This window comes from Streptomyces sp. WAC 06738 (assembly GCF_003945505.1).
In the GTDB taxonomy this organism is placed as follows: domain Bacteria; phylum Actinomycetota; class Actinomycetes; order Streptomycetales; family Streptomycetaceae; genus Streptomyces.
Genome location: NZ_CP029618.1, coordinates 4,582,213 through 4,639,099, shown reverse-complemented (window position 1 = coordinate 4,639,099; position 56,887 = coordinate 4,582,213). Strand labels below are relative to the sequence as shown.

69 protein-coding genes (2 of these 69 running past the window's edge) are annotated in these 56,887 nt (G+C 66.1%); 65 read left to right on the top strand and 4 right to left on the bottom strand.

Annotation, left to right across the window (positions count from 1 at the left end; genetic code table 11):
* On the top strand, positions 1-489 hold the 3' end of the coding sequence (gene fxlM / locus DMB38_RS20345; RefSeq protein WP_164716051.1) for a methyltransferase, FxLD system. 705 nt of this gene lie to the left of the window's left edge; the window shows 489 of its 1,194 coding nt (coding positions 706-1,194); the start codon falls outside the window, past its left edge; its stop codon occupies positions 487-489.
* On the opposite strand, the gene DMB38_RS20340 is transcribed toward fxlM, so the two are convergent.
* From DMB38_RS20340 to DMB38_RS20325, 4 genes are all read right to left on the bottom strand, one after another.
* Positions 486-704, bottom strand: coding sequence for a hypothetical protein (locus DMB38_RS20340; RefSeq protein ID WP_125936386.1), 219 nt, complete (start codon positions 702-704; stop codon positions 486-488). The genes fxlM and DMB38_RS20340 overlap by 4 nt on opposite strands.
* Positions 705-706: 2 nt before the next feature.
* Positions 707-973: a hypothetical protein gene (locus DMB38_RS20335; protein ID WP_125936385.1), complete on the bottom strand. Its 267-nt coding sequence runs from the start codon at positions 971-973 to the stop codon at positions 707-709.
* Positions 974-978: 5 nt separating this feature from the next.
* Positions 979-1,362 (bottom strand): KTSC domain-containing protein, encoded by a 384-nt coding sequence (locus DMB38_RS20330; protein ID WP_125936384.1) that lies wholly within the window; start codon positions 1,360-1,362, stop codon positions 979-981.
* A 69-nt stretch (positions 1,363-1,431) separates the two neighbouring features.
* On the bottom strand, positions 1,432-2,457 hold the full coding sequence (locus tag DMB38_RS20325) for a tyrosine-type recombinase/integrase (RefSeq protein WP_125936383.1): 1,026 nt from the start codon (positions 2,455-2,457) through the stop codon (positions 1,432-1,434).
* A 105-nt stretch (positions 2,458-2,562) separates the two neighbouring features.
* On the opposite strand from DMB38_RS20325, the gene DMB38_RS20320 reads away from it, so the two are divergent.
* The 64 genes from DMB38_RS20320 to DMB38_RS20000 all read left to right on the top strand — a co-directional run.
* Positions 2,563-4,122: a terminase family protein gene (locus DMB38_RS20320; RefSeq protein WP_125936382.1), complete on the top strand. Its 1,560-nt coding sequence runs from the start codon at positions 2,563-2,565 to the stop codon at positions 4,120-4,122.
* Between the two features lie 68 nt (positions 4,123-4,190).
* On the top strand, positions 4,191-4,586 hold the full coding sequence (locus tag DMB38_RS20315) for a hypothetical protein (RefSeq protein ID WP_206337718.1): 396 nt from the start codon (positions 4,191-4,193) through the stop codon (positions 4,584-4,586).
* 133 nt (positions 4,587-4,719) lie between these two features.
* Positions 4,720-5,310: a hypothetical protein gene (locus tag DMB38_RS20310; protein ID WP_125936381.1), complete on the top strand. Its 591-nt coding sequence runs from the start codon at positions 4,720-4,722 to the stop codon at positions 5,308-5,310.
* Between the two features lie 529 nt (positions 5,311-5,839).
* The gene (locus DMB38_RS20305; RefSeq protein ID WP_206337717.1) at positions 5,840-7,042 is read left to right on the top strand and encodes a phage portal protein; all 1,203 of its coding nucleotides are present in this window, start codon (positions 5,840-5,842) and stop codon (positions 7,040-7,042) included.
* Positions 7,043-7,199: 157 nt separating this feature from the next.
* Positions 7,200-7,937 carry a hypothetical protein gene (locus DMB38_RS20300; protein ID WP_125936380.1) on the top strand — a complete coding sequence of 246 codons (738 nt, stop codon included), beginning with the start codon at positions 7,200-7,202 and terminating at the stop codon, positions 7,935-7,937.
* 70 nt (positions 7,938-8,007) lie between these two features.
* Positions 8,008-9,150 carry a N4-gp56 family major capsid protein gene (locus tag DMB38_RS36460; RefSeq protein ID WP_206337716.1) on the top strand — a complete coding sequence of 381 codons (1,143 nt, stop codon included), beginning with the start codon at positions 8,008-8,010 and terminating at the stop codon, positions 9,148-9,150.
* A gap of 90 nt (positions 9,151-9,240) precedes the next feature.
* On the top strand, positions 9,241-9,627 hold the full coding sequence (locus tag DMB38_RS20285; protein WP_125936379.1) for a hypothetical protein: 387 nt from the start codon (positions 9,241-9,243) through the stop codon (positions 9,625-9,627).
* A gap of 15 nt (positions 9,628-9,642) precedes the next feature.
* Entirely contained in the window at positions 9,643-10,014 is a 372-nt protein-coding gene (locus tag DMB38_RS20280) for a hypothetical protein (protein WP_125936378.1), read from the top strand.
* Entirely contained in the window at positions 10,014-10,505 is a 492-nt protein-coding gene (locus DMB38_RS20275; protein ID WP_125936377.1) for a hypothetical protein, read from the top strand. Before DMB38_RS20280 ends, DMB38_RS20275 begins: the two co-directional genes overlap by 1 nt.
* A gap of 2 nt (positions 10,506-10,507) precedes the next feature.
* Positions 10,508-11,338, top strand: a complete 831-nt coding sequence (locus DMB38_RS20270; RefSeq protein WP_125936376.1) for a hypothetical protein — start codon at positions 10,508-10,510, stop codon at positions 11,336-11,338.
* Between the two features lie 6 nt (positions 11,339-11,344).
* The gene (locus DMB38_RS20265) at positions 11,345-11,950 is read left to right on the top strand and encodes a hypothetical protein (RefSeq protein WP_125936375.1); all 606 of its coding nucleotides are present in this window, start codon (positions 11,345-11,347) and stop codon (positions 11,948-11,950) included.
* Entirely contained in the window at positions 11,934-12,590 is a 657-nt protein-coding gene (locus DMB38_RS20260; protein ID WP_125936374.1) for a hypothetical protein, read from the top strand. The genes DMB38_RS20265 and DMB38_RS20260 overlap by 17 nt, the downstream gene beginning before the upstream one ends.
* Before the next feature lie 141 nt (positions 12,591-12,731).
* A complete protein-coding gene (locus DMB38_RS37500) occupies positions 12,732-13,715 on the top strand; it encodes a hypothetical protein (RefSeq protein WP_125936373.1) in 984 nt (327 codons plus the stop codon).
* A complete protein-coding gene (locus tag DMB38_RS20250) occupies positions 13,715-13,924 on the top strand; it encodes a hypothetical protein (RefSeq protein ID WP_125936372.1) in 210 nt (69 codons plus the stop codon). The genes DMB38_RS37500 and DMB38_RS20250 overlap by 1 nt, the downstream gene beginning before the upstream one ends.
* A gap of 9 nt (positions 13,925-13,933) precedes the next feature.
* Positions 13,934-15,220 carry a hypothetical protein gene (locus DMB38_RS20245; RefSeq protein WP_125936371.1) on the top strand — a complete coding sequence of 429 codons (1,287 nt, stop codon included), beginning with the start codon at positions 13,934-13,936 and terminating at the stop codon, positions 15,218-15,220.
* Between the two features lie 72 nt (positions 15,221-15,292).
* Positions 15,293-15,535, top strand: a complete 243-nt coding sequence (locus tag DMB38_RS20240) for a hypothetical protein (protein ID WP_125936370.1) — start codon at positions 15,293-15,295, stop codon at positions 15,533-15,535.
* Between the two features lie 223 nt (positions 15,536-15,758).
* Positions 15,759-16,439 (top strand): hypothetical protein, encoded by a 681-nt coding sequence (locus DMB38_RS20235; RefSeq protein WP_125936369.1) that lies wholly within the window; start codon positions 15,759-15,761, stop codon positions 16,437-16,439.
* The gene (locus tag DMB38_RS20230) at positions 16,436-18,442 is read left to right on the top strand and encodes a fibronectin type III domain-containing protein (protein WP_125936368.1); all 2,007 of its coding nucleotides are present in this window, start codon (positions 16,436-16,438) and stop codon (positions 18,440-18,442) included. Before DMB38_RS20235 ends, DMB38_RS20230 begins: the two co-directional genes overlap by 4 nt.
* Positions 18,443-18,513: 71 nt before the next feature.
* Positions 18,514-19,098, top strand: a complete 585-nt coding sequence (locus DMB38_RS20225) for a phage tail protein (RefSeq protein WP_125936367.1) — start codon at positions 18,514-18,516, stop codon at positions 19,096-19,098.
* 26 nt (positions 19,099-19,124) lie between these two features.
* The gene (locus DMB38_RS20220) at positions 19,125-19,988 is read left to right on the top strand and encodes a hypothetical protein (protein WP_125936366.1); all 864 of its coding nucleotides are present in this window, start codon (positions 19,125-19,127) and stop codon (positions 19,986-19,988) included.
* Positions 19,989-20,127: 139 nt separating this feature from the next.
* On the top strand, positions 20,128-23,097 hold the full coding sequence (locus DMB38_RS36975) for an NlpC/P60 family protein (protein ID WP_240662386.1): 2,970 nt from the start codon (positions 20,128-20,130) through the stop codon (positions 23,095-23,097).
* Complete coding sequence (locus DMB38_RS20205) at positions 23,097-23,828, top strand: hypothetical protein (RefSeq protein WP_125936365.1); 732 nt, start codon at positions 23,097-23,099, stop codon at positions 23,826-23,828. The genes DMB38_RS36975 and DMB38_RS20205 overlap by 1 nt, the downstream gene beginning before the upstream one ends.
* A gap of 8 nt (positions 23,829-23,836) precedes the next feature.
* Complete coding sequence (locus DMB38_RS20200) at positions 23,837-24,121, top strand: hypothetical protein (protein ID WP_125936364.1); 285 nt, start codon at positions 23,837-23,839, stop codon at positions 24,119-24,121.
* A complete protein-coding gene (locus DMB38_RS20195) occupies positions 24,108-25,307 on the top strand; it encodes a phage late control D family protein (RefSeq protein WP_125936363.1) in 1,200 nt (399 codons plus the stop codon). Before DMB38_RS20200 ends, DMB38_RS20195 begins: the two co-directional genes overlap by 14 nt.
* Positions 25,304-26,275 carry a phage baseplate assembly protein V gene (locus tag DMB38_RS20190; protein ID WP_125936362.1) on the top strand — a complete coding sequence of 324 codons (972 nt, stop codon included), beginning with the start codon at positions 25,304-25,306 and terminating at the stop codon, positions 26,273-26,275. The genes DMB38_RS20195 and DMB38_RS20190 overlap by 4 nt, the downstream gene beginning before the upstream one ends.
* Positions 26,276-26,284: 9 nt before the next feature.
* On the top strand, positions 26,285-27,379 hold the full coding sequence (locus DMB38_RS20185) for a poly-gamma-glutamate hydrolase family protein (protein ID WP_125936361.1): 1,095 nt from the start codon (positions 26,285-26,287) through the stop codon (positions 27,377-27,379).
* Between the two features lie 101 nt (positions 27,380-27,480).
* Positions 27,481-29,004 (top strand): baseplate J/gp47 family protein, encoded by a 1,524-nt coding sequence (locus DMB38_RS20180; RefSeq protein WP_125936360.1) that lies wholly within the window; start codon positions 27,481-27,483, stop codon positions 29,002-29,004.
* Between the two features lie 11 nt (positions 29,005-29,015).
* Positions 29,016-29,795 carry a hypothetical protein gene (locus tag DMB38_RS20175; protein ID WP_125936359.1) on the top strand — a complete coding sequence of 260 codons (780 nt, stop codon included), beginning with the start codon at positions 29,016-29,018 and terminating at the stop codon, positions 29,793-29,795.
* An 8-nt stretch (positions 29,796-29,803) separates the two neighbouring features.
* Complete coding sequence (locus DMB38_RS20170; RefSeq protein WP_125936358.1) at positions 29,804-32,731, top strand: hypothetical protein; 2,928 nt, start codon at positions 29,804-29,806, stop codon at positions 32,729-32,731.
* On the top strand, positions 32,728-34,809 hold the full coding sequence (locus DMB38_RS20165) for a hypothetical protein (RefSeq protein ID WP_125936357.1): 2,082 nt from the start codon (positions 32,728-32,730) through the stop codon (positions 34,807-34,809). Before DMB38_RS20170 ends, DMB38_RS20165 begins: the two co-directional genes overlap by 4 nt.
* Before the next feature lie 13 nt (positions 34,810-34,822).
* Positions 34,823-35,128: a hypothetical protein gene (locus tag DMB38_RS20160; RefSeq protein WP_125936356.1), complete on the top strand. Its 306-nt coding sequence runs from the start codon at positions 34,823-34,825 to the stop codon at positions 35,126-35,128.
* A gap of 207 nt (positions 35,129-35,335) precedes the next feature.
* Entirely contained in the window at positions 35,336-36,157 is an 822-nt protein-coding gene (locus DMB38_RS20155; protein ID WP_125936355.1) for a hypothetical protein, read from the top strand.
* 93 nt (positions 36,158-36,250) lie between these two features.
* Positions 36,251-36,661, top strand: coding sequence for a hypothetical protein (locus DMB38_RS20150; RefSeq protein WP_125936354.1), 411 nt, complete (start codon positions 36,251-36,253; stop codon positions 36,659-36,661).
* Between the two features lie 175 nt (positions 36,662-36,836).
* Entirely contained in the window at positions 36,837-37,367 is a 531-nt protein-coding gene (locus DMB38_RS36195) for a hypothetical protein (RefSeq protein ID WP_164716049.1), read from the top strand.
* 11 nt (positions 37,368-37,378) lie between these two features.
* A complete protein-coding gene (locus tag DMB38_RS20140; RefSeq protein ID WP_164716048.1) occupies positions 37,379-38,032 on the top strand; it encodes an ATP-binding protein in 654 nt (217 codons plus the stop codon).
* On the top strand, positions 38,029-38,487 hold the full coding sequence (locus DMB38_RS20135; RefSeq protein ID WP_125936352.1) for a hypothetical protein: 459 nt from the start codon (positions 38,029-38,031) through the stop codon (positions 38,485-38,487). Before DMB38_RS20140 ends, DMB38_RS20135 begins: the two co-directional genes overlap by 4 nt.
* A complete protein-coding gene (locus DMB38_RS20130) occupies positions 38,487-38,771 on the top strand; it encodes a hypothetical protein (RefSeq protein WP_125936351.1) in 285 nt (94 codons plus the stop codon). Before DMB38_RS20135 ends, DMB38_RS20130 begins: the two co-directional genes overlap by 1 nt.
* Positions 38,768-40,000 (top strand): DnaB-like helicase C-terminal domain-containing protein, encoded by a 1,233-nt coding sequence (locus tag DMB38_RS20125; RefSeq protein WP_125936350.1) that lies wholly within the window; start codon positions 38,768-38,770, stop codon positions 39,998-40,000. Before DMB38_RS20130 ends, DMB38_RS20125 begins: the two co-directional genes overlap by 4 nt.
* Positions 39,984-40,952 carry a toprim domain-containing protein gene (locus DMB38_RS20120; RefSeq protein WP_125936349.1) on the top strand — a complete coding sequence of 323 codons (969 nt, stop codon included), beginning with the start codon at positions 39,984-39,986 and terminating at the stop codon, positions 40,950-40,952. The genes DMB38_RS20125 and DMB38_RS20120 overlap by 17 nt, the downstream gene beginning before the upstream one ends.
* Positions 40,953-42,539 carry a DEAD/DEAH box helicase gene (locus tag DMB38_RS20115; protein WP_125936348.1) on the top strand — a complete coding sequence of 529 codons (1,587 nt, stop codon included), beginning with the start codon at positions 40,953-40,955 and terminating at the stop codon, positions 42,537-42,539.
* A gap of 100 nt (positions 42,540-42,639) precedes the next feature.
* Positions 42,640-43,110 (top strand): hypothetical protein, encoded by a 471-nt coding sequence (locus DMB38_RS20110; RefSeq protein ID WP_125936347.1) that lies wholly within the window; start codon positions 42,640-42,642, stop codon positions 43,108-43,110.
* A gap of 92 nt (positions 43,111-43,202) precedes the next feature.
* Positions 43,203-43,559 (top strand): hypothetical protein, encoded by a 357-nt coding sequence (locus DMB38_RS20105; RefSeq protein ID WP_125936346.1) that lies wholly within the window; start codon positions 43,203-43,205, stop codon positions 43,557-43,559.
* A 3-nt stretch (positions 43,560-43,562) separates the two neighbouring features.
* Positions 43,563-44,306, top strand: a complete 744-nt coding sequence (locus tag DMB38_RS20100; RefSeq protein ID WP_125936345.1) for a hypothetical protein — start codon at positions 43,563-43,565, stop codon at positions 44,304-44,306.
* Positions 44,307-44,395: 89 nt separating this feature from the next.
* Complete coding sequence (locus tag DMB38_RS20095) at positions 44,396-46,282, top strand: DNA polymerase (RefSeq protein WP_125936344.1); 1,887 nt, start codon at positions 44,396-44,398, stop codon at positions 46,280-46,282.
* Positions 46,283-46,304: 22 nt separating this feature from the next.
* Entirely contained in the window at positions 46,305-46,676 is a 372-nt protein-coding gene (locus DMB38_RS20090; RefSeq protein WP_125936343.1) for a hypothetical protein, read from the top strand.
* On the top strand, positions 46,673-47,092 hold the full coding sequence (locus tag DMB38_RS20085; RefSeq protein WP_125936342.1) for a hypothetical protein: 420 nt from the start codon (positions 46,673-46,675) through the stop codon (positions 47,090-47,092). The genes DMB38_RS20090 and DMB38_RS20085 overlap by 4 nt, the downstream gene beginning before the upstream one ends.
* Before the next feature lie 202 nt (positions 47,093-47,294).
* Complete coding sequence (locus DMB38_RS20080; RefSeq protein ID WP_125936341.1) at positions 47,295-48,341, top strand: hypothetical protein; 1,047 nt, start codon at positions 47,295-47,297, stop codon at positions 48,339-48,341.
* On the top strand, positions 48,341-48,655 hold the full coding sequence (locus DMB38_RS20075) for a hypothetical protein (RefSeq protein WP_125936340.1): 315 nt from the start codon (positions 48,341-48,343) through the stop codon (positions 48,653-48,655). Before DMB38_RS20080 ends, DMB38_RS20075 begins: the two co-directional genes overlap by 1 nt.
* Complete coding sequence (locus DMB38_RS20070; protein WP_125936339.1) at positions 48,655-49,020, top strand: WhiB family transcriptional regulator; 366 nt, start codon at positions 48,655-48,657, stop codon at positions 49,018-49,020. Before DMB38_RS20075 ends, DMB38_RS20070 begins: the two co-directional genes overlap by 1 nt.
* Positions 49,002-49,910, top strand: coding sequence for a hypothetical protein (locus DMB38_RS20065; protein ID WP_125936338.1), 909 nt, complete (start codon positions 49,002-49,004; stop codon positions 49,908-49,910). The genes DMB38_RS20070 and DMB38_RS20065 overlap by 19 nt, the downstream gene beginning before the upstream one ends.
* Positions 49,907-50,374, top strand: coding sequence for a hypothetical protein (locus DMB38_RS20060; protein WP_125936337.1), 468 nt, complete (start codon positions 49,907-49,909; stop codon positions 50,372-50,374). The genes DMB38_RS20065 and DMB38_RS20060 overlap by 4 nt, the downstream gene beginning before the upstream one ends.
* 1 nt (position 50,375) lies before the next feature.
* The gene (locus tag DMB38_RS20055; protein ID WP_125936336.1) at positions 50,376-50,936 is read left to right on the top strand and encodes a hypothetical protein; all 561 of its coding nucleotides are present in this window, start codon (positions 50,376-50,378) and stop codon (positions 50,934-50,936) included.
* Positions 50,937-51,000: 64 nt separating this feature from the next.
* Positions 51,001-51,285 (top strand): stage V sporulation protein S, encoded by a 285-nt coding sequence (locus DMB38_RS20050; RefSeq protein WP_125936335.1) that lies wholly within the window; start codon positions 51,001-51,003, stop codon positions 51,283-51,285.
* A gap of 117 nt (positions 51,286-51,402) precedes the next feature.
* Positions 51,403-51,771: a hypothetical protein gene (locus tag DMB38_RS20045; protein ID WP_125936334.1), complete on the top strand. Its 369-nt coding sequence runs from the start codon at positions 51,403-51,405 to the stop codon at positions 51,769-51,771.
* Between the two features lie 1,241 nt (positions 51,772-53,012).
* Complete coding sequence (locus tag DMB38_RS20040) at positions 53,013-53,582, top strand: hypothetical protein (protein ID WP_125936333.1); 570 nt, start codon at positions 53,013-53,015, stop codon at positions 53,580-53,582.
* A 5-nt stretch (positions 53,583-53,587) separates the two neighbouring features.
* A complete protein-coding gene (locus tag DMB38_RS20035) occupies positions 53,588-53,881 on the top strand; it encodes a hypothetical protein (RefSeq protein WP_125936332.1) in 294 nt (97 codons plus the stop codon).
* A 1-nt stretch (position 53,882) separates the two neighbouring features.
* The gene (locus tag DMB38_RS20030; RefSeq protein WP_125936331.1) at positions 53,883-54,134 is read left to right on the top strand and encodes a hypothetical protein; all 252 of its coding nucleotides are present in this window, start codon (positions 53,883-53,885) and stop codon (positions 54,132-54,134) included.
* Between the two features lie 109 nt (positions 54,135-54,243).
* A complete protein-coding gene (locus DMB38_RS20025) occupies positions 54,244-54,492 on the top strand; it encodes a hypothetical protein (protein WP_125936330.1) in 249 nt (82 codons plus the stop codon).
* A 1-nt stretch (position 54,493) separates the two neighbouring features.
* Entirely contained in the window at positions 54,494-54,895 is a 402-nt protein-coding gene (locus DMB38_RS20020; protein ID WP_125936329.1) for a hypothetical protein, read from the top strand.
* Positions 54,892-55,068, top strand: a complete 177-nt coding sequence (locus tag DMB38_RS36190; protein WP_164716046.1) for a hypothetical protein — start codon at positions 54,892-54,894, stop codon at positions 55,066-55,068. Before DMB38_RS20020 ends, DMB38_RS36190 begins: the two co-directional genes overlap by 4 nt.
* Entirely contained in the window at positions 55,061-55,663 is a 603-nt protein-coding gene (locus DMB38_RS20015) for a hypothetical protein (RefSeq protein WP_125936328.1), read from the top strand. The genes DMB38_RS36190 and DMB38_RS20015 overlap by 8 nt, the downstream gene beginning before the upstream one ends.
* Positions 55,664-55,767: 104 nt before the next feature.
* Positions 55,768-56,556, top strand: a complete 789-nt coding sequence (locus DMB38_RS20010) for a fibronectin type III domain-containing protein (RefSeq protein ID WP_125936327.1) — start codon at positions 55,768-55,770, stop codon at positions 56,554-56,556.
* Positions 56,557-56,570: 14 nt separating this feature from the next.
* Complete coding sequence (locus tag DMB38_RS20005; protein ID WP_125936326.1) at positions 56,571-56,879, top strand: hypothetical protein; 309 nt, start codon at positions 56,571-56,573, stop codon at positions 56,877-56,879.
* Positions 56,879-56,887, top strand: partial view of a hypothetical protein gene (locus DMB38_RS20000; protein ID WP_125936325.1) — the 5' portion only. The gene runs 555 nt beyond the window's last position; only the first 9 of its 564 coding nucleotides appear in the window; its start codon is at positions 56,879-56,881; its stop codon lies off the right edge, out of view. Before DMB38_RS20005 ends, DMB38_RS20000 begins: the two co-directional genes overlap by 1 nt.

Here is a 56,887-nt window from a genome sequence, read left to right as displayed (position 1 = left end):
GTCCACTACGACCAGGACCAGTCGGTCGACCGCGATCTCCTCACGGACGTGTTCTCCACATCGCTCGTCGAACTGTGGTCAGAGGCCCGCGTCGGCGGTCAGGAACCGTTCGACGGGATCTGGCTGCGCGCCACCGTGTCCGACAACACCGTGTGCCGGCTGGAGGTCACCAAGGAGGCCCTGGATGCGGGAGTACGGCGGCCGGCGATTCCCGTACGGAGCCCGGCCCTGGTGGTCGGCGGGTCTGTCGCCTACCTGATCCTTCAGCGGGAGGACGCTGATCCGGAGCGGCCGTGGCGTCTGGGCGCGGCGGGCTACGGGCCTGCCGGGTCCGACCTGGCACGCAAGCTGGTCGCGCACATCGACGCCTGGAGCGCCGACCGCGAAGCCGTGCCGACCATGACCATCTACACGGCCGGCGCCGCGCGTGACGGCCTGGTCGAGGGGCACGTCATCGCGAAGGACGAGACAGTGATTGTGCTGGGCTAGTCGCCGGCCAGTCGCTCGCGTACGGCCTGGAGGGTGGCCAGGGCCATGTCCATTTCACCGAGATCGTCTTCGAGGTGTTCGGACGGGTTCTCGGCCACCCTCATTCCGTAGGCCCAGACCGAGATGCTGTACTCGCGGGCCGAGTCGGTGGACATCTTGGCGATCCGCCGGCGGGCGTCGGCCAGGAGCCGGTCTTCGAGGCGTCGGCTGAGCATGGCTACGTCTCCGGGGAGTTGCGGCGGTAGTTGGGCAGGAGATGGCCTTCGGAGCTGAGGAGGGCCGCGGGGCGGGCGCCAAGGGCGTCGGTGAGGGCCTGGTGCTCGTCTTCGGCTTGGGAGGTCCAGCGGCCGAGGACGAGACCGCGGGTGCCGAGCCGGTAGACGGTGGCGGGCTCGGCCCGGCGGAAGGGCGGGGCCGTCTCTTGGTAGTAGGTGCGGTAACGCCGGGGCCAGTCGCGCTGGCAGCGAGTGGTGGTGACGAGCACGGGCATCACCAGGCGGCCGGGCTGTAGGGCTTGTTGTTGAAGTGGGTGTTGATCAGCCTGCCGGGCGAGGGGGCGTCGCGGAACCGGTTCCATTCGCGGCGGGTGACGTTGTAGTACTCGTATCCGACCCCGTCGCGGTAGAGGCCCTTGGCGATCTTCTCGCCGCGGAATCGCACGAACATCGTCTTGGACCGGTAGTCGTAGCCGGCCGCCATGGTCCGCGGCCGGGGCGGGTTGCTCGTATTGGTGGGCCGCTGGGTGAGCAGGCCCTGGTCGTCGCCGAGGTGGAAGGCCCGCACGAGGGCGGCGAACTTGCGGGGGCCGAGCTGCTCGCGCGAGCTGAGGATGTATTCGCGGATTTCGTCGTCGCTGAATCCGTGCAGCGCCATGGAAAAACCCTCCCGTGCGTGGCCGGTGGTTTCGACCGTAGGCAGGGAGGGTTTTTCGCGGATATTCGCTTAAGGGGCCTGGGTCCTCCAGTCGATGCCGTAGGGGTTGCGGTGGTGGCCGGCCGGGAGGCGGGAGGCGTGGCGGTAGATCATGGTGGTGCTGAAGTCCTTGTGCCCGTAGTAGTTCATGATCCGGTCGTGCTTGGGCTTGGCCGGGTCGACCAGGGCGAGGGTGATGGAGGTGGCGCGGCCGTCGTGTGGGCCGATCTTGAAGCCGCATTCGCGGCCGGCTTCCTGGACCATGCGGTAGATGCCGGAGGCGTCGAGGCGGGTGTGTTCGAGTCGGCCGGTCTCCTGGTTGCGGGTGCGCCGGCCGGTGGACATGATGAGCGGCCCTTCGGTGCGGCCGTCGAGGTGCTCGTCCAGGAGGGGTTCGAGCGGGCGCGGGATGTCGATGTCCGTCCAGTCGCCGCCCTTGCGTTGGAAGCGCAGCATTCGCCCCCGGGGGACCTGGTAGAACCGCTCGACGTCCACGTTTTCGATCTCGTCGCATCGCAGGCCGGGGCCGATGGCCATTCCGTTGGCGACCGCGGATCGGATGGATGTCTGGCGGGCGGCCCCCATGACGTCGCCGATTTCCCAGGGCAGCAGGATCAGGCGCTGCTTGCGCTGCCGCTTTTCGAGCTTGATGGCCTTGACAGGGTTGGTGCGGCGGAGCTGGAGGACGCCGGCGTAGTTGAAGGCCGAGCTGAGGGCGTCGTACTTCGCCTTCAGGCTCGGGGTTTCGTAGGGCAGGCTGACGCATTCGGTAACGCAGTCGCCGGGGTGGCCGTCCCAGTGGGGGGACTTGAGGTAGTCGAAGTAGTCCTCCAGCTCCTCGACGCCGGCGTCCTTCAGTACCTCGATGTCTGCGTGGTCGCTGTAGCGCTCCATCCACAGAAGGAAGAGGTCGAAGTAGGGCCGGTACTTCCGCCAGGTCTCCCGGCTGCTGATCTGCTTCTCCCAGCGCGACAGGAACGTGGGCAGGTCCATGTCGACGTTGCGGCTACGGCGGTTGCGGTCGGCCCAGGCGGGCGTGCTCGTGCTGGTTGGCATGGAGGCACCCTAGCCGCGTAACGCATAGGTAGTCAGGGACTTCCATGCATTGATGCCTCTACGGGGATTATCTGTCCATATTTGCGGCGATTTAGCTTCGCCGACATGGGGACCAGGACCACGCCGCTCGACGCCACCGAACACGAGCTGACCCTGGGCGTGCCCGAAGAGAGCGAGCCGGCCGCCAACAGCCTCGACGACCAGGCCCTCATCGAGGACATCATCAGCAAGATCATCCTGGTCATCGACGACCTGTCCGGCCACCCGCTGCGCCCCTACCAACTCCCCCTCGCCCGCCGGATTCTGGAGAGCCTCATCACCGAGGACTCCGCCAAGATCACCGCCCTGTGGTCCCGGCAGAGCGGCAAGTCCGAGACCGTCGCGGACACCGTGGTCGGCGCGGCGATCATGTTGCCTCGGCTGGCCAAGCTCTTCCCCAAGCTGCTGGGGAAATTCGCCGAGGGGCTGTGGGTCGGCGTCTTCGCCCCGACCGACGAAATGTCGGAGACGCTTTTCACCCGCATCACCGGCCGGCTCACCTCCGAGCGCGCCCAAGACGTGCTCGCTGACCCCGATATCGACGACAAGCTCATCACCCGCGGGAAGCTGCTGCGGCTCAAGCGCTGCGGCTCCCATATCCGGAAGCAGACCGCCCACCCGAAAGCACAGATCGAAGGGCAGACCTACCACCTGGTCATCATCGACGAGGCCCAGGCCGCCGACGACAAGGTCTTGAACAAGTCGATTGCCCCCATGCTGTCCAGCACCGCGGGCACCCTGTGCATGACGGGAACCCCGTCCTACACGAAGAACGGGTTCTACGAGCAAATCCAGAAGAACAAGCGCGAGGCCAACCGGAAAGGCAGGAAGACCGACCACTTCCAGGTCGACTGGAAAGAGGTCTCCAAACACGTCCCGCGTTACCGGAAGTTCGTCGAGTCCGAGAAGGAGCGCCTCGGCGAGGAGTCCGACGAATTCAAGCTGAGCTACCGCCTCATCTGGCTCCTCGACAAAGGCATGCTCGTCACGAGCGACCGGTTCGATGCCCTGGGCGATGTCTCCATGCGTGTGGTCCAGGAATGGCACCGCTCTCCCGTCGTTGTCGGCATCGATCCCGCAAGAAAAGCAGACTCCACGGTCGTCACCGTGTGCTGGGTCAACTGGGACTATCCCGATGAATACGGCTACTTCGAACATCGCGTACTCAACTGGCTAGACCTGACCGGCATGGACTGGGAAAGCCAGTACTACCGGATCGTTGATTTCCTGAACCACTACAACGTCTTCGCCATCGGCATCGACGCCGGCGGCCTGGGCGACGTCGTCGCCAGTCGGCTTCGTGTCCTCATGCCGTACGCGCAGATCGTCGACCTCAAGAGCGACCGCACCAACCAGACCAAGCGTTGGGCCCACACCATGGATCTCATGTCCAAGGGCCTCGTCATCTGGCCGGCCCACGCGAAGACCCGGCAGACGAAAAACTGGCGCCGGTTCCGGCAGCAGATGGAAGACGCGGAACTCACCTACCAGGGCCCCCACATCATCGTGGCCGCTCCCGAGGTAGACGCAGCCCACGATGACTACGTGGACAGCCTCGCGAACGCCCTCTACCTGACGGCGGATATCGCCATGCCGGAAGCCGAGATGCACAACTCCCCCTGGTAGCCATTATCGGCGCGAAAAATGGCGTGTTTAGCGTCCTTGGTGAGACGTCTCAAATTGGAGGCCCCACCATGGCGCAGAGTCCTCTCGCCCCGGACCCGAAGTTCCAGGAGTCCGCCGACCGCTTTTACGAGCGGAAGACGGCCAACAACCCGTCCCGCCGTGGCCCCCTGCGTTTCCAGGAGGGCGTGGCCTCCGATTCCGACATCCCGCGGGAATTCGGCGAAGGCGTGATGCAGGGCTACCGCACACCGCCGGGCCGAAGCAACCACAACGCCAACGTCTTCGAGAAGAGCCCCGAGGAGACGATGCGCGAGCGCGCTCATGTGGGCTCGGCCTCCTGGCCGGAGGCTCCGACTTTCATCTCCGCCATGGCGGAAGGCGCATCCGAGCAGGAGCTGAAGTACTCCAGCGTCGACCGCGGTGAAGGCCGGCACGAGCGCCGGAACTACGCCCGCGTCGACTGAGGGCTGACCTGTGACCAACCCCGGCCAGACCACGCCCTGGGCGCACTTGCCGATCCCGAGCGAAGGTGCGGTCCCCGACGTACCGGTGGACCTCGCCTCTCTCGCTGACCCCCTGGACACGTTGCTCAAAAACGTGATCGGGGGAGCAACTGCGCCCACGGGACCGCTGAGCCCCACTCTGGTCGACGCCTCCGCCTCCATCGGTTCGCTCAACACCACGCAGACGACGCAGCAGTCCCAGATCACCACCTTGCAGGGGCAGGTGGCCGGCCTCAGCGTCGCCCCGTGGGCCCTGGTCACCGACCGCACCACGTCGTTCACCATCAACGGCACCTCGTCGAACTACCTGGCCCACTCGCTGGTGGTCCCCTCCAGCACGGTCAAGACCCTGTTGATCTGCGGGGTCGCAGTGAACATGCGCTGGACGGACGGCACGACGTCCGCCGTCATGATGGGCGCTCTCCAGATCAAGCGCGACGGCGAGTCCGTCTACTCCGACCGTGCGCGTGCCCTTCAGACCGGCGTCTACCAGACGCTCTCGGCCTGGCACATCGAGACCCTGCCGGCCGGCATCGGCTGCCGCATCGGCCTCGGCCTGAGCGTCGTCGGCGCCGCCACCAGCAGCAAGACCGCGGAGCCGGCCTACATGTGGCCGCACATCTACGCGATCAAGCTCCCGTGGGGCAGCGGGCCCGACGTTCCTATCGTCGGCGCACCGACGTAGAGGGGGTGATGCCATGTCAATCGCCTTTGTTTCCCCCAGCATGCGGGCCAGCGCCTCGGACCTGACCGTTTCGGTCAGCCCCTTGGGCCTGGTCGAGCTGGCGGACGAGGAGTTTGAATTACCGAAGTCCACGGCCCTCGTCTGACGCGCTACTCCAATCACTGGGCCTGGTACCTCGGGTACCACTGGGCATATAAGCGCGAGGCCGGCGAGCCCAACGTCACCATCAACTACGTCGGCGCGCTCTCCCGCTACATCACGAATTTCACCTTCGGCAGGGGCGTCCACTTCCAGTCCGAGAAGCGGTACGAGCACATCGTTCCCGCCCTTCTCGACAGGGCCTGGAACGTCGACAACGACAAGAAGAGCTTGCTCTGGCAGATGGGCGAGAACGGCGGAGTCTCTGGGGACTCCTTCGTCAAAGTCGCCTACGAACCCACATGGATCGACCCGGCAGGAAATGAGCATCCCGGTCGCGTGAGGATTCTTCCGCTGAACGCTGCACAGTGTTTTCCGGAGTATCACCCGCATGACCGGGATCGATTACCGCTTGCTCCGGTTCAAGATCAAGTACAAGTTCTGGGGCACCTCGATGGAGGGGACCCGCGCCGTCTACACCTACACCGAGATCATCACGGACGAATTCATTGAGGAGTACGTCAACGACGAGCTGCTCGACGCCCGTGAAAACCCCCTCGGAACGATCCCGATCGTGCACATCCGGAACATCTCCATCTCCGGGTCGCCCTGGGGCCTGGCCGACATCGTGGACGTCATCCCGCTGAACCGCGAGTTCAACGAAAAGGCCACCGAGATCTCGGACATCGTGAATTACCACTCCGCTCCCGTCACGATCATCACCGGGGCGAAGGCAAGCAACCTGGAGCGCGGCGCCCGCAAGATCTGGGGCGGTCTGCCCAAGGATGCCAACGTTTTCAATTTGGAGAACGGCGTTGATTTGGCGGGCCCTTTGGCCTACCTGGACCTGATCAAGCGCTCCATGCACGAGCTGACGGGCGTCCCGGAATCAGCCCTGGGGCAGGCTCAGGCGATCTCGAATACGAGTGGAGTTGCCCTCTCCATTCAATTCTTCCCGTTGATGCAGCGGTACTCGCTCAAGCAGACCAACTACACCGAGGGCCTGCGCCGGATCAACGAACTCGTCCTGCGCACGCTCTTCCTGTACGAGCCCGAGACCCGCATCTACAACCCCGATACCCAGGGCATCCGTACTTCCGAGGAACAGCCTCTCGTCGTCGACCCCCGCGACCCCGATGTCTACGACACCACGTGCGACTGGCCGCCCCCGCTTCCGGTCGACGAATTGGTCATGCTCAACGAGGTCCAGGCGAAGCTCGCGCTCGGTCTGGAATCAAAGCGTGGAGCCCTGCGGGACCTGGGCGAGGTCTTCGTCGACGAGAAGATGGCGGAGATCTTCGACGAGCGTCTCACGGAGGCCAAGGAAGACGGAGCGCTGGAATATATCAAGGCTCAAATTGCCAGCGCTATCTTGCAGAAAACGGGATTGCCGCCTGAAGGCGTGGAAAGCCCGCCGCCTGCCCCCGCGAGTGGCACGAAGGACGCCACCAAGTCGGGAGCGACCGCCGCCGGCCCTCTGCCAGGTCTTCCCGGCACAGGCCGCGGTCAGGACATCGAATCGGTCCTCAGTGAACTCGTGACGCTCTCCAAGGGCACGAAAATCGCCCAGCGGAGAAATCCGGAAAACGACTGAACCGTCCGCCTCTCATTACTACTCGTTCCGGCGGCTACCCCGCACTGGAGTGTAGGAAATGCCCCCCGAGAACCCGACCCCGTCTCCGCCCAACCCGCCGAAGCCCACGCCCCCGGCTCATCCGGGCAGCGGTGCACAGGCGAACGCCGACGGGACAGTGACCGTCCGCACCGAGGCCAACCCGCCGGCACAGCAGCCGGCCCCGGGCCGCACCTTCACCGCCGCTGACATCGAGAAGGCGCGGTCGGAGGAGAAGGAGAAGCTCTACTCCCGCATGCAGAAGGGGGACGAGCGGCTCCAGGCGATGGAGGCCGAGCTGACGACCCTGCGCGAGGAGCGTGAGGCCCGCCAGCGTGAGGAGGCCGAGCGCCAGGCCGCGGAGGAACAGGCGGCCAAGGAGCGGGCCGAAGCGGAGATGTCCGCCAAGAAGCTGGTGGAGGAGCGTTCCACTGAGTGGGAGCGCAAGTTCCAGGAGCTTCAGGCGGAGCGCGAGCAGGAGCGTGCGGCCCTTGCCAAGGAAGCCGAGTACAACGCCTTGCGCGCGTACATTCAGGAACGAGTCAACGCGGAGCGGTCGAATATCGCTCCCGAACTGGTCGACCTGGTCACCGGTAACACCCGGGAAGAGGTCGACGCTTCGATCGAACTGCTCAGGGCCAAGACCGACGCCATTTTCCAGTCGGTCACCGCGGCCCAGCAGCAGGCACGTTCCCAGATGCGGGGCGTGAGCACGACCGGTTACACCGGCAACGGCCCCACCGATGGGGACGCTGGCGCCCGGCAGCTTTCGGTCGAGGACATCAAAAATATGCCGATGAGCGAGTTCGCGAAGTACCGCTCGCAGCTTCTCGGTGCGGCAGCAACAAACTCCAGCAATCGCGGGCTGTTCGACTGACCCGCTCCCTCGCTAGTCCGCCCTTCATTCCTACTCATTCCGGCGGCCGAACACGGAATGAGAGGCACCCGTGGCAAGCGGAATCACTGGGACTCCGGTCCTGTCGCCGACGCCCACCGCGTACCAGGCGGCGAACTCCACAATGCTCACTCCGGCGATCCAAACTATTTGGTCGAAGGAGGTGCTCTTTCAGGCGATGCCGGTGCTCCGCTTCGAACAATTTCTTGTGAAGAAGACGGAGCTTGGGACTGCCCCCGGCCTCACCGTGAATTTCATGCGGTATCGCTCGCTCGACGGGGCTCAGCAGCTCGTCGAGGGCGTGCGCATGGAAACTCACGCACTGTCTGCCGAGCAGATCACTATTACGGTCGCGGAGCACGGCTTCGCAATCGCTGTAACGGAACTCCTCCTGAATGCGAGTTTCGACGACGTCATGGCCTCCGGCGCGCGTCTGCTGGGGAGGAACATGGCTACCTACATCGATGCGCTCGCGAGGGACACCTTCATGGGCGCCCCGTCGGTGCTGTATGGGTATGACAAGCTGGCCTCCTGGTCGGCTGGCGCCACCCGCACTCCGATCTCGCCCTACGACCGCGGCATGTTTGCGGACAGCGAAGCAACGATGGCCACGAACGGCGGCTTCTACTTCACGTCTGCCCTGGTCAAGGACTGCGTGGAGACCCTCGCGACGAAGAACGTCCCCCGTCTGGGCGAGACGTACGTTGCATTCGTACATCCTCATCAGTCGCGCCGTCTCCGCGATGATCCGGAGTTCATCGAGGTGACAAAGTATGCGGCTCCCGGCAACTTCATGCTGGGAGAAATCGGACGTCTGAACGATGTCGTGTTCATCGAGACAACTCAGGTCTTCCAGGGCAACACGACTCCGCCGGCGACCCAGCAGCTCGGGACGAATATCCCGACGAATTCCGCGCAGACGTGGGGCGGTCAGCCCGCCCGCACCGCCTCCGGATCGACCCCCGCAATTCCGGCCGTCACGTCGACTCCGTCGAACCCGAACGCCCCCGCGAATCCCCTCTACCGTGCTTTGGTAATCGGGGACAATGCCGCGGGTCACGCCATCTCTCTGCCCGTCGAACTGCGCGATGGGGGCGTGCTCGACTTCGGCCGTGAACACGCTCTGGCCTGGTATTCGATCTTCGGGCTCGGACTCATCACGGATTACGCCGTGGTGCAGGCCGTGACGAACTGACCGGCCCCATTCTCCGGGGCGTCGGCGCCCCACTCGACCTGTCGCCGCCGGCGCCCCGGATTCCTCACCCGACTCATTAGGAGAACACTCGTGCCCGCGAATCCCCGAACCCGGCCGAATCCGAAGGATCACACCGGGAATAAGAAGCGCATCCTCGCCGAGCAGCACGCCGAGGAACTCGCCCAGCGCAAGGGCGAACTCGCCATGCAGCATGCCGAGGCAGCCGCCAACCTCGACCAGCCGATTTCCCTGGACGAGAAGGGCCGCACCCTCCAGGCAGTACCCGAGGAGGAAAAGACGGAAGGGCCCGTCGAACTACCTCCGGAGAAGGTGCGCATTCGCATCGCCTGCGACCTGGAGAAGGTGACGATCGGCCAGGGCACGGATTTCGATTTCAAAGAGGGCCAGGTCTACGAGCTGCCATTGCATGTGGCGCTGCATCTGGACCGGCTCGGCTACGTCTGGCAGTGGCTTTGAGAAAGGGGCGCCCTCGTGGCGGAAACGAAGAGCCTCGCGGCGCTTGAGGAGGCCCCGGCCAGGGGCAGTTGGTACCAGCTCCTCTCCGATTTCGGAGAGGGCGTCGGCATGCTCACCAAGACGCACCGCTACCGGCTGTCCGACAGCGACGACGTCCAGGAGAGCGACCGCATGCTCCTGGTCCTGGCCATCGTCGAGCCGGCCAGCTACGGCGTCGGCTACAGCCCGGAGTACACGGTCGTCGCGATGTGGCTGGAGCAGACCGCCCCCGGCCGGTTCTCCCAGCACCACATCTCCTTCCCCATGACCCAGTTCACCGAGATCGTCGGCCCCGGCGAGGAGCCGCCCGAATACGCGGACTGGCAAGCCCAGCAGGCAGGTGAGTAGTGGCTGCCAACGGGTTCATCGCGCTCCAGGGGGCCGTCTCCGCGCTCGACTACCTCAACGGCCGCACCACCGCGCTCCAGGCCGAGTGGGACGCCAAGACGGCCGGCGGTGACCCACAGCCGAAGACCACGTATCTGATGCTGCTCACCCAGGTCGTTACCGACGCCACTACGGACATGACGTCGCTGGTGGGCACCGAGGCCGCCGGCACCGGCTACGCCCGCCAGCCCGTGCCCTGGGGGGCCGCGTCGACCAGTACCCGGCAGAGCACGAACACCGACCTCATTCAGTTCGGGCCCTTCAGCGACCCGGCGGGCCTCGCGGCCCCGGTCACCGGTGCGGCCCTGGTGACCCGTATGACGTCGTCGGCCGGCCAGCCTTCGGGTATCTGCCTCATGGCCTGGAACCTCGACTCGGCCATCACCACGCAGCAGAACCAGGCCCTCCAGCTCGCCGCGGGTGCTTTGACGATGACGCTGGCGGTGTCGTAGTCATGGCGACGCTCGCGGGGATCATTCAGCGCGTCCGTTCGGAAGTTGGCGATCAGCCAGCTCCGTTCGTCGACACCTTCATCGGCGGCTCCGAGCTGTCCTCCTACGACCTGTCCGAGGTCAACGTCACCTCCGTGCAGGCGAAGGTCGTCACCACTGACCCCGCGGGCTCCGTCGACCTGGTCCAGGACACGGACTACGTCCTGAACCCGGCCGAGGGCTCGATTCTCCTGATCAACCCGGACTACAGCCCGCTCCAGCACGGCCAGACCCTCATCGTCCGCGGCACGAGCGAGGGCATGTTCTCGGACGCCGACCTCACGGTGTACGTGACCGACGCGATGAACCAGCACACCTACGGCCGCACTCTGCGGACGAGGTACCGCGACGGCAACGGCAACATCGCCTACGACCTGGAACCGGTCGACCTGGACAGCCTCCCGCCGGTCGAGGAGCCCCTGGTCGCCTACCTCGCAGTGATCAACGTCTTGTGGACCATGGCCACCGACGCCTCCAGCGATATCGACGTCAACACGGCCGAGGGCACCTTCGTCCCGCGCAGCCAGCGCTACCGGCAGCTCATGGAGCACCTGGCCGAGCTTCAGCAGCGGTACAACACGCTCGCGCAGCAGCTCAACGTCGGCCTTGCCCGCATCGAGATGTTCCAGCTCCGGCGGATCTCGCGGACCACCAACCGTCTGGTGCCCATTTTCCAGAGCCGGGAATACGACGACACCGCCCGGCCCAAACGGCTGCTGCCGCCGATCGACGGCGACGCGTACGACGACGAGTCCGGTATCCCCTCGCCCCTCTACCCGGGCACGTGGGGGTGAGCGGACATGCAGGATCGGGCCGGCTGGAAAAGGGGCCGTTTCGGCATCAACACGGAGACCACCCTTATTCACCGCGCACTGCGGAGCTGGCAGAACCGCACCGGCGACGTCCTCACCTATTTCCGGTTCCAGCGTGACGAGTCGGACATGCACGAGGTCTATGACGAGGCGACCGGCGCCGGCCGCGTGTATTACGGCCGCTGGCAGGTCCCGGCTCTGCACGTCACACACGTGGAGTCCCCCAACACCGACCCCCGCGACAGCGGCCTCTACGTCACCGACACCCTGCGCGCAGTCCTGGAATACGACCAACTCGCCAAATTCGGCCTCACCGAAATGGACATCAAGCACGGCTCGTTCCAGCGCGACCGCATCGCCTACGACAACGTGCTCTATGCCGTGCAGCGGGTCAGTGTCCTCGGCCAGATCCGCCGGCGAGACGTCGTGGTCGTCATCGAGGGCGAGCAGATCCAAAACGACGAGATCGTCAACGACCCCATGTTCACGGACTACCTCACTGACCCGACCGAGCTGCCCGCGGTCAGCCCGCAGCAGATGGCGCAGACCGTGATCCACCCGGAGGAAGGCGCGAGCGATGACCCTTACTCCTGATCTGCCGGCCGGCGTGCCCGCGGTACGGCTCAAGGGCCGCTACATCGCACCCGACGGCACGCCCCTGTCGGGGACAGTGTCCTTCGCCCCGCCCTCGGTGCTCACCCTGCCCGAATCCGACATCATCTCCACCACGGCCGCGAAGGTCACGCTCGATGGCACCGGCTATTTCGAGGTCGACCTGATCCCCACGGACGCGCCGGGCATGTCGCCCGCCCGGTGGTCGTACCAGGTGACCGAGAAGCTCAAGGGCACACCACCGCGGGTCTTCCACATCATGCTGCCGGGCGGCACCGGCACTGTCGACCTGGCGGACATCGCCCCTGTCTCTCCCTACGCCGGCAACTACTTGCCCGTGGCCGGCCCGCAGGGCGCCAAGGGCGACAAGGGCGATCCCGGAGATGTCACCCTCGCCCAGCTCGACGCGCTCGAAGCGAGGGTCGCCCCCCGGCCGCAGGAGTTCACACAGAGCACGCCCAGCAGTCAGTGGACGATCGCGCACACGCTGCCCTACCGGCCCGCGGTGGTCGTCTACGACGTCTCGGGCAACGAAATCGGCGGCTCCGTCGAATACACCGACCCGACCACCGTCACCATCCGGTTCTCGTACGCGGAAACCGGATCTGCCGTATTGCACTAGGAGCCCGCCATGGCCACAACGGATTTCCGGTTTCCAGTCAAGCTGAACAAGCTCCCGGTTCAGGGCCTCGTCCCCGAATCGGCAAGTTCCGCACCCACGTCCCCGGTTGAGGGCCAGCTGTGGACCGACACCGCGGGTCACGTGGTGAAGTTCTGGAACCTGTCCGCCTGGAAAAACCCGCTGGACCGCGGCGACCACACCGGCACCCAGACGGCGAGCACGATTTCCGACCTCGCCACCACCGTGCAGGGCTACCGGCTGGACCAGTTCGCCGCGCCCACCGCGGCCGTGAACGTCAACGGTCAGCGGGTGACCAACGGTGCCACTCCCACCGCATCCTCCGACCTCGCGACCAAGTCCTACGTCGACAATGCCCGCGCAGGAATCGCGGGCGTTAAGGACCCTGTCCGCGTCGTCGCCACGGCCAACGTCAACCTGTCCAGCCTCCCGGCCGCCCTCGACGGCGTCACCCTCGCCGCGAATGACAGCTTCCTCGCCACAGCCCAGACGACCGGCACCGAAAACGGCATCTACACCTACTCCGCCTCCGGCGGGGCGGCCACCCGCCGCACCGATGCCGATTCCACGGGGGAGATCCTCGACGGCACCCTCGTGGCAGTGTCCGAGGGCACCACCAAGGCCGGCGCCCAGTACATGCAGACGGCCACCCCCTCCGGGGCGCCCGGCGCCTGGACCCAGACGTGGGTGCAGTACAGCAGTGGCGGGCAGACCTACACCGCCGACGGCCAGGGCATCGAGCTGTCGGGCACGACCTTCAGCATCGAGCTGGCCGACGCCACCCTCTCCAAGAGCGCCTCCGGCCTGACCGTCGGCCTGGTCTCCATCGCCAAGGGCGGCACCGGCGCTACGGACGCGGCCGGCGCCCGCACCGCGCTGGGCACTGTGGGCAAGTACTCCGCCAACGTCGCGGCTCTCACCGGCGGTTCCGCGCTGAACATCACGCACAGCCTGGGCACCACAGACATCCTGGAGCCCTCGCTCAAGGAGATCTCCACCGGCGAGCTGGTGGGCGCGAAGTTCGTTGTGGTCGACGCCAACACCGTCTCCGTCACCACGTCCGCCTCATACGCGGCCGATACTTTCCGCGTCACGGTGGTGGGCTGATGGTTGCCCGGCAGCTCGCGGCGCAGACAGTGCCCACCGCGGGCGGAAACGTCGTCTCCAGTGACAAGATCGGCGCGGCCAGCGGTGTCGCCTCCCTCGGCACGGACAGCAAAGTGCCCCAGGCCCAGATCCCGACGCCGAAGATCACGGTCGGTATTACCGCCCCCTCGTCCCCCGCGGTGGGGGACGTATGGATCGACACGAACTGAGGCCCTCGTGTGGCTACCCGTTTCTGGCTGACCACCTCCGCAGCCCCCTACACACCGACGACTGCACAAGGTGCCTGGGACGACGCGACTTCCACGGTGACCGGGCTACTCGGCCGGCAGCCGGCCGGCGCCTCGACGACCTCGGCCAAGGCCGAGACCTCGACGGCCCAGAACAGTGTCCTGCTGGGCCGGTGGATCAGCCCGGCGGCACGCACGGCTGGCACTCTGTCCGGCACCGTCTCCTTCACCACCGGCCGCGGAGCCTCCGATTCGGCGGCGGCCTTCGTTACCCGGGTCCACATGTACGTCACGGTTGGGGACAGCAACACCGTGCGCGGCACCCTGCTCGACAACTGGCAGGGGAGTACGAACTGGCCGGTGACCGCGGCTGGCGGGACCGCCACGGGACAGACCATCGGCAGTGTCAGCCTCCAGGCCGGCGACCGCATCGTGGTGGAGTTCGGCTACGAGGCCACCAACACCTCGGGCACCTCGTATACCGGCACGATGTACTACGGCGCCACGGGCACCACTGACCTGGTCTCCGCGGCCACGGCCGTGACGACCGACCCGAGCTGGGTCGAGTTCTCCGGAGCCGACGGACTCTTCAGCGCGCCCACCTCGAACATCATCGACAAGTTCGGTACCGGCATCGGCTCATATTTCGTGTACTGGGGCGGGACGTTCTGGAACTCGACCTGGAAGCGCGTGGCAGTGCCGGCCAACGACCAGTACCCCGGGCTGATGGCCACCGACGTGGGGTACGAGATCACCGGCTCTTCCCACTACGCCGAGATCGTGCACATGCCCACGGGTGGCACCGGCACGGCCTTCTCTGCCGTCGTGCTCGGCCCGACCGACAACGGCACCTTCGTCCGCACGCGGTATGCGCTGGCCAGTGGAAATCTGACGTTCGAGAGCTGCGTCGGCTATTACGACCCTTCTCCGACCACGCTCACCTACGATCCGGTGGCGCACCGCTGGTTCCGATTCCGTGAATCCGGCGGCACCTTCTACTGGGAAACTTCTCCGGACGCGGCTACCTGGACCGTGCGGCGCAGTATGACGACTCCGCAGTGGCTGAAATTCGGGACGCTGCGTACCAACTTTGAGGGTTACGCCGATACGGGCAGTACCACTACCCCTGCTGAAGTCGACAACGTGAACACGTATCCCACGACGATCGTGAAGGTATGGGACGGCAGTGGCTGGGTGCAAAAGCCGCTGAAGGTCTGGAGTGGAAGCGCTTGGGTTGCGAAGCCGGTGAAGGCGTGGTCTGAAACCGCCTGGTTCTAATCGCAATTACCCCGTAAATAACGGTGCGTGCGACGCTCAAACTCCCATGTTGCTTTCTCTCAGGAGGTCTCAATGGCCACGTATGTCCTCGTAGACGCTGACGGCGTCGACAAGGAGATCAAGTACGGCCCGCTGGAGCTGGAGGACCCGAACACGTACGTGGTCCCGGAGGGGCAGAAGATCATGCTGGAGTCCGAGGCCCTGGCCCAGGGCTACCACTACTCCGCGGGTGGTGCGGCGCTGTCGCCCGAGGCGCCGGCCGGCGGGAGTGCCGAAGACGACCAGGGTGATCAGGGCGACCAGAACCAGCAGTAGGACCGCCGGGGGCCTGCCGCTCTCGGGGGTGGCAGGCCCGGCCCTCTCGGAAGGGGACCGCCATGACTGTCGGTCAGATCGTCGCTCTCGTCCTCGTCGTCCTGCTCATCATCGTCATCCTGCACGTGTCAGGGCTTATCTGAGCCATCGGCCATTAACCGGCCACAAATAGCCCCAAGCATTCTGGTTGGGCGATCTACAACCGCCCATACCGGAGTGCCACGTGCCCTTTCTTCTCAACGAAGATAAGGCCCTGAAAGCTAAGTTCCAGGGCCTGATGGTGCATGACGCCACCTCCGGGAGCGATGGCCGCAGGGTCACCGTGCGGTACAGGAACCCCGAGTACGAGCTGGCCGACGCCACTTACCCGCTCGTCCTGATCTCCCACTCGCGGATCTCCCGGGACGAGGACCGGGAACACCGCGGCAATGTGTGGCTCCACTACGCCCCCGAAGGCTATGAGCCGTGGGCGGATATGACGGACCCCCAGCAATCGCCGTACCTCACGCAGATGCCGATTCCGCTGAACGTCGACTACCAGATCGACGCCTACGCGCGGAAAGAAACCCATCTCATCGAGATGACGGGCGCACTGTCCGGGTTCGATTTTCTTCCCCCTCGCTTCGGCTATCTGTCGATCGGTGAGGACGGGACCGTTCGCCGTCTGGATCTGCTCGGCGGACCGGAGTACAGCGAGTCGAAGGACGAACAAGGAAAGCGGCTGTTCGTGGCCACGTGGCTGGTCCGTATTTCCAGCGAACTCTTTGTCTCCGACATTCAGACCCTCACACCTGCGCAGCGAGTCCTTATCAGTTGGCTCGACAAGCGGTTTCTCGATGAGGGGCACACCGTCGAGCTGGACCCCGAACAGGTGGTCACCCTTTCGGAGGCTGATACCCCATGACCACGCCCACCGCATTTCCGTACAAGCGTCCCGGGGTGTACATCTCGGAAACGCTCAAGCCCCTTCCGCAGCAGGTGAGTCCGCCCGGCCTGGCCGTGGGAACATTCGTCGGCACGCATGACGCCGGCCCGTCCGTGCCGATGAAGGTGACGAGCTGGGAACAGTTCATGTCCCTTTACGGTGGGTTCGGAAATGGCCTGAACTACCTGCCCTTCCAGGTCTATTCGTACTTCGCCAACGGCGGTCAGACGGCATGGATTCTGCGGGCCACCCCCACCGACTCCACCATCGCCAGTCTGGTCGTGAAGAACCAGCCGCTTCCCCCGGCCGAGACCATCGTCGCCACCCCCGACGGCACCGCCCCGACCGGCAGTGGCACCGCACCGACCGCTCAGGTCACGGGCGTGCAGCTCGTCACGCCGTCCGGGTCGGTGACGGCCAACCCGGAGCAGACCGCGTTCATGATCGAATGGAACGCGATCACGCCTCTGACTGATGTGGACGCCTACCAGGTCGTGGTCACCAACCCGGCCGAGGGCTCCTTCAACCAACAGGTGTGGGTCGCTCAGCCCGACACCGGCAAGCCCCAGGCTGCCTTCACGGATCTTGCACCCAACACGACTTACTCGGTGCAGATCACCGCGTACAAGGGCGGCACGGCCGGGCCTCCCATGGACACGCCCGCCACCTTCACCACGCTGGTCGGGTACACCAGCGTCGATGCTCTTCAGGTCTCCGCCCGCGGCAAGGGCGCCTACGGCAACAGCATCTACATCTCCACGGCCCCGAGCTGGACCAGCGGCCGGTTCCACCTGTTCGTCAAGTACGGGTCGACCGCGTCCAGCGCGTTGGTCGAGAGCTGGCAGGATCTCTCCCTCAACCCCGCCGATCCTCGCTACGTGGTCGGCATTCTCGACTCGGCGTCGTCCGGCTCGAACTACGTCACTGTCACCAACCTGCTGCCCCCCGCGTCGGCGACGGCCGGCACCGGCTCGACTCCGGATGGCTCCTGGCTGCCCGAGTACGTCACAGACGCCCCGCTGGAGACCGGCACCGACGGCGTCCAGGCCGTCAACCTCGCACAGCAGCTCTCCGACCAGTTCGCGGCCGTCTCGGATGTGCTGCTGGTGAACCTGTGCGGCAACACGGCCATGACTGATCACGTCCCGCCGGCCACCCAGATCAACGCGGCCCTGGCATGGGCCGAGGACCGGCGCGCTGCCTTCGTGGTCCTGGACGTGCCCCGCCAGCCCTCTCCGATCGACTCCGCCGCGGCGACGACGAAGTACACCGAGACCGTGTCCGGCTACGCACCGGCAACCAGCTATGCCGCGGCGTACGGGCCGTGGCTCCAGGTCGCCGACCCGGCCGGCTCTTCGGTCTCCAGCACTCGCGCGCTGCCGCCGGGCGGCGCCGTGATGGGGCAGTACGCCCAGGCGGATGCGGCAGTGGGCCCCAACCGTTCCCCGGCTGGCGTCGCTTACAACATCGTCGGAGCGGTGGGCGTCGAGCACCTCTTCACCACCGACCAGCTCGACACGCTGAACGAATCCGCCGTGAACGTCATTCGCCCCATTCCGAGGTCCGGCTTCTGTGTCATGGGCGCCAGGACCCTGAAGAAGGGAATGCCCGACCGCTACATCAGCGTCCGGCGCATGCTGACCTACCTGGAAACCCTCCTCGAAGACGTCACGCGCTTCGCGATCTTCGAACCCAACGGGCCGGAGTTGTGGCAGTCGTTGGAGGCCCTGGTCGATCAGCAGCTCCTCACTCTCACCCAGGCCGGCCAGCTTCAGTCCACGGTGCCGGACGAGGCGTACTGGGTCGTCTGCGACGCGACCAACAACACGGCGGCCACCGTGGCTCTGGGCGAAATCCACATCACCGTCGGAGTCGCCCTCGCTTCCCCGGCCGAATTCATCGTCATCGAGATCTCGCAGTACCAGGGCGGGGTTTCCACATCGGCATCGACCGACTCCACGGACCAGACGACCACTGTCTGATCCTCAGACCGACCGCCTCTCATTCCTGCTCAGCACGGCGGCCCTTCAGCCCGGGAAATGAGAGGTGAACCGTGGCGACGACGACTACGACCCAGAAGCCTTCGCTCGCAACACTCCAGACCGACCCGCTCCGCAATTTCAAGTTCCAGGTGCAAATCCACCTGGCGGGCTCGACCCTCGACAGCTCCAAGCGCAAGAACCAGCTCGGCTTCATGTCCGTCAGCGGGTTGTCGATCACCACGGACGTCGTCGTGTACCGCCAGGGTGGAATGAACACGACAACTCAGAAGATGCCAGGCCAATCGGACTTTGCGCCCATCACCCTCTCAAGGGGGCTGATTTGTGGCGACTCGGACATCTACGCCTGGCTCAAGCAGTTGTTCATGGTCATGCAGGGGACCGGCGGTAACCCGGGCAACTACAACTTCCGCGCGATCATGGACATTTACCTGCTGGACCACCCGGTCACCACGAAGACCGTCTCCTACAAGGCCGGCTGGAGGGTCTACAACTGCTGGCCCACGAGCATCGCCTTCGGCGACCTCGACAGCGGGGCAAATGGCGTCGAACTCCAGCAAATCACCCTCGCCCATGAGGGCTGGAACTTCAAGATCGCCAACAGCTACGGGCCCGGCTCCGGCATTTCGCTGCCGTAAATCAGCACCCGCTTAAAGGACGACTCATGCCCGAACCCCCTATTGTCCTCCCCGACTTCGAGACCTTCGGGAACCAGTCCATCAACGGCCTGGAAAAGCCCGAAGAGGCCAACGCCGCCACCCAGGCCCTCCTCAAGGAGGACCGGGAAAGCGGCCGGCCGCGCATCGACAACCCCGGGGACAATCAGGTCCCTCTCGCACGCGGAATTCTCCGGGATGGCACCTGGTACCGCGACGCAGAGGTACGCGAACTCAACGGCTACGACGAAGAGGCCATCGCCGCTGCTGGCGTCAGCGGTGACGCCTTCAAGGTCTTCGAGGCCCTGCTGCTGCGGGGAGTGACCGCCGTCGGCGGCGAACCCATGACCCGCAAGCTCGCCGGTGAGCTGCTCATCGGTGACCGCGAACTGCTTGTGATGGGCGTCCGGCGCGCAACGTTCGGACCGGACCTGGAATTCGAGCGCCTCCCCTGCTCGAACTGCGGCGAGCTGACTGACCTCACCGTCCCGCTCGACTCCGTCCCTCTCGTTCATCTCGAAGACCCCGAGCGCACGGAATTCGAAGTACCCCTGCGCAAGGGCGAGACGGCCATCGTGCGCCTGCCCACCGGCCAGGACCAGACGGCGGTTCTCGGCATCAAGGGCAACCGGGCCAAGCAGGATTCGGAAATTCTCTCCCGCTGCGTCCTGCGCCTGATCCGGCCCGACGGCACCGAAGTACGCCGCCCGCCGGTGCAGAGCATCTTCATGGCCGACCGGCAGACCATCCTCCAGTTCCTCACCGACACCCAACCCGGCCCGCGGCTCCTCGACTTCAAGTGGACGCACGAGACGTGCGGAGAGGAGGTATCGCTGCCGATCTCGCTGGCCGTCCTGTTTCGCGGACTGTGACTACCAGCGGGCCTTTTCCGACATCGAAATCCTCGCCCGGTTCTACTCCTGGTCACTGAGCGAGATCAAGGCCCTTTCCGCTCGCGAGCGCCACCACTGGCTCCTGCGCGCCGCCTGGGAAATCGAGAGGAGGCAGTAAATGGGTACTCCCCCGCCGCCGCCCGGCCCACCCACACCCAATCCCGCCGGGGGCCGCCTCTTCGGCGCAAACAATCTCGGGCAGCAACTCGACGCGCTCACCCGGGCATTCACCAACTTTACGAATAGGTTCGCGAGCACGGCCGGCCTGTCCACGATGGGCTGGCACGCGACCAACGCGGGCGCAGGGCAACGCTTGGGGGACCAGGCAGACCGCCTCCAGCAGCAGTCCTACCAAGCGCAGGGGGCGCACAACGCCGCCTACCAGCGGATGCAGGACGAGGTTCAGCAGCAGCGAATCCGCTGGCAGCAGTACCAGCGCACCCAGAACCGCATCATCAGCGACCCGCGCTCGACGGTGGCGCAGGAGGCCGAGGCCCGTCAGCGGCTGCGCGAGGGCGCGCAGCTCTACCGGATTCGCACCGACGCCATCGACCGTGACTGGGACCTGCGGCAGAACAGCTTCTCCTCCCAGATGACGCGCATGAACGCGGACATGGATCGGCTGCGCAGCCAGCAGACGATGCAGACCACGATGAACCGCATCGCCATGGCCGGGCAGGTCGGCGGGGCGATCGTCGGTGCTGCCCGCTCGTACTACTCCGGCGGTTTTGAGGAAATGCTGGGGCAGTTCGAGCGGCGTGCCTCACTGTTGCGGCCCGACTGGGGCGGGAGTTCCGGTCACCGCGCCCGCGTGCTGGGCCAGGAGATGAAACGTTACGGCACCGTCATGTGGGGCACGTCCAACGAGGACGTTTTCGCCGGTGCCAGCGCAATTCTTCAGCAGTCGCCACTCGACCAGTACGCGACCAACATGCGGCGAGCCTCCGCCGCGGCGTATATCACCCCCGGTCTGGGAATCCAGGGCGCTGCCCAGATGCAAAACGAGCTGGGCACTGGTCAGGCGTTTTACGCGTCGCAGATGTTCGGTCTGGCCCCGACACGGTTCGCTGGCGGCGCACTGAACTCCCCTGCTGCCATGGCCCTCTCCCTGGCCCAGCGGGTCAACAACGGCGGCTTCGGCAACCTCACCGGCGGTCAACTCGCGGCACAGATGGCCCAGGGCGGCTCCCTGTCCATGTCCATGGCCAACTACGCCCGCGCTGCCGGACTTTCGGGCCAGACCATGGAAGCGATGCGCAACCAGACCGAGCTGCTGCGCGATCTGATGAATCCCGCAAAAAAGGGACTGCGCGGTCTTTCGTCCGAAGAGGCCCTCAAGCTCATCGAGGACGCAGGCGGGCGGGACTCGGCCGGTGAAAAGGCCCGTGCGCGCATCCAGAAGTACGCGCCGAGCGTCGGAGACTCCTACCAGGACGCCCAGCGCTACCTCCAGGGTCTGGACCGGGAAGGCCACCTGCCCGCCTCCGCGTCGTTCCTCGACGCGGCAAAGTCGAGCGCCAACACCCTGGCCGACATCCACACGCTGCTTCAGAAGGCGCTCGGGCCGTTCGCCGACTGGTTCGGTGGGCTCACCGGCGCTTACAAGGCCGGTGGCCCCGTGGGCGGCACCGTTAGCCGAGTCAAGGACGCGGGCTCCGGCTTCATGTCGGGGGCCCGCTCCGGATGGAACTCGGGACCCAACGTTTTCTTCGGCGACTGGGGCGCAGGGACCGACCAGTCCTCCTGGGCCAAGTCCGCCTGGCACGGTCTCACCAGCCTCTTCGGCGGTGACTCCGGTACCCCGGAGTCCAAGCAGGGCGGCAGTAAGAAGACCTCCGACAAGAACAATGACTACCCGGGCGCCGGCGTGATGAAGGCGCTCGCCTTCGCCAATACGCAGGTCGGCGACAAATACGTCCTCGGCGCGAACGGCCCGGACGCCTGGGACTGCTCCAGTCTCGTGCAGCATGCCTACGCCGCGGCCGGCGTCAAGCTGCCTCGCACCACCTACCAGCAGATCCACAAGGGGATTGAAGTCCCCATCGACAAGGTCCAGCCCGGTGACCTCGTTTTTTACAAGGACGTCAGCCACGTCGGCATCTACGCCGGCGGCGGCAAGGTCATCGAGGCGGCGAACCCCACCCGGGGCGTTGTCGAGGGCCCGATGTACGGAAAGTTCAAGAGGGCCAGGCGCATCCTCTCGGGTGGCGTGGAAGCCACGGGGACGCTTGACGGCGACCAGAGCGACCCCACGAAGGAGAACGGCTCCACTGCGGACAAGGGCGGGTTCACCGTCGCCGGCCCCTACGGATCGGTCGAGGAGGTTGACGCCCTCGCCGCGGCCCTGGCCGGCGGCGCAGGCACAGCCCAGACCGGTGGCAGCACTCCGTCGGCGACGCAGAACTCCGAGGCCACCAGCGAGGATTCAGGGGGCGGCAACGCTGGCAAGGACGCGCCGCACAACGTGCAGGCCAACGTCAAGCTCGGCAAGAAAATGGCCGCCAAGTACGGTTGGACAGGCACCCAATGGGACGACCTGTACAAGCTGTGGCTTGGCGAATCCGGCTGGCGCCACTGGGCGGTGAACAAGGATTCAGGCGCTACGGGAATTCCTCAATCGCTTCCCGGTTCGAAAATGGCGTCCGAAGGTTCCGACTGGAAGACAAACCCCGCAACGCAGATCGCGTGGGGCCTGAAGTACATCAAGGGACGCTACGGAAACCCCGGCAACGCATGGGCCAAATGGCAGGCTCGCAGCCCGCATTGGTACAAGGACGGCGCGTGGGATGTCCCCGGGCAGGCGGGCGAGGGTCTCGACGCCAAATTGCACGGCGGCGAAATGGTGCTGGAGCGCAACACCGCCCACACCGTGCGCCAGGCCCTCCTCAACCAGGGCCTCACCCCCTCTCCTGGGCAGGGCTCTAACTCGCCTGCACCCACAGGGTCGGTGAATCTCCACTTCGGCGCGGGCTCCGTCGTCGTGCAAATGCCTACTGCCACCGCCGAGGGGGCCAAGAGCGCCGCCCAGGCATTCGTCTCCCACATCGCGGCCGACGACCGGATCAAGTCCATGATGGGAGGCTGGTGATGGCCGGAAAGAAGAAAAAGAAGAAGACAGACACAGTGACCCTGCCGGGTACCGGCATCACCGACAACACCTTCGACCCCCGCATCCAAGCCATCCCCTCGTACCAGTCGACTGACGAGGGCGGGGTCAATTACAAGCTGTACCGCGGCTACATGGTCACGGCCTTCCCGAAGGGACACTCGGGCCGCTACTACATCCTGAACTTCCTGTACAACCCTTCCACGGTGCAGGTCAGTCACGGTATCGACGCCGCGAACCAGGTCATGCCGGCCTACACGAGGAGCGACCAGGACAGCGGCACGCCACTCATCGCGGCGGGCGGAACGCTCTCCTTTTCCCTGCTGTTCGACCGCAGTTACGAGATGAGCGACCCCAGTCAGTGGAACACCATTGAGGGAACCTACGGGGTTATGGCCGACATCCACGTGCTGTACAACCTCTGCGGCATCAACATGAAGCAGCAGGTGTGGAGTTCGGCCACCTCATCAGATGCCGCCAGCAGTCAAACCGGGGACGTCATCGGCATCATGCAAATGAACCCGTGCTGGGTGCATTTCAACCAGGCCCGGCACCTCTTTTCCGACAAACTGCCGAACCTGTCGCGGATGAGTTATTTCGGATACCTCAACAGCCTGGACATCCAGTACACCCACTTCACTCAGCGCATGACTCCGGTGCGGTGCGCGGTCGGCGTCAGCATGCAACTAATGTCCACCGCCGGCTGGGTCTAGGAGGCATCGTGGCCATCGATATCACCTCGCGGTACCAGCGCAATGAGACGGCCCTGGTTACCGACCGTAACGGGAATCTTCAGCTCGCCATCCTGCACCGCGCCCCCACAGACCAGAGTCTCCGCGTGACGGATTACCGCTGGCGTGCGGATGAGCGGGTCGACGACATCGCCGCGCGGTACTACGGCAGCGAATCGTCCTGGTGGATGTACGCCGAAGCCAACCCGACCATTCTCGACTGGACCCAGGTGCCGGCCGGCCAGCAAATCATGGTGCCCCGTGGCCTGGCGTAAGATCTACCGCCCCCACCTGTACGCCAAGCTCCCCACGCTGGAGAAGGGGGCCTGGCTCTCCGAGGTGTCGGTGTACCAGGCCGAGGGTGCGCACCAGGTCGTCGAGCTGACCGTGATGCACACCTACAACCCGGCGTTCCCGGCCCAGCAGTGGCGGACGCCGGCCGGGTCGGTCTGGCCGGAGAACACCCCCGTCCATCTCCAATATGGCTGGTACGCGGACGACTCCGCGGACTGGTACGGGTACGTGGCCTCCTCCCGTGTCGTGGCCAACGAGAGCGACCCCAAGTTCGGGCACGCCGTGCAGATCCCGGTGGTGTACACCCTGACCGGGGCCAGCATGCCGATGCAGACACGACGCAATCGCACCTGGAGCGGCACGACCGCCTCGGCCGCGGCCCGCCAGATCGCCCAGGACTACAACCTCCAGCCGCGCGTGGACGCCGTGACGCACGTCTTCGAACAGAGCACGCAGGCAAGCAGCGACTGGCAGTACTTGGTCGACCTGGCCGACCGCATCGGCTATCGGCTCTACTGCGACAACACCTCGCTCTGGTTCACCGACCGGCGCACCGTGATGCAGGCTCCTGACGGGACATGGCCCGTTTTCTGGCAACGCAAATCCCCCGGGTTCATCGACTCCCTGCGGGAATTCAGCGCGGTGGTGGGCGACACCGACCCGGCCGGTGGGCTCCGCGCACGTTTCGAGACCACGGCCTACAACCGGACCTCGGACATTCTGACTCACAGCACCTACACCCAGGACCGCACCACGGTTCAGGGCCAGAGCGTCGACCCGCTGCTGACTCAGCAGTACAGCATCCGGCCGGCGGGCTCTTACGCCCAGTCCCAGCGGCTGCTCGGCGCCGAGGCGGACTGGCTGTGGGTGGAGGCCCGCGCCGTGACCAACGGCGACCCCCGGCTGCGGCCCGGCGCCCTGGTCGAGCTGCGCGGTGCGGGAATCGGCGATGCGAACGAGGGCCTGTGGATGGTCCGCTCGGCTGTCCACAGGATGTGCATCAACCAGCTCTATCCGCAAAAGAGCCAGTACGACACCACCCTCACGGTCGGCCGTAACGACGCGCGGAAACTCGACCTGGGGGTGCTGGACAGGCCACGAAAGCCCGCACCGACCGTGCTGGTCTCCGGCCGCTGGCGGGCTGCCTATACGGGAGGCTCGTCATGACCGCCCTGTTTGGTGTGTACGCCGGTCTGGTCGTCGCCACCAACGACCCGCAGAACCGTCGCCGCGTGCGGGTGCGTGTCCCGCAGATCACCGGCACAGCAGTGTCCGGCTGGGCCGAGCCCGTTTCCTACGGGACCGTGGCACCGGGAGACAAAGTCACTGTCGCTTTTGAGGGCGGCGACATGAATTACCCGGTCTACTGGCCCCGGAATACGGAAACGGTGGCGCCTTGGACGCCGCTGCCGCTGGAGCCGGGCTGGACCGTGTCCTCCGCCGGCACCCCGGTCTACCGCACCACCGAGGACGGCATGGTCGAGCTGGCGGGGTCGGTGGAAACGTCCACTGCCATCAGCCTCGGCTCCACCGTGAAATTCGCCAGCCTCCCGGACGGAGCCCGGCCCCTTGAGACCTACCGGGCCACCACCGCCACGGTCTACCGCAGCGCCTACAACGCAAAAATCGCCTACGGCGAATACCGGACGACGACCACCACCACCAGCACCACCTACGTGACCGACTCCAACGGCCCGTCCTTCACCTTCGTCTCGCCGGGCAGTGGTCAGGTCGTCATCGTCTTTGGCTGCTTCGCACAGGCGGGCAACACCACGGCTCGCTGCCTGATGAGCTGCAAAGTCACCTCCGGGTCCACGATCCTCGCCGACGGTGACGACAACCGCTCCGCCGAAAACCAGGGCCAGGACAACGGCTCCTTCTCGAACTCGCGCACCGTGACCGGCCTGACGCCCGGGTCCACCTACACCGTGACGGCTCTATACCGCACCGACGACTCCAGCCAGTCTGCTTCTTTCGACAACAAGTGGATCGTGGTTTATCCCATCGGGTTGCACGACACCCCCGCCGCCCGGATCACCATGCAGCCCAGCGGTGACCTCCAGGCGCTGTTTCCCATCGGGGCTGCGTCCCCCTACGACATGTCGCTGACTGGCATCCGTGCCCGCATCGTCTGAGGAGCAGCCGTGACGACCTATCCCTATTTCCGGACTCTGGCAGCGTCGAAAACCCTCGGCATCGACTACGACATCAAAAACCGCTACGGCGTTGGCGACTACCTGGTCTACATCGCCATTCACGGCGGGGCCATCGAGCCGCCCACCTCTCAGCTCGCGACGTACTGCGCGGACACGACCGGCGCCTACTACTGCTTCGAGGGCCTCTCCGACCTGACGGCCGACACCCTCGCCTTGCCCGCGGTCACGTTCGACGAGCCGTTCTGTCAGGTCAACGTGGGCAACAGCTCCCGTGCCATCAGCTTCCGCGGAGTGGAGGACCAGCGAGAGAGCGAGGAGGTCGTCTACATCTCCGGCCTCGACGACGTCCTCGTGTCCCTGCTCACCCAGGAGCTGACGACGGCCGGCTTCGTCTGCGACACCCCGCCCCTGCGGTTCGAGGGCAGTGACCCGCGGAACATCGTCAACAAGACCCGGATCAACGCCGGCGTCCAGCTCGACCTCACGCGGTCCCTACGCGAGAGCTTCTACGCCAGCGGTGACCTGTCGCAGGCCAGCGTGAACAACCCCGCCAACCGGCTGACGCCGTTCTTCGCCTTCGGTGACGCCGTCAAGCGGGCCGCCGCCCAGGTCCCGCTCAGCGTCGATGAGGAAGAGGTTCCGCCGGTCATCTCCGCCACGGGGCCCGCCGACACCTCAGCCAGTGTGGCCATCCGCACTCCGTTCGAGATCGACCACACCGGGGCAGTGGCCTCCACCACCGACCAGCGCGAGCAGCTCCTGGACCGCGTCCACGCCCTGGTCGGCACCCTGCCGGGCGAGCGCGTCATGCGCGCGACCTACGGAGTCCCGACGTCGGCCGCCCTGTTCGCGGTGAACGCCGAGGCCGCGCACGCCCAGCTTGAGCGGGCCGTGCTCGATGCGGTCGCCCAGTTCGAGAAGTCGGCCGTGGTCAACGCGGTCGTCGCCGATGTGGACAACGAGCTGGGCACCGTCAACGTCAACGTCCAGGTATCCCGCAACGACACTCCCGGAGCCGAGCAAGACACGGTACGCACCGTCGGCGTCCTCGTGGGCGGCACGGTCGTGGCCACCGGCGGGTAGGCCATTAACGGAGTGTCGCCATAAACCGTAGAATCCCAATATCGGCCGGCACACATTTATGACTCGATCCCGCTGGCGGGGACCGAGAGGAAGTGTGTGCAGTGGCAGTCGACAGCGGGTCGGTAGCGAATATCGACTACACGTCGCGTGACTTCACGGGCTACCGCGATTCCCTCCTCGCGTACGCGCAGCAGATTCTTCCCGAATGGACGTCCCGCTCTCCGGCAGACTTCGGCGTCGTCATGGTGGAGTTGTTCGCCTATATGGGTGACATCATCTCCTTCTACCAGGACCGCATTCAGGACGAGAGCTTTCTGACCACGGCCACCCAGCGCTCCAGCGTCGTGGCCATCGCGCAGCAGCTCGGCTACCAGCCTCACCCCGCGATCCCCGCCACCGGCCAAGTCGCCTTCAGCCCCGCCCCCGGCCTGACCTCACCGGTGACCCTGCCGGCCGGCACGCAGGTCATCACCGCCTACATCCCGGCCCTGGATAGGCCCATCACGTACGAGACGACCACGGACGTCATCGTGCCGGCCTACACCACCCCCGTCCCCCAGATCGTCGCTCTGGTCGCCGAGGGCGCCACCCAAGGCAGCCGCTCGCTGGCCCTGTACGCCTCCACGTCCGGCCAGCCGGCCACCACCGTGCGCGTCGAGGACGTCGGTGCCAGCGACGGCACCAAGTCGCAGACCTTCAGCCTGGCCCAGAGCCCGGTGCTGCTCGACACCGTAAGAATCTTCATCGACGACGGGGTGGGCGGCACCGAGTGGACCGCGGTCGATGACTTCCTCCTGGCGCAGTCCTCCGACCTGATCTTCACGGCGGTCACCGACGACCAGGGCGTCACGCAGATCACGTTCGGCGACGGTGTCAATGGCGCTGTCCCGGCCACCGGCCTGAAGATCACCGCCGCGTACCGGACCGGGGGCGGCTCCTACGGCAATGTGCCCCAGTCGTCGATCGTCGACCTGGCCGAGTCCGTCCCTGGTGTGGTGGTCGCCGGGTCCTCCCCGATGGCGGGCGGCGCCGACCAGGAGACCATCGACCAGATCCGCATCAACGCCCCGCGAGTCTTCCGGGCCCAGGGCCGCGCGGTCAGCGCCCAGGATTACGCCGACCTCGCTCTCACCGTCGCCGGTGTCGCAGACGCCCGAGCCGTGGTCCGCTCCGCCAGCGCCGTGACCATCTTCATCATCGGCCCGAACAACATCCTCCCCTCGGAGGGGCAGCGGGACACCGTCGCTCAGTACGTACAGGCACGCTCCCTTTCCGGCGTGGTCGTCAACGTCGTCAACGGCACCCTGGTGCCGGTCAACGTCGGCTCCAGCACACTGCCCGTCCTTATTTCCGTCCAGGCCCGCTACCGGCGCGACACCGTCAAGCTCGCCGTGCAGCAGGCCATTCAGCAGGTCTTCACTCCGCCCGAGACGACCTTCGGCTCGCGGATTTCCATCTCCCGTATCTACAAGGCGATTCAGGACGTCCCGGGAGTCGACTGGGCGGTCATTCAGATGATGGCCCGCTCCGACCTGACGCAGAGCGGCACAGCCGACGTCGTATGCCGTGACCAAGAAATCCCGATCGTCGGCAGCATCGTTATCACCGCCAGCGGCGGAGTATAGGAGCCCGCGCCATGCCCGCTGTCTACCCCATGTCGGTGCGGAGCTTCACACCGAAAACCGACAACGTCGACACGATCTGGGCCGCCCACGTCAACGACCTCCAAAACGAAATGGCGGCCGTCGAGCGCACGGTGGGCGCCAACCCGCATGTGTGGTCGGGCTGGTGGCCGAGCGGGAACACGGCATGGCCGCCGAAGACCGGCACGATGACCGTGAAGACGCCCGCCCCGGTGAGCAACTTCGGCTCGGCCAAGACCTACTCCACCGTGGCCGACCGACTCAAGTCCATGCAGCAGCAGATGACCTGGCTGACGCTGATGACGCAGCTCCTGGCCGGCCAGGGCGGACAGAAGCCGGCCCCGCCGCCTGCCGCTGTCATCCGCGCCCCCGGCATCAAAGTACCGACTGGCGAAGGCGCGTGGACTCCGTTCAAATGGGGCGCAGCCGATTACGACCCGAACCACATGTACCACGGTGGTTCGAACATCTACGCCCCGGTGACAGGATTCTGGGACATCACCGTAAACATCTGGGCCGATTCCACGGTGCGTTACTCGCACGACCTGCATTTCTTCCATGTGCGGCTGATGCGCGGAAACGATGAAGTCGCGGGCCAGGACAGCATGGTGGAAACCCGCACGTGGATTCGCCACCGCATCAACATGGCATGGCAGGGCCGATGGAACGCAGGCGTTCCGATTCAGGTGCAGGTGAGCCAGCACGGCGCGGTCGACAACACCGTGGATGCCAACTGCAACATTTCCCTGTCGTTCGTACGCAACCTGACGTGAGGTAGCGAATGGGCGTCTACGAACTCGACATCTACGCGAAAACCCTATACGGCGCACCCCTTTTCGTTTCCTTCCAGTCGACCATGTCCGCCGAGCAGCGCGGCTACGGTGCACTGGAAGTCTCGTGGAGTACGCCGATTCAGTCCGGCTCCAGTCAGATCATCGCTGGAGTCAAGAGCTGGACCCGGCTGCGCCTGGTTCGTAACTCCTACGGTGTCCCGGAGACGGAAGACGACGGCTGGGTGATCTTCGAAGCCCCGGCCGGCGCAGGCGGCGGCACCGGGGACCCCGAGAACCGGTTCCTGGACGACACGGTCGTCCCGGCCCAGGTCTACTACTACGCGGTGTTCGTCAGCACGGCACCGGACACGTACGACGCCACGATCACGTACTACGCCGGAGACCTCGTCACCTACAGCAGCAAGGTGTACGCGGCCACCACCACCGTCACCGGACTCCAGCCCGACACCAACCCCGGCTCCTGGTCGCTGACCGGCATGACCGAGGCGTGGTACCGGTGCGGCGGCTGCGTGGGCCTGGCCGCCAGGGATTTCAAGCACAGCGAGCTGCTGTACGACCAGATCCCACGCCCGTACAAAATCGACGTCGTCGAAAGCACCGCGTCTGCCATCCCCGTAAACGAGCAACTGGCCAAGTTCTGCCGGATCTTCGGCTACTACTTCGACATCATCAAATGTGAGAACGACCAGCTGCTCCGCATCAACGACGTAATCCGTTGCAGCGACCGGCAGTTGTACCTCCTGGCGCAGGAGATGGGCATCGCCCAGCAGCTTCCCGCGCTGCCCGAGCTGCGCCGCACCTACGTCGCCAACGCTGCTCTCATTCAGCGCGACCGCGGCAGCGTCGAGTCCACCCAGGCTCTCGTGAAGGCCGCGACCGGCTGGGACTCCGACGTCCTGATCGGCTACAACGAACTGCACGACCTAGACGAATCCGCCTTCGCCTCGCCCACCTACCCGGACTGGCAGCGCGACAAGGTCTACTACACCACCGCTGGCAGCCAGCTCTACTCGGACATCGTCGGCTACAACGGCACTCTGTACGCCGCCATCGGCACCCCCCGCCGGGACTCGGTGTACCTGTCCTACACGGGCTCGAACCCCACGAGGACCGGTACCGGCACCATCGTCAAGGACCCCGACCGGGTCGCCGACCCCTACCCCGGCTATGTCCGCGTCACCGGGGCTGCCTCCGGCGACTCGATGACGTACACCTTCGCCGCGCCGGCCGCCGGCTCCTACACCGTCCTGGCCGTCCTGATCGCCGACCCGGCCGGCGGCATTGTCGACGGCACGGTCAACGGGGTCGACGGAGGCATGGTGCCGGTCGACCTGTACAGCTCCACCCGCCAGCAGATCCCCATCGTGACCGTCGGCACCTTCACGCTCACCGCCACGGGCAACACCCTCACCCTGACCTCGACAGGGAAAAACGCCCTGTCCACGGGCTACGACATCACCATCTCCTACCTGCTCCTGCTGGGCAGCGGAACCAACCTGAACATCCCGCCGACCGGCAACGCCCAGTCCGCCGCCAACTGGCAGGCCATCACCGCGAACACGCTCAAGGACACCCAGAGCGAATGGAACCCGTTGACCGGCGGCTACGGCAGTTGGAATCTGTCACTGCCGAGCGGCACCATCGACCCCGACGTCACGGCCACCACCACTCCGGACTGGTGGATCTCTCCCCAGGGCGCGTCCGTCGGCACCTCCAGTCCCGGCACCGGCAACTCCCTTAACTACACGGCACTTTCGTCATCCGGCACCCGCGAAGTGTTCCTGTCGGGCCTCGTGCGTGCGAACCCGTGGGATGCCACCAACACGTACTACCCGGGGCAGGCATGCACCTGGAATCCGCTCGGCTGGGCCAGCGCTCCCGTGTACGTCGCCGTCGCTCAAAGCGTCGGCCGGCAGCCCGACCTCAACCCGGACAAGTGGCGCTTCACCGCGTACAAGGCCAACACGGCACCCGAGACCAGCCGCATCCTGACCGACTCCGTCTACACCCCGAAAGTCGTCTCTTGGTCGGCCACGCGCTCCTACAAAAAGGGCGATCGGATCTCCTGGAGCGGGCATCTGTATGAGGCCGCCCGCCCGTCCCTCGGTATTTATCCCAGCGGCTACAACACCGACAATCTGTGGTGGCGTTGGTGTGGCCTGAATATCCAGCGTTATACGTTCAGCCTGTACCACAACCGCACCTCGACAGCGACCGGCGAAGACGTCCGCCCCTTCATCAACTGGTATAACTCTTCCGGAAGTTACGGCGGAATCGCCTACGTCCAAAGCGACGCACAGCTTCTGTTCGACCGGTTCGAGACCACGCCCACCTACCCGCAGGCCACGGGCACCGGGGCGCCTGCCGGATGGACCGTGCCGACGGCCGGCCAGCACGGCGTGCCTGTCCCGTGGAACTACACCCGCGGCACCTGGGCCAACACGCGCGGCACGGTCTACCCCACCGGCTGGAACTCGTCGGCCACGCTGGAACGCCAGGCAGGCCGGGTCCTGTGGTTCCAGCGCGACTGGGTCTACCCCACTGTGCCCACCGGACAGCAGGGCGAGCAGGCGTACGTGACGTTCATGTCGCTGCCTGACAACTCGGCCGCCACGATGGAGCACGGGATCGTCTTTCGTTTCACCCTCAACACCGCCTACTGGCTCGCCTCCCGCGACCGGCTCACCTACACCACCCTCACCGTCTCCGGCGGCAATGTCACCGCGGTCAACGTCTCGGTCGTTGCCACCTGGACGCCGATCTCCTACGGCGAGCGCATGCGGGTGCGCAACAGGTCCGGAGACATCCTCGTCGAGGCCCGCGGCTGGTCGGGCTGGCGCACGCTCGCGAACGTCTCCGACACCCGCAACAACACTGCCGTCGGCTACGGCCTGCTGGAAAGGGTGCGCCCGTGACCGTCCCCATTCCCCTGACGCTGGACGGCACGTCGCCGAGCACCGGCGAGTTCAATCCCGCCCTGCGGCTCATCACGCTCGTGTCCATGACAGCCGGCCGCAGCACCGGCAACGGCACCATCGCGATCACCTACTCCAATGTGCCGGGTGCCTTCACGGACTTCGCGGTCGTGGCGTACGGGCCGTCGGTCTACTCCGACCCTGCCTTCAGCCACCCCACCTCCGCCACCATCCGTCTGGGCGGCACCGACCCCACGAACACCTGGAAACGGCTGTCCGTCACCGTCCAGGCCCGCAACTCCTACTACTCCCCGGGCCCCATCGGCGCGATCTACGGCGTGTACGACTATGCACGCCTCGGCGTGACCTCCTCCGCCATGGCGCTGAACGAAACGCAGCAGATCGCTTACGTGCAGTTCGAGAAGACGCCGCCCGGCATCGACACCGACACCTCACAGTTCGGCAGCAACCTCTTCAGCATCGAGCAGTCCTCGTACGAGGGCCGCACGATGTACACGCCGGTCGGTGGCGGCGGCGAGACGGCCTACATGACCTTCACCCGCACCAACGAGTACACGTCGTGCGGCGAATTCTCCGGGAAATTCGTCTACCAGTCCCCGCCGGCCACCAACTCCTATCAGGCGGTGGCCCAGTTCGGCACCTACCCGAACCTGATGGCCAAGCGCCAGACATACGCCGACGTCAAATACCGCACCTTCACTGCCGGCGAGGGCACCCCGGACAACCCCAACGGCGGCGGGGTCCCGCTGGGCACCCCCATCGCCGCGCCAGCCGTGCTGACGCTCGCCCCGCTCCAGACCGCGCTCGTGCGCGTCGAGCCCGGCGTCACCTATCAGGCGCAGGTCTCCGTGGCGGCCGAGGCCGCCGGCCAGACCCTCCAGTGCGCCGTGCTGCGCTACGACGCGAATTTCAACCTGATCGGGACCTTCGTGGCGGGTAGCTCGGTCACCACGGCGGGGGGCTTCAAGTGGCAGCAGGCCGCGGCGACCCTGACCATGGACAGCACCGCCGCCTGGGCCGCGGTCGTCCCCCGGGTCACCTCCGGCGGTGCCAGCTCGGTGCACTTCTACGTGGACGAGCACCGCATCTGGGTGCCGTCGACCCTCGCCACCAAGAGCGCGGGCGCTTCACCGGCCAGGGCCTGGCAGGCCCCGCGACAGCTCATCATTAAGCTCCGCGCCACCCGCGTGAACTACGCCAAAAACCCCAGCTTCCAGAACTCCCTTTGGGGCTGGAGCCAGGAAAAGGACGCGTCGCTCTCCTCGACCCTGACGCTGGTGACGGGCGGCGGCATCATCGGCAACGCCGCGCAGTTCAGCATGACCACTGCTCCCACGGCCACTCTGGTCAACGGCACCTCCCCGCGCACCGGCGTGATCTCCCAGGTCACACAGCCGGCGCTCGTCGACTCGCTCAAACCCGACACGGTCTACACGGCGTCCGTCTACGTCCTGCCGACAGCCTGCCCGGTACCCATCACGCTGTTCGCAGGCGACGGCACGAACATCATCCGCGGTACTTCCTCGCCGATTTTCGACCCGACCGGAAACACCACCTGGTCCCGGTTGTCGGTAACGTTCAAAACCTCCAGCACCTACGGCGGCTCGCTTCGCCTCTACCTCGGTTATGCGGCCGACGACGTCGCCACGGTGTTCTCGGCCGTGCCGCCGGACAGCAACGACGCGGTGTGGACCCTCCTACCGCAGTTGCCAACCGCGGAACCCACCTGGTCGCAGTCCATCCCGTACACGGCCGGCGCCGTCGTCCAGTACGCCGGCTCTGTGTGGCAGTCCCTCGTGACGAACGGCCCCTACGCCAACGTCGGCCCGCTCACATTCCGCTACGACCAACTGCTCGTCGAGCAGGCCGACAAGCTCGGCGACTACTTCGACGGCAACCAGCCCAGCGCCGACTACATGTGGGAGGGCACCCCCGGGGATACCCGCTCGCACTATTACCGCGGAAAAAGGGTCAGCCAATACCGTCTGGATCAGCTCATTCAACGGCAGATCGGTGTGGGCGCCTCCTACCGCCTTGTGTACGCGAGCGCTCCGTGACCCGGGATACGCCATGCACTTGCTCGTCCTTGCGCTCGCCACGTTCTTCGTCTGGGAATGCCTCGTACGCCCGATCATCGGGGCGCTGTGTTCTCTGCTGCCGGTGCCCGAGATGGTCGCTGCCTACGTGAAATCGTTGTCCGCTCTGGGCATCGCGTTCGCGCTTGAGCGCTGGGTCGACCCGGATTTTCTGCTGCCCCTCGCGGCGGCCTCCATTGCGGGGACGCTTCATCTCCTGAGCCGTTCGAGTGAGTCACCTCGAATTGCCACCGTGACACGTGGCAGGGCCAGACGGGGGATGCCAATGCCTGGACCGTGAGGTCAGAGCCGCTGTCTCACCCTGGCGGCCCCAATTGAGCCAGGCGAGTGGTCTTAAACGAAATTGCCCTGTCGCATCTATTTCCGACGGGCCATCAGGGGCACTATCGCTGACGCCCACCCGATCAACCCATGTGAGGTAAATATGGCTTTGCGGACAGTCACCTTGGGGGTTCTGGGGGAAGCCGAGGTCGCAGGGAACCTCGTCGTGGACACCCTCAACGCCCACTTCTCCCTCGGCTCCGAAGACACAGAAGGCTATTTCGCCCCGTCCGACCGCTACGCACTGAGCGCACTCATCCCGGCCGGCGAGACACTCACCTCCCCGGGGGTGCACGCGTTCTGGGAATGGATCGTCCGCTGTGAGCTGCCCTACAAGGTGCTCTTCGACGAGACCATGAACGAGCGCACCGACGACATCCTCGGCAATGTCGACGACCCCGAGGAAGACATCCTCATCAACTGCACCGACCCGGACAACGGCATGGTGGAGCGGCTCGCCAAGGCCGAGAACCCGATGCTCCTGGTCCTGTCGACCGAGGGGAAGTTCGACGATGTGGCCGCCGGCGCCGCGGCGGCAGCCCTGCGCGAGGGTATCCCGGTCCACGACCTCTCGCGCATGCTGCTGGAGGTCACCTGGCAGCACCTGCCCGACCACGAGCCGCCGGAGGAAGCGGCCCTGGAGGTCGAGGCCGACGGACAGACGGCGCTCACCGTCGTCAGCGACGCCCCGGACGTCACGCTCACCGCCCAAGAGGCCGCCACCGTCAACCAGGCCCTGATCGACACGGAAGGCTTCATCGACGTCGTCTTCGGCCAGATGGTCAACTCCGCGGCCGAGCTGCGCCAGGACCTGATCCGTGCCCGCTCCGTGCTCGCACCCAAGCCGGAGATCCCCGCGGACACCGAAGACGGCACGAAGCCGCGAAAGACACGCCTGGAGATCTTCAACGAGAAGTCCGGGCAGTGGGAGCCGGCCGGCCGAGGCCGTCCCCCAAAGGACGCGCAGACGCGCCGGGTTCCCGCCTGACAAAGAAAGACCCCCGACGGACATTGACAGCATTCCGCCGGGGGCCGCACTTCTGGCTGCCACGCCATTCGACACATTCCACCGGGAGTTTACATGAGCCTCGAAATTCCCGTAGACGAGATCCTCGCGCGAGTTCCTGAAAGGGCTCGGACCGCGTACACAAATCTCGTTACTCATCGGGACAGCCGGTACGACGAACTCACCGGGTGGTCCTGCGCCTATATCACTCAGCAGGATCTCGCGGACGAAATGAAGGTCTGCCTCCGCACGGCCACCCGAGCCCTAAGTGACCTGCGCACCATCGGACTTGTGCGCATTCTCGCATGGCCCGGAGCCAAGACCGAGACACAGGTGCGCGTCGGCGCCGTCTCCATCGCCAGCGTCTTCGGCCCCATCCGTATGGCTCAGGAGCAGATGCCGCACCACCAGCTCGTGGACTGCGCAATCCGCATGCTCGTCAAATCGAACCGCGAACTGGAGGACCACATGCCGGAGAGCGAGTAACTGACGTGACGCAGCAACTGACGCATCGAGCGTGCACATACGCGCTCAAGCAAAAGCACCAGCTCTAGCTCCAGCAAGAGAACTGCTAAATAGAAACCTTCGGTTTCTATTAGCTGCCCGCGAACGTCTGTTCGCGTGCAGTTTCTGGTACGCCACACCACCAGGAGACACCGACATGGCTCGACGCCACATCGACCCTGACTCCGAATTCGACGCCACGGCCTGTGCCCGGAAACTCCTCCAGGACGCTTCAGATTCCGCTCCAGCCCCTCAGACCTCCTGGACCCCACCCGAGCCCGCGCCCCGCCGCGTACGGCGCACCAGGGGCCGCCTGTACGGCCCCGACTCCGTCGCCGGCCTCTGCGATTACTTCTCCCGCTCCTGCCCCCCGCTGAGCTGGGCCGGAACTTTGGAGATCGGCAACCGCCAAGCCCTCATGACGGTCTTCAGCGAACTGCGCCACGGCGTCGGCCTCACCCCCGACGACTGCCGGGCCCTAGTCGACCTCTACATCAGCCGCCTCGCCGGCCGGGCGCCCTCCAAGCCCTACATCTGGGACTTCAAATGGCGCCGCTACGAGCTGCTGCGCGCCCTGCGCGCCACCGGCGTGACCGTGACGGCCGCGGACTACGAGAGCTGGCAGGCCCCGGCCACCCACGACACAACCACCGCCGACGCCTTCGCCGCCTCCTGGGAGACCCTGTGATCACTCGCCCGATGGACCCAGAGCGCGCCCGCTGGGTCGGCACCGGCATCCCGCCCCGCCTGCGCGGCATCACCCTCAACGACGTCGAGGAGATGGGCGACCTCATCCAGCCCGAGGCCCTCCATAAAGCGCGCACCTACGTCGACCAGTTCCGCGGCCAGCAGGACCGCAACTGGAGGGCCCTACCCACCAACCCCAACATTTTCGGCCAGGGCCTCCTTTTCGCCGGGCCGCCCAACACCGGGAAGACCACCCTGGCCTCCGCGGTGCTGTGCGAGCTACGCCGACGCTGGGGCATCTCCGTCTACCAGACCCGCTACACCGACCACGTCTCGCGGAAGATCTCGGTCCTCAAGGCCGGGGCCGACACGGTCCCCGAGCAGCTCTCGCGGTGGCAGTACGCCATCGAGCGCGTGGAGTGGGCCGACGTCGTGCTCCTGGACGACGTCGGGCATGAGCACACCACCGACTCCGGCTACGCCGAAGACACGCTCGACCAGCTTCTACGGCAGCGATACGACGAGGGCCGGCCGACCCTCATCACCACCAACCTCTCCGGCACCGAGTGGTCACAGCGCTACTCCAAGGCGCTGCGGTCCTTCGTCGACCGTTGCACCCGCCGGACGATCTTCGTCGGCGAGACGCTGCGGGGGGCCGACGCGTGATCGGGTACGCCGACCTCGACGACGACGAGGAAATCCCCACCGAGGTTTTCGTCGTCTGGGAGCACCTGATCGGACTCCCCGGGCCCCGCTACTCGGAGAATCGTTTCCGCAGGCTTATTCGCTGGAACCGCCGGGCCGCCGCGCTGGACCTGTTCGAGGAGACCAACGGCTCTGCCGTTGGCGAGCTTTGGCACCTGTGGACCCGCGAGGTGAACATCGCCCTGGTCACGTTCCTGCCCGAGGAAATGGCCGGCCACCTCGCCACACGGATCGAGGCCGAGGCCCTCCCCGCCAGCCGCCTGGTCGTCACCACCCCCAACGAGATGGCGCGGCTGATCGGGCTGCTCGGCCACACCCACATCTTCCACAGCCTGCCCGACCAGACCCTGCGCTACGGCCCACGCGGCATCTACGTCCACCCGCAAAATCCCGAACTGATGCGGGCGGTGATCTAGTGACCGCCGACTACCGCCCCGAGCCCCACCAGGACCCGCGCCGCGAGGTCGTCCAGCTCATCCCCGACCACACCAGCAAGATCGCGCGCTTGCACTCGGAGATCGGGCTGTGCGGCTACGAGGAACGGGACCTGGTCGGCTGGGCCGTCGTCGTCACCTTCCGCGCCGGCGAGCTTCCCGAGATCTCTGTCGAACCAGTGGTGGACGACGACTGCATGGGCCCCGTCCCGCTCGGCGACCTCATGGAGGAAGCGGGACCGCTGACGCTGCTGGAGATCCTGTGAGCAGCATCGAAGAGGAAGTGATCAGCTACATCGCGCTCACCGGCGACCTGGAAAAGGTCACCCAGGCGCGGATTACGGCTGATCACTTCCTCGACCCGAACAACCGCAAGATCTTCGTCGACATCGTGACGTTCCGGGAGGACTACGGGGAGCCGCCCACCCCGGAGGTCATCCAACGTGACCACCCCAATTTCGCCTTCCGCGAGGACTCCTCCGGCCCGCTCGACTACCTCGTCCGCCAACTGCACGAAGCCCGCCGGCGCGTCATCATCGACCTCGGCCTGGACGCCGTGGCCGAGGCCCTCGACAAGAACGGCTCAGAGGCCGCACTCCCGCTGCTGCGAATGATGCTCGCGCAGGCCACCACCGCCTCCGCCACCTCCCGCGAAATCGACTACGCCGCCACCGGGGCCGACCGGCTCGCGGCCTACCGGCAGGCCCGCGAGAATCCTGAGCAACTCCTGGGCATCCCCACGGGGTTCAGGTTCCTGGACAAGGTCACGCTCGGCATTCAGCCCCAGCAGATGATCGTCCTCACCGGACTCGCGAAGTCGTGCAAGACGACGGTCATGCTCGGCATGACCCGCTCGGCGTACGACTACGGCGCGAAGCCCCTGCTGATCTCCTTCGAGATGCCGTACGCGGAAATCGCCCGGCGCCTGGACGGATTCCTCGCGCAGGTCAACCCGAAGAAGCTCCAGACCGGCGACCTGAGCCCCCGCGAGTGGCGGGCTCTGGAAAAGGCCCTGTCCGGGCCGCTGGGCGAACAGCCGTACGTCGTCACCGAGGACCGTGCCGGCGTCATGACCCTGACCGGCATCCAATCGAAGATCGACCAACTCTCCCCGTCCGTCGTGTTCGTGGACGGGGCCTATTTCCTGTTCGACGAGGTGTCCCGGGAGTCGGGGACACCCCTGGCTTTGACCAACATCAGCCGCGGCCTGAAAAAGCTCGCGCTGAACAATGACCTCCCGGTCGTCGTCACCACTCAGTCGCTGTCGCACAAGGTCGGCGCCAAGGGCCTGACCGTGAACAGCCTCGGCTACACCTCCGCCTGGGCCCAGGACGCGGACCTCGTCGTCGGCATGGAAGCGACCGACGAGGACTTTTTCTACCGAATGAAAGTCCTCGCCTCCAGAAACTCCCCGCCCCAGGAACACCTCATCTCCATCTCCTGGGACCCGCCCGCGTTCGAGGAGGAGGAGGTCGACGATGACCTCCCCTACTGACGTCTGGGAGCAGCTCGCGGCGTACGCGAACCCGGTACCCGCAGACGTCGCCGGCGCCATGCACCGCATGGGCATCGAGGTGCTGCGGGAGGTGAGCGGAGAGGACTCATCGGAGTATCTCGCTCGCTGCCCCGCCCACCTCGCCAACACCGGCAAAGCCGACCGGCGGCCCTCATTCAGCGTCAACTCCCGTACCGGCCTGTTCAATTGCTTCTCCTGCCAGTACAGCGGGCTCTTCATCGACCTGGTCGAAGACAAGCTCGGCTACGCCCGCGTAGAAGCCTGGCAGTGGATCGCACGCCACGGCGTATACCGCGTCCGCGACGAGGAGGACCAGCGCGAGCATCACGAGCCGAGAGAACGGCTCACCGAAGCAGCCCTCGCCCTTTTCGAACCTCCTCCGCCCCCGGCTCTGGACTCGCGAGGACTGACCGCCGAGGCGTGCGCCGCGTACGGAGTGCTGTGGGACCCGAAAAAGAAGCGCTGGATTCTCCCGATCCGTAACCCCATGACGGGCGAGCTGTGGGGGTGGCAGGAGAAAGGTAAGCGGTTCTTCCGGAACTACCCGCAGGGAATCCTCAAGTCCCGCACCCTCTTCGGTGACATCGCCTGGGCCGGCGAGACAGCGCTGCTGCTGGAATCCCCCCTCGACGCCGTCCGCGCCCATTCCCTCGGCATCGAGGGCGCATTCGCGGCCTTCGGGGCGCACGTCTCCGAGATGCAGATGCGGCTCATCAAAGCGCGCTGCACCACGCTCGTCCTCGGCCTGGACAACGACGCCGCTGGCATCACCTCACGCGACCGGCTGTACGCGCGCTGGCGCCCGCGAGGGCTGGCGATGAAGTTCCTCAACTACCGCGGGATTCCCGCGAAAGACCTGGGCGAGATGAGCGACGAGGCCGCCAGGTCCGCCTACGCCGGCGCCCACTACCCGTGGCGCGGGAGGCACTGAATGTTCGTCGGAAAGCTGCACCCCTACCAGACTGACGGCGTAGCTCGGATTCTGTCCGACCGCCGCTTGCTGGTCGCCTACAGCATGGGCACCGGCAAGACGGTCATGACCATCGCCGCTCTCGAAGAACTGCTCGGCCAAGGCGAGATCCGCTGCTGCGTCATCCTCGTGCCGAACTCGCTGAAGTGGCAGTGGGCGCAGGCGATTGCCAACTTCACCGACGCTCCCCGGCGCACAGTCAAGGTCCGCGGCGTCAGCCTCACCGTGCCCGCTGAGAACGTGTGCGTGGTCATCAACGGCACACCCCCCAAGCGCCGCCAGCAGTGGGAGGCCGCCCAGCACGCGGACTACGTCATCGCCTCGTACGGGTCCGTCCTGAACGACTGGAAGTACCTATGCGCCGTCTGGGCCGACGCGCTGGTCCTCGACGAGGCGACCGCCATCAAGAATTTCGCGGCCCAGACCACCAAGCGCGTCAAGAAACTCAAGCCCCCGATCCGCGTCGCCCTGACGGGAACTCCGGTGGAGAACCGGCCCGAAGAGGTCTTCTCCATCATGGAGTGGGTCAACGAAAAGATCCTCGGCAGGTGGGACCACTTCGACAAGTCATTCATCACGCGAAATTGGTTCGGGGGCGTCACCGGCTACAAGAACCTGGACCTGCTGCACCGGAACCTGTCCAAGGCAATGATCCGCAAGTCGCGCCTGGACCCGGAGGTCGCGAAGTACCTGCCGGCCGTGACCGAGACGACGCACTCGGTGCAGCTCGACAAGACGACCCGGGCCATCTACAAGGCCATCCTTCTCGACCTCCAGGCCGCGATGGACGAGCTGACCGAAGCCGGCCAGGAGCTGGACATCGCCGCCTACTACGCCGGCGTCCGCCCCGAGGCAGGATTCGGCGCCCAGGGCAAGGTCATGGCCCGCATGCAGGCGGCCCGGCTGCTGCTGGACCACCCCCAACTCCTGATGGACTCCGCGGTCGCCTACCACGAGACGAAGGCGGAGGGCTCGGAGTACGCCGCACAATTCGCCGCCTCGCGCACCGACCTACCCGACCTCAACCACTCGCCCAAGCTGAACGCCCTCGACGAGCTGGTGGCCACCATGACGGCCGAGGGCGCGAAGGTCGCCGTCTTCACCGACTACCGCCGACTGCTCCCTTACCTCTCCGCGCGGCTCGAAAAGCACGGCGACCTCGTCCTCTTCCACGGCCAGCTCACCGCGGACAAGAAAGCCGCCGCACTCGCCAAATTCAAGACGGACCCCGAGTGCCGGATCTTCCTGTCCACCAATGCCGGCGGGTACGGGCTCGATCTGCCCGAGGTGCAGTACCTCATCAACTACGACCTCCCCTACTCCAACGGCCTGTTGGCACAGCGCAACACCCGCCACGTCCGCGCCAGCTCGACATTCGACCGTGTCCACGTGGTCAACCTCGTGGTGGAGGACTCCATCGAGGAGCGCGTGCAGGCCACGCTCCGGCTGCGCCAGAGCCTGTCCCAGGCGGTGGTCGACGGCCGTGGCGCCGGCTCGCTGGACGTCGATGTGGAAAGTCTCTCGGAACACATCGGAAATAGTTTCTGAGGCACTCTTTTGGCCGATTGGCGGTCATTTTTCACGCTCATAGGGTCGGTGCACGGAGCTTTGGAGTAGCTCCTTCGCACCACCCCTACGGGAGCATTGCGTGCCTGAAGAACTCAATCCAACGGCCGCCCCGGAACCTCAGCGAATTCCGTTCGACCCCATCATCCCGATCTTCCGGGAGTGGGCGGTCCTCAAGGCTCAGGTCACCGAAGAAACCACACGCCTGAACAAACTCCGCGACAGAGTAGCTGCCGCGGTCGAGCAGCGCGGGTACACCGATCACAAGGGCAGCCAGTACCTGGACCTTCCCTTCCCGATTCCGGCGGGCGACTCGGAGTACACGCGCATCAAGCGGGAGCGCCGCGTCTCCATCAGTGCCGACGAGGAAGCCGCCGAGCGGATTCTCAGGGCCAAGGGCGAGGCGCTCTACCGCCGCGCATTTCCGCCGGTCCCCATGCTGGACCCGGATGAGCTGTACGTCCTCCTCCAGGAAGGACATCTCACCGAAGCGGAAATGGACGAAATCCTCGTCCAGAAAGAGACGTTCGCCTTCCGGGGCCTGACATCGTGATCGGCCCTCAGCGCAAGCCGCTCGATGTCTACCCCGGAACCGCGCGTCCTCTCGGCGTTCCCCACCCCGTCCAAACCCCGAGCGTCGGGGAGATGGTCCGCTGGGACGAGGACCCGATCTACAAGAAAATCACCGGCTACTACCGCGAGTTCTTCGCGACCAGCCACCTGGCCACGGCGCTCGGCCGGTCTCCCAAAACGCTCTACAAATGGGAAACCATCGGCCTGTTCCCCGGCGCCACCTGGATCTACAACAGCGAATCCAAGAACGGCCGGCGCCGCCTGTACACCCGGCGGCAGATCGAAGGCGTCATCGCCATCGCCTACGAAGAGGGCGTCCTGTCCGGGACCAAGCGTTTCATCTCCCACACCAATTTCCCGGACCGCTGCAAGGAGCTGTTCAAGCACACGCGCGGCGTCCTCCCTGAGCCCATTCACGACTGGAGCTGACTCATGCCCGAAACACGCAGCTATGGACGTCGCCGCTCGCTTCCCGCCCGGGAGGCCGAGCAGAAGGGATTCGACGCCGGTCGCACGGACGGCACCGCCATCACGCGCCGCGAGGCCATCACCGGCCGCGTGGTGAAGACGAGCGCCGGCCCCACCCACCAGGCCGGCTGGGACGACGTCGACAAGGTTGCCTCCGCGGCCGGCGGCGGCGACATGTACCTCAAGGTCACCGAGAACCGCATGGTCATCAAGATCCTCGGCGACGGCCCCTTCGACGTGTTCGCGAGCCACTGGATCGACGAGATCGAGGATGGCTCCAAGAGCGTGCGCTGCTGGGGAACTCCGGACTGCCCGCTGTGCGCGATCGGGGACAAGGCCAAGCGTTTCTCCGCGTGCTTCGACGTGGTCTCTCTGGAGGACCCGGAGTACCCGGTCATGAAGGTCTGGGACGTCGGAATCAAGATCGCGCGTCAGCTCAAGGAGATCGCGGCCGACGACAAGAGGGGACCGCTGAACCGGCCCGACCTCTACTTCACCATCCGCAAGGAACAGAAGAAGAAGTCGGTCGAGTACACCCTGGAGCGGGTGAAGGAGCGGGACCTGGACGAGGAGTACAACGTCGCCCCGCTCGACGACGAGGCCCTGCGCCAGTTCCAGGCCGAGTGCCACGAATACGGCGACAAGGTCAAGGAACTGCTCGACGACGAGGGCATGGAGGAAATCGTCCGCATGCTGATGGACGCCTGACCGACCCCGCCCACAGACGCCCGCGCCGGTGCTCCCGCTCTGACTCGCCGGCGCGGGCTCTCCCGTCTCTTCACCGGCCCGGGGATCTCGTGCAGCAGCTCATCACCGACACCCGTCAACTCGAAGACGTCGTCGGCTACTTCCGCACCCAGGACGCATTCGCCTTCGACGTCGAGACCACCGGCGAGTACCGCGGCGTCCCCGCGGTCAACGAGGTCGTATGGATCTCCCTCGCCACCAACGGCCACACGGCCGTCATTCCCATGGGGCACCCGAACGGCCACAACCTCCTACGGAAAGCCACCCGGCGGAAAAACAAACGCACCGGCGAGTGGGACCACATCGCCGCGCAGTGGGAGGAGCCCCCACCTCAGCTCCGCCCCTCCGTGGTGTTCGACGCCCTGGAAGAACTGCTCTACAGCGATCGGTTGAAGGTCGCACACAACGCCCCGTTCGACCTCTTGTCGGTCGCGAAGTACTACAAGGGCACTTACCCGCCCCCTCCGTACGGGGACACCATCGTCGCCGCGTGGATGGTCAACGAAAACCGTCCCATCGGTCTCAAGCCGCTCGACAAAGAGCGCTGGAACCTGGTCTACGACCTCGAAGACGTCGGCAAGTGCATCGAGAAACACGCCTTCGGCACCGTCGCGGACTACTCCTACATGGACGCGGCCTCGACCTGGCTCCAGTGGCTGGACCTTCGCTCCCGTGTCACCGCCGAGGGCCTGGAGGACATGTGGGCCCTGGAGATGGACGTGCTCGCCTGCGTCCTGCACATGGGCTCCGGCGGCGTCCCGGTCGACATCAAGGCCCTGGAGCAGCTCCGCATGGCGCTCCGCGAACGGATGACCGAGTGCGAGGCCGACGTGTACCGCGCGGCCGGCAAGGTCTTCAACATCGGCTCCGCACCGCAGAAACAGGTCATCCTCTATGAGGAGCAGGGCCTGCGCCCCAGGAAACGGACGCCGAAGGGGGCGCCGTCCACGGACGCCGAAGCCCTGGAGCCCTACAAGGGCCGCAACGCGGTGGTCGACGCGATCCTCGCCTACCAGGACGTCTCCAAGATCCTCTCCACCTACGTGGAGGGCTACCTGGGCAATCCCGAGGACGACAAGCCGACCCAAATTTTCGACGGCCGGATCTATCCGATCCTCAAGCAGTACGGCACGGTCACCGGCAGGTTCAGCAGCTCCAAACCGAACGTCCAGAACTGGCCCCGCGCGGACACCGAGTGGGGCAAAGCCATCCGCGACCTCATCGACCCCCTCGACGGGTTCGTGCTCCTGGTCGCTGACTACGCCCAGATCGAACAGCGTATCCTCGCCCATTTCGCGGGCAAGGGGGCCTTGTGGCAAGGGTTTTGGGATGGCGTGGACGCTCACACCGCCACCGCAGCAGCGGTGTTCGGTGTTGCCCCCGAGGACGTCACCAAGCAGATGCGGCAGGTCGCCAAGGCCATCGCATTTGCGATCAATTATGGCGCCGGCCCTCAGAAAGTCGCCGACATGTCTCACACCACATTGCGCCGGGCAAAGCAGATCCTGCGCGAGCACGAGAAGCAGTTCCCCGAGGTCTACGCCTACAAGCGCCAGCTGCTGCGTACGGTGCGCTCGCGCCGGCCGGAGCCCTACCTGCGCACCCTGCTGGGCCGCAAGCGGCGTCTGCCCGACCTGCTCTCCCACGACCACGGCCGCCGCGGCAAGGCTGAACGCCAGGTCGTCAACAGCCATATCCAGGGCTCGAATGCGGACATGACCAAGCTCGCCCTGGTCCGCTTGCACAAGGGACTGCTGCCGGGCATGCAAATCCTGCTCACCGTGCACGACGAAATCGCCGCCATGTGTCCCGCGGAGATTGCCGAGGAAGGCGCCAAGGTGCTGCACAACGCGATGGCCGGCCCCGAAATGCAGCTTCTGTCCGTGCCCGTTACCACAGACGTGAAAATCTGCAATCGGTGGAGTGAAGCGAAATAATCATTCGATCTACTCTGGCATCATGCCCGACACCGAAATCCAAGCGCCGGCCATCTTCCGCGGAATGCTCCGCGACGTTGTCGCATGCGGCGACTATCACGAGGTCTGCCGGATGCTCGGCCTGGTGCCCGCCGGCCCCGACGTCGACCAGATCGAGCACTACAAGTCGCACATGCGGATCGAAGAAGTGAACACGGTCGCCCCCGAGGTCTTCGCGCACGCGGACATCGCGGCCGACCTGCTGTACCGGCTCGTCCGTCTCAACCGCGACGGGGACGAGCCGGAGGACGAGGACGATCCGGAGCGCGCCATGTTCGCGGTGATCAGCCGCACCGCCGTGGCCACCGTCGTCGGCCATCTCCTGGAAAACGGAACCCTGGGAGTTTCGAGATGACGAGCGACTTCTGGCTCAACAAGCTCACCGGCACCGGAGGGACCCCCGCCCCGCCAGCTCCACAGGCCCCGCAAGCGGGCCTCACCCCCTCGGGCACGCCGTGGTGGGCCCACCCCACCTACGGCCAGCCGCAGGCCCCCGCACAGCCGCAGCAGCCCGCACCGGCCCAGCAGGGCGTTTACGTCACCAACAAGGCCCAGTCCGCGAAGGTCACCGAGCGCTGCCCCTCCTGCGGCAGCGACGAGTACTGGCGGCCCACCCCCAACACCCAGGCAATGTGCAACCAGTGCCACTACCCGGTCCAGAACTCCACCCAGGGCGTGGCCATTTCCAACCGAGACGCGCCGGCCAGGCCATCGCTGCACCAGGCAAAGGGCGCCGGCTACCGGCCGGACGTCATCGTGGGGCGGATGTGAGCCGCATTCTCCTCATCTGCGCGGCCCTTTGCCTCGCCGCGGGCGCCGCCCTGTGTATCTGGTCGGCGGTGGATACCGCGACCGACCCGCGTACGTACCAGTGCTATGGAACGGACGACGAACCCGCCGGTTGCCCGTAAATAAAAAATAGGCCACCCATTTGGCCCTGTGCGGTGATTTTTTCGGTCCATACGGTCGTCGTATGCCGCTCAGTGATGAGGCCCGCGTCGTCATGGCGCAGATCAATAAGAAACATGGCCCCGGCTCGGTCATTGTCGCCTCGACGATGCCCGCCGTTTCACGGTTCACGACCGGCTCCCTCTCTCTCGACGTCATGCTGGGAGGGGGATGGCCGGCCAACCAGTGGAATGAGATCGTCGGTTCGGAAAGCTCGGGAAAGACCACGATCGTCCACAAGACGATTGCAGCGAACCAGCAACGCGACCCGGAATTCTCTACGTTCTGGGTGGCCGCGGAGCACTACGACACCGAATGGGCCACGACCCTCGGCGTGGATGTCGACCGCGTGGCCGTCTACTCCACGAACGCCATGGAGTACGCCTACACCGCCATGCTGAAGGCCGCGGAATCTAGGGCGTTCGACGCGGTGGTGCTGGATTCCTATCCGGCCCTAGTCGCCGACGACGAGGCCGAACGGGACATGGACCAGGCCACCATCAGTGCCGGCGCCCGGGTCACGGGCAAGTTCTTCCGCAAGGTCGGCTCGGCCACCCGCCGCAGCCTGGTGGAAAAGGAACGCCCCCTGCTGGCGCTGATCGTCAACCAGTGGCGCGACCAGATCGGCGGATGGTCCCCGGCCGGCATGACCCCGAAGACGTCGCCGGGCGGGAAGGCGAAGAACTACGCCTACTACACGCGACTTGAGGCGTCCCGCACGGAATGGATCGACGAGAAGCGACCCGGCGGCGGCAGCATGCGCGTCGGCCAGGTCATCAAGATGAAGACGATCAAGTCCAAGAGCGCCGCGCCCCAGCAGGTGGCATCCATCCGCTTCTTTTTCGCCGATTCCGCCACCGGCATCCGCAAAGGCGACTACGACGTGGCCGCCGAAATGATCACCATGGGCATCTACTGGGGCCTGATCACGCTGGACGGCTCCTGGTACAAGTACGGCGGCCAGCAGTGGCACGGCGAGAAGAAACTGCGCTCCGCCTTCCTTGAGGACGTCGACCTCCAGGAGCAGCTCAGCGCGGACGTCCTGGCCCTGGTGCAGCCCGGTGCGGCGTGATGGACCGCCGCATCAAAGCCTCCCGCGCTCAGGAAAAACGTCTCGCCCGCAAGGTCGGCGGCACCACCACCGCAGGTTCCGGCAACGGGTGGGCGGTCAAAAACGACGTCCGTAACACCAAGTGGTCCATCGAGTGCAAAACCACTGCCAGCAGCCAATTCACCATCACCCATGCCGCGCTGGTCAACGCCGAGAAGAACGCCCTCCTGGACATGCGGCAGATGGCGTTCGTGGTCGAACTGCACGGCCGGAACTGGGTGGTGATCTCCGAGGAGAACTTCCTGCGGTTCCTGGAACTGGAGGCGGACATCTGATGGGAATCCGCGCCGTCGTCAACGCCCCCGACTGGTCACCCAAGCACCACCGCGGCGAAGCCAAATGCCGCGAAGACTCCCTCACCCCGACCCGGAAGCGGGACATCTTTTTCTCTGACGAGAGCTTCGCCCTCGACGTGTGCAACGGCACCTGGGACGGCCTCATTTGCCCCCGCCGCGCCGAATGCCTCTACGTCGCCATGCTCAACCGGGAGAACTACGGCGTGTGGGGCGGGATGACCCCCGAAGACCGATTGGCACTGCGCATGCGCTACCCGGCCATGCCCGAGCGCTGGACATGGCATCCGCCCAGCGACGAAGTCACCTCAGAAACTCAGGAGAATCAGTGGCCCCACGCGTCGTAAAGGGCGGCCCCGGCCTCACCGAATACCTCAACGCCACCAAGATCGCCGAGCCTCTTTTCGGGGACGTGCAAAAGCATGTCCTGGAAAAGGCCGCCCGGCCCTCGGGTCGCCGACAGGACGTCCTCCACCCCAGCGAGATGGTGAAGTCCGACTGGTGCCACCTGGCCGCTTTCCACCGGCTCCGCCTGGAAGTCGAGCCCGCCGAAAAGAGTAAGACGACTTTCACGCGGGAGAACATTTTCGAGGAAGGGCACCGCACCCACAGCAAATGGCAGCGCTGGCTCACCGAGATGGGCCGCCTGGCCGGCGACTGGCACTGCCTGTTCTGCGACGGCTACTTCTGGGCCGAAGAGACCCCGGAAGCGTGCGAATACTGCTCGGCCCCGACCTCCTGCATCGAGTACGCCGAAGTCCCCCTCAACGCCCACCCGTTGCTTATCGGCGGAAAGGCCGACGGGTTCAGTCCCCAGGACTCGGCCCTCATCGAGATCAAGACCCTCGGCCTGGGCTCGCTGCGATACGAGCGCCCGGAGTTCCTGGAGCGCTACATCGTCGAGACCGACCACGGCCGGCTGCCGGACATGACCCGCCTGTGGCGGGACTTTCGCCGACCGCTGCCCGCAGCAGTCCGGCAGGTGCAGCTCTACATGTACATCGCCAATCATTTCGAGGATCTGCCGGCCGAGCGGACGATCTTCTTCTACGACTTCAAGCCGACGCAGGAAACGAAGTCGTTCACCGTCGCCTACGACGAGAGTTTCTCCGAGCCGCTCATCGAAGCCGCCACAGCAATCGTCGACTGCCTCCAGACCGACACCCCTCCGTTCTGCAACCTCAACGGCCGTGCCGGCTGCGCCTCATGCCTGGAATTCAAGGAGGACGACAAGTGAGTGCTGCCGACGACCTGTGGGAAAAGCTGGAAAAGCTCGGCTTCGAGAAGGAGGAGAAGCCGGACGGCTACATGCCGCCCCTCCCGGCCGACATCACCTCCCTCGACGACCGCCAACTCATGGGCCTGTACGGCGAATACGTTTCGTGGACCGCGTACGCGGCCATGCGCCTGGTGGAAGCCCGCGTCAACGTCCGCGCCGCGAAGCAGAACCTGGACTACTCCACCGCCCGAGCCGCTCTCGCCGCCAGCACGGAGAAGACCGTCTCGGGCCGCAAGGCCGCCGCCGCGGCCGACACCCAGGTCCAGGAAGACGAGCGGCGCCACCTGGACGCCGTCGCCCTGGCCGAGGGCCTGGAGATGGTCCATAAGAACGCTGAGGCCCGCGCGCAGTTCTGCTCCCGCGACCTCTCCCGTCGGCAAAACAGCCAATCCGACACCCGCTACAGCAAGTGGGGGGTGTGACATGCCGCGCATCTCCATCGGGATCGACCAGTCCTACAGCGGTTGCGCCATCGTCTACTACAACGCCACCACCGACACCGCGGAGCAGGCCGTCTTCGACTTCTCCCCGAAGGTGGCCGGCACCGGCATCACCCGGCTGCTGTACGTCACCGCCGCCCTCACCCCGCACTTCCGGATGATCAACCAGCTCGGCCAGGTCACCCACATCTGCTACGAGGGCTACGCCTACGGCGCGAAATTCCGGCGCGAGGAGCTGGGCGAACTGGGCGCCGCCACGAAGTTCGCGCTCGCCCAGGTCTTCCCCAACCACATCGAACGCCGCATCCACGCGGTCGCCCCGGCCACGGTCAAGAAGTACGTCACCGGCTCCGGCCGCGCGGACAAGGACAAGATCATGATGTCCGTGTACATGCGCTGGGGGTTCGAGCCGGACAACAACGATGCGGCCGATGCGTACGTACTCGCTCGCATCGCCGACGCCCTGGCCACCCCTGAGCCGCCCGAGCTGAAGTTCCAGCGGGAGGTCTTGGACACCATCCGCAAGCGTCCGGCCCCCGCATAACACGCGGTAATTCCTCCGCCATACGCTCCCTGCATCAGCTCAAAATGCAGGGAGCGTAATTGTCGTGCAGACTCAGCCCGCCGTGAAGGAGAAGGAGTTCCGCGTCAAGAGCGTCACTCCGCCCCCTGAACTCGGCTCCGCCATCGCTCACGCCATCAAGTCCGGCAACCAGGTCATCCTCAAGGCCGTCGGCGCCGGCGCCATCAACCAGGCGGTCAAGGCAATCCCCATCGCCCAGTCGTTCGTCTCCTCCTTCGGAACGAAGCTCCTCGAAGAGATCACATTTTTCCGCAGCAAAACTCCGGAAGGTGAGATCCTCGGCATCGCGATCCGCGTCATGGGCACCTGAAATACCGGCAGAAAATAACGAGACCTAAACTCGCCCCACAAGGCCCCATTCTGCTGCTGACTCACACACTGATCATGTTCTGACTCCCGAGGGCCAACCAGCCGCGCGGAGGAAGACATGACGCATTGGACTCCCCCCAACCGGGGCAAGACGAGCACGGGCGGCCCGGTCAGCACGGGTCAGTTCCCCACCATGGGCGACGAGCTGCACCGCGTGACGTGGGTGCGCCCCGAGGGCGGCCAGAGCGCCAGCCGCCAGGGCATCTCCAAGAGCGGCGGCGGCAACTACGGCCGCAACACCCACCGATCCCATCGCCAGACCTCGGCCGCCGAGACCTACGGCCCGGCCGGTGTGGTCCAAGTCAAGCGCTCCCTGCACGGACCCGGCTGCGCCTGCTGCGCCACCACCGGCCGCCGCCCGGTCGCGAGTGCTTTCGGCAGCCAGGACCAGTTCCGCGCCGGTGAGGCAACAGGACGAAAGGGCTGAGCCATGTGGCCTCTCCTCGCGGGCATCGCCGCCCGGATCGGGGTCGGCACCGTAGCCCGCACGGCAGTCACCTCGGCCGCGGAAAGTGGCGCCATCAGCGCCGGAACGACCGGCGCCACGTCCGGCAGTCGCCTGCTGTCGGCCGCACAGTTCGCCAACGCCGGAGCCCACGTGGTCTCGGCCGGCCGGTCCAACCAGGGCAGCCCCCAGCCGGCCCCTGCGGGCGACCAGTCGGGATGGCTGCACTCGTGAGCACCGCCGCCACCTCGCCCAGCCCGCCCGCACCCAGCTCGGTAGCCACCACCGGCACCGCTGACCGTGGCTCTCTGGCCCCGGCCCCGCCGCCCACCGCACCCGACACCGGCTTCAGCACCGACACAGGCACCTCGCGTGCCGCCGCCATCAGCGAATTCCAGCACGGCATGACCTCTGGGAGGTGACATGGACTTCAACCCGGACCAGTTCACCCAGCCCGCCTTCCGCGGCTTCGGCGACCAGGCCATGCGCCGCTACCGGGTGACGCCCGCACCTGCCCAGCCCGAGCCGACCCCGCAGCGCCCCGCAGCCTCCTCCGGCCACCAGGGCACCCTCTTCCAGGCATCCGAACTCCAAGGGCCACCCCAGCCGACGTTCAACGCGGACCAGTTCCGCAGGGCCCAGCATGCCCTTCCCGGCATGAGCAACCCCGCCATGGCCAGCCAGCGGGTCACCCCACCCGCACAGCCCCCCGCGCCGCCCGCTCCGTCATCGTCTGCGACATCCGGGCCCGGCTGGACCCAGCCCCAGCTCTTCGGCCTCGGGCCCACACCCAGCTCACCCAGCTCGCCCTCTGCCGCGGGACCCAACCCCACGCACTGGCCCACATCTACGCCAACGCCAACGCCTCCCGCCGGGCGCACCTACACCCGCACGCCCCACGTCTTCACCGTCAGCGCCGCCACCCGGGCCGGAGGGCTCGGAGGACATCGTCTGCCCTCGCCACCGCCGGCACCGAGTTCCGCTCCGCCCCCCGCAACGAGTGCCGTCCCGCCCCGGCCGACCGCACCTCCACGACCGAGCACACCGCCCTCTACCCCCGGATCGTCGCTCGCCGTATCCCCGAAGCTCGCAAAGGCTGGCCGCTACGCCGGTGCCGGCATCTTCGTCGCCGCCAAGGCCCTCCAGTCCATCAACAAGCCCGCTACCGACCCCAAGCGCTCCGGAAACCCGCTCTACCGGTCGAACCAGGGGTGGATGAAGTCATGAGCTACCCCAACGGCGCAGGCGCCAACGCCAACTTCATGTACAACCCGCCCTACCAGGCACCGGTGGGCGGGGCGGTGACCTATGCCGGAGGCTCGGGCGGATTCCTGCTGTCCGGGGCCCGCGACATTCTCGACGCACGCCGGATGATGGACACCGGCCACGTGCCCAGCGCCGAATACCCCGACGGCTACCTCGGCACCATCGGCGCCGGTACCCGTCGCCAGGACCGACTCCTGAACAACATCGGCAACCGCGCCACCCAGAAGAGCTACCAGCGCGGCGTGCACAAAGGGGAGAGGATCGACCCGGCCGATTACTACTGGACCGAGGACGTCCACCCGGCTGCCGCCCTCCAGGCCCAGGCCCGCGGCGAGAAGTGGACCCAAAAGGGCTCCATGATCGGCAGTCCGCTGGTCAATGACGGCAAGTCCGAAACGCTCGTGGCGACCTCGGCACGCTTCGCCACCGCCATGCGCGTCTACGAGCAGGAAATCACCCCCTCCTATACGGCCGTGAATGCGCAGCGCCGCGCGCAGCTCATGCGTTTCCGGCCGGCCTGGAGGTGATCGGCGTGTTGCAGCAGGACTCCCTCTACGTTCGTCGTCCCTGGTCCAGTGCCCGGGAGCAGCAGGTCACCGACGCGCTGAGCGAATGGACGGACATCCCCGCGGACGCCGCGCGCCGCATGAAGCCGCCGATCCCGAATATCGGCCGCACGCCGCCCCGGTTCGGATACGTACAGCACGTACTCGGCATCAGCGATATCGCCCGCCTCGACGACGTCTACCCCGGAAGCCGAGTCGACTTCTCGCAGCGCCAGTCCGGGTACTCCGCGACCTCTTTCCCCGCACTGGGAGTGATCTGACATGCCCAAGGCCACCAGCCTCTCCGACCGTCGTCGGCACGGCCGTGGTGACAATTCCAGCCGTGTCGTCAGCGCCAAGGCCAATCAACTCGACCAGCGCACCGCCGCCCGGTACGCGCCCAAGGCCCCGTCCACCAAGTCGGAGTTCGACGCCGGCGCATCGGCAGGAACCACCATGAGCCGTGGCGTGCCGGCCGGCGGATCGAAGAAGCGGGCGGCCCCGGCCGTGAGGAAGCTGGGTGTCGAGAAGTGAGCATGCGAGCCCTCTCCAGCTATTTCGTGACCCTATTCCAGCGGCTGAAGGCCAAGTACGAAGCGGCCCGCGCCAAGCGCCGTGAGAACCGGAAGGAGAGCCCGCCCACATGAGCTATGCACCCAGCCGTTCCCTCGCGGCCGAACTCGACGAGGGCCTGACGGACCAGACCTACAAGAAGATCAACCGCGACCGCGGCGGCGTGGTCGAGCCGACCACGTACGGCGTCCGCCAGGACTGGAACGACCTCTACTACGGCCTGCACGAAACGCCCGTCAAGCGCCGTCCTGACGGCGTCGCAGCGCGCACCCCGGGCTACGTGCCGAACGCGCCGGCGCACCTCTACTTCGGGATGTGAAGTGAAGCACGGATACGTACTCATTTATCCGCCGGCCGTCACGAAGAAGATCCTCGGCGCCGGCCTCAGCATCTTCACGGTGGCGACAGCATTCCGGCAGGCGCTGGGCAACACGCCCTTCTCGGTCGTGCACGCCGAGCAATTCACCGCCACCTACTGGATTGCCTTCGGCTACTGCACGATCGGTGTAATTCTCGGACTCATCGCGCTGGTGCACTCGTTGAAGTCATCCAGCCTGAAATTCATGGGCGCCATCGGCTCCTACCTGCTCGCATTCGTCGCGGTCTCGCTCATGAACTCACCCGTCAGCGTAGGGATGCAGCTCTCGAACGCCACGGCCATCGCGGGTATTTCGGTGGTGGCTTTCTCCGCTTGGCTTCGGCACAAGAGGGAGCAGCCATGACCCTCAATTCCGTCGCGGCGCAGCTCGTCTCGATGCTCATCAGCGTCCTGGGGCTGCTCCTCTTCCGGCTCATCGCCCGGTTCGTACCCGAAGACCCCCCGCCGGTCGTCCGCCCCCTCGACACACCCTCGCCCCTGAAGGCCCCACCGGAAAGCGATGCCGCCGATGGCTAACGAACAATGGAACCTCAACACGACCACCGCCCTGACGGCCGAACCCGGCAGCCCGGTCGGTCTGGTCAACCCCCCGCTCACCGCGGACCAGCGCGTCAGCGCCCGCCCCTCCGGCTACGGTGATCAGACCGTCCCCCCGAAGCCGCTGTGGTACCTCGACCCGCAGGGCAACCCGCACTCCCACGGCGTCGCCGAGCCCTACAAGATCTTGCTGTTCTGGCGCTCGAACGTCGGTGAGCAGAACGCCGACCTCGCCGACTCCTACTACATGGGCGTGGCCGGCCTTCAGTCCGTCGGCGTCACCGGCCACAAGATCACCGTCAACGGCGGCGACGTCCACCACCCCGGCGGCGAGACGTCCGCCACCCTCACCGGCTTCTGGGACCGCACCGACCCCGACAACCCGGTCTGGACGGCCATCGCGCCCGACACCGACTACACGATCACCATCGCCGCCCACAACCAGGAGTTCGGCTACGGCCCGGACTCCGACCCGATCACCGTGCATACCCCCGCGCTCGGCTACGACCAGCTCCACCTCACCCTGCCCCCAAGCCCCCGAACGACGTCGATTTCGCGGCCCCCCTGCCGCTGATCACCTCTGGCACCGGCGCAGGAATCCAGCTTCGCTGGACGAAGATCCCGAACGTCACCAAGTACGAGATCTACGACAACTCCACGGCCTCCACGACCGATGGCATGGACCCCAGCCGGATTGGCCTCAATAGCCACGACGTCAAGATCGGCGAGGTCAACCAGCCCAGCGCCAGCACCAAGACCGTCACCTTCACCACCCCCAACTACGCCACCCCGCGTCAGCCGTTCGCCCTCAAGGTGCGCGCCGTACGGACGGACTCCAACGGCACCGCCGTCAGCGACTTCTCGCCTCTGCTGCGCGGCCACCTGCCGGCCACCACGGTTGCCCCGGGCACACCGGGCGCCCCGACCCTCACCACGACCCCCATCGTGGGCGGCCAGGTCAAGCTCACCCTCACCCCGCCCACGGTGGACTCCACTCACGGCGCTCCCGAGTGGTATGCGGTGTACGACGGCGCCCGCAAGGTCGCCACCGCCTACGCCCCCCTCGGCACCGCACCGCACGTCACCCTCCAGTACGCCGCCGCGCAGACGTACTCCTTCACGGTCGTCGCCGGCAACAGCATCGGCGTTTCCGCGGCCTCCAGTGCACTCACCGGCACCGTGCCCACCCCGGCTGTCCCGGGCGCCCCCACGGGCGTGGCCGTCACGAACGTCACCGCCACCGGCATGGACGTCAACTGGACCGCACCGGCCGGCGCCAATCCCCCGGTCACCTCCTACAAGGTCTACGACGGCGCCACCGTCAAGGCCACCATCACCGCCCCCATCACCACAGCCAGCCTCACCGGATACACCTCCGCCACGGCCTACAGCATCACGGTCTCCGCCGTGAACTCGGTAGGCGAAGGCGCCCAGTCGACGCCGGCCGTCACCGGCACCACCTCGTAGGGAGCGAACACACCGTGGCCACCCCCACCATCGGCCGGACCGTGCACTACCGCCTCAGTGCAGACGACGCGGAGTGCATCAACCGGCGCCGCGGCGACGGCGCGACGTCCGGCGCCTCCCACGGTCATACCGGCTTCATCGTTCACGCCGGCAACCACGCCGCCGAGGGCCAGATCCTGCCCGCCGTCATCGTCCGTATCTGGGGCAAACCCGAGGACGGTGTCAACTTGCAAGTCAGCCTCGACGGCAACGACACCTACTGGGCCACCTCCCGCAAGGAAGGCCCTGACGTAGGCCAGTGGACCTGGCCGGAGCTGACCTGATGACCACC

Excerpts from the sequence above, each read along its gene's own strand:
- DMB38_RS20265 (WP_125936375.1), top strand. The coding sequence starts at position 11,345 with ATGCAGGATCGGGCCGGCTGGAAAAGGGGCCGTTTCGGCATCAACACG.
- DMB38_RS36195 (WP_164716049.1), top strand. The coding sequence starts at position 36,837 with ATGGCTCGACGCCACATCGACCCTGACTCCGAATTCGACGCCACGGCC.
- DMB38_RS20080 (WP_125936341.1), top strand. The coding sequence starts at position 47,295 with ATGCCGCTCAGTGATGAGGCCCGCGTCGTCATGGCGCAGATCAATAAG.
- DMB38_RS36190 (WP_164716046.1), top strand. The coding sequence starts at position 54,892 with ATGACCCTCAATTCCGTCGCGGCGCAGCTCGTCTCGATGCTCATCAGC.
- DMB38_RS20045 (WP_125936334.1), top strand. The coding sequence starts at position 51,403 with ATGACGCATTGGACTCCCCCCAACCGGGGCAAGACGAGCACGGGCGGC.
- DMB38_RS20340 (WP_125936386.1), bottom strand. The coding sequence starts at position 704 with ATGCTCAGCCGACGCCTCGAAGACCGGCTCCTGGCCGACGCCCGCCGG.
- DMB38_RS36975 (WP_240662386.1), top strand. The coding sequence starts at position 20,128 with ATGGGTACTCCCCCGCCGCCGCCCGGCCCACCCACACCCAATCCCGCC.
- DMB38_RS20205 (WP_125936365.1), top strand. The coding sequence starts at position 23,097 with ATGGCCGGAAAGAAGAAAAAGAAGAAGACAGACACAGTGACCCTGCCG.
- DMB38_RS20140 (WP_164716048.1), top strand. The coding sequence starts at position 37,379 with ATGGACCCAGAGCGCGCCCGCTGGGTCGGCACCGGCATCCCGCCCCGC.
- DMB38_RS20105 (WP_125936346.1), top strand. The coding sequence starts at position 43,203 with ATGGTCCGCTGGGACGAGGACCCGATCTACAAGAAAATCACCGGCTAC.
- DMB38_RS20070 (WP_125936339.1), top strand. The coding sequence starts at position 48,655 with ATGGGAATCCGCGCCGTCGTCAACGCCCCCGACTGGTCACCCAAGCAC.
- DMB38_RS20040 (WP_125936333.1), top strand. The coding sequence starts at position 53,013 with ATGAGCTACCCCAACGGCGCAGGCGCCAACGCCAACTTCATGTACAAC.
- DMB38_RS20260 (WP_125936374.1), top strand. The coding sequence starts at position 11,934 with ATGACCCTTACTCCTGATCTGCCGGCCGGCGTGCCCGCGGTACGGCTC.
- DMB38_RS20010 (WP_125936327.1), top strand. The coding sequence starts at position 55,768 with ATGGACCCCAGCCGGATTGGCCTCAATAGCCACGACGTCAAGATCGGC.
- DMB38_RS20240 (WP_125936370.1), top strand. The coding sequence starts at position 15,293 with ATGGCCACGTATGTCCTCGTAGACGCTGACGGCGTCGACAAGGAGATC.
- DMB38_RS20320 (WP_125936382.1), top strand. The coding sequence starts at position 2,563 with ATGGGGACCAGGACCACGCCGCTCGACGCCACCGAACACGAGCTGACC.
- DMB38_RS20085 (WP_125936342.1), top strand. The coding sequence starts at position 46,673 with ATGACGAGCGACTTCTGGCTCAACAAGCTCACCGGCACCGGAGGGACC.
- DMB38_RS20120 (WP_125936349.1), top strand. The coding sequence starts at position 39,984 with ATGACCTCCCCTACTGACGTCTGGGAGCAGCTCGCGGCGTACGCGAAC.
- DMB38_RS20075 (WP_125936340.1), top strand. The coding sequence starts at position 48,341 with ATGGACCGCCGCATCAAAGCCTCCCGCGCTCAGGAAAAACGTCTCGCC.
- DMB38_RS20160 (WP_125936356.1), top strand. The coding sequence starts at position 34,823 with ATGCACTTGCTCGTCCTTGCGCTCGCCACGTTCTTCGTCTGGGAATGC.
- DMB38_RS20315 (WP_206337718.1), top strand. The coding sequence starts at position 4,191 with ATGGCGCAGAGTCCTCTCGCCCCGGACCCGAAGTTCCAGGAGTCCGCC.
- DMB38_RS20325 (WP_125936383.1), bottom strand. The coding sequence starts at position 2,457 with ATGCCAACCAGCACGAGCACGCCCGCCTGGGCCGACCGCAACCGCCGT.
- DMB38_RS20270 (WP_125936376.1), top strand. The coding sequence starts at position 10,508 with ATGGCGACGCTCGCGGGGATCATTCAGCGCGTCCGTTCGGAAGTTGGC.
- DMB38_RS20100 (WP_125936345.1), top strand. The coding sequence starts at position 43,563 with ATGCCCGAAACACGCAGCTATGGACGTCGCCGCTCGCTTCCCGCCCGG.
- DMB38_RS20015 (WP_125936328.1), top strand. The coding sequence starts at position 55,061 with ATGGCTAACGAACAATGGAACCTCAACACGACCACCGCCCTGACGGCC.
- DMB38_RS20190 (WP_125936362.1), top strand. The coding sequence starts at position 25,304 with ATGACCGCCCTGTTTGGTGTGTACGCCGGTCTGGTCGTCGCCACCAAC.
- DMB38_RS20220 (WP_125936366.1), top strand. The coding sequence starts at position 19,125 with ATGCCCGAACCCCCTATTGTCCTCCCCGACTTCGAGACCTTCGGGAAC.
- DMB38_RS20090 (WP_125936343.1), top strand. The coding sequence starts at position 46,305 with ATGCCCGACACCGAAATCCAAGCGCCGGCCATCTTCCGCGGAATGCTC.
- DMB38_RS20055 (WP_125936336.1), top strand. The coding sequence starts at position 50,376 with ATGCCGCGCATCTCCATCGGGATCGACCAGTCCTACAGCGGTTGCGCC.
- DMB38_RS20030 (WP_125936331.1), top strand. The coding sequence starts at position 53,883 with ATGCCCAAGGCCACCAGCCTCTCCGACCGTCGTCGGCACGGCCGTGGT.
- DMB38_RS20175 (WP_125936359.1), top strand. The coding sequence starts at position 29,016 with ATGCCCGCTGTCTACCCCATGTCGGTGCGGAGCTTCACACCGAAAACC.
- DMB38_RS20115 (WP_125936348.1), top strand. The coding sequence starts at position 40,953 with ATGTTCGTCGGAAAGCTGCACCCCTACCAGACTGACGGCGTAGCTCGG.
- DMB38_RS20150 (WP_125936354.1), top strand. The coding sequence starts at position 36,251 with ATGAGCCTCGAAATTCCCGTAGACGAGATCCTCGCGCGAGTTCCTGAA.
- DMB38_RS20025 (WP_125936330.1), top strand. The coding sequence starts at position 54,244 with ATGAGCTATGCACCCAGCCGTTCCCTCGCGGCCGAACTCGACGAGGGC.
- DMB38_RS20250 (WP_125936372.1), top strand. The coding sequence starts at position 13,715 with ATGGTTGCCCGGCAGCTCGCGGCGCAGACAGTGCCCACCGCGGGCGGA.
- DMB38_RS20330 (WP_125936384.1), bottom strand. The coding sequence starts at position 1,362 with ATGGCGCTGCACGGATTCAGCGACGACGAAATCCGCGAATACATCCTC.
- DMB38_RS20305 (WP_206337717.1), top strand. The coding sequence starts at position 5,840 with ATGACCGGGATCGATTACCGCTTGCTCCGGTTCAAGATCAAGTACAAG.
- DMB38_RS20230 (WP_125936368.1), top strand. The coding sequence starts at position 16,436 with ATGACCACGCCCACCGCATTTCCGTACAAGCGTCCCGGGGTGTACATC.
- DMB38_RS20170 (WP_125936358.1), top strand. The coding sequence starts at position 29,804 with ATGGGCGTCTACGAACTCGACATCTACGCGAAAACCCTATACGGCGCA.